The organism is Streptomyces sp. NPDC057950, from assembly GCF_042887295.1.
In the GTDB taxonomy this organism is placed as follows: Bacteria; Actinomycetota; Actinomycetes; order Streptomycetales; family Streptomycetaceae; genus Streptomyces; species Streptomyces kaempferi.
The window spans coordinates 1-57,671 of the sequence record NZ_JBHVPP010000029.1 but is presented as its reverse complement, the minus strand read 5'-3'; the positions used below and the strand labels follow the sequence as shown (position 1 = coordinate 57,671).

General features: G+C 69.6%; 48 protein-coding genes, 1 tRNA gene and 2 pseudogenes. 30 read left to right on the top strand and 21 right to left on the bottom strand.

The annotated features are described in order from the left end of the window. Positions 1-17: 17 nt before the first annotated feature. On the top strand, positions 18-1,985 hold the full coding sequence (locus ACFVTC_RS36955; RefSeq protein WP_390133268.1) for a BTAD domain-containing putative transcriptional regulator: 1,968 nt from the start codon (positions 18-20) through the stop codon (positions 1,983-1,985). Between the two features lie 279 nt (positions 1,986-2,264). Here ACFVTC_RS36955 and ACFVTC_RS36950 read toward each other — a convergent pair whose 3' ends face one another. From ACFVTC_RS36950 to ACFVTC_RS36935, 4 genes are all read right to left on the bottom strand, one after another. Continuing rightward, the gene (locus ACFVTC_RS36950; RefSeq protein WP_390133266.1) at positions 2,265-2,573 is read right to left on the bottom strand and encodes a hypothetical protein; all 309 of its coding nucleotides are present in this window, start codon (positions 2,571-2,573) and stop codon (positions 2,265-2,267) included. 96 nt (positions 2,574-2,669) lie between these two features. Next, on the bottom strand, positions 2,670-3,059 hold the full coding sequence (locus ACFVTC_RS36945) for an STAS domain-containing protein (RefSeq protein WP_390133264.1): 390 nt from the start codon (positions 3,057-3,059) through the stop codon (positions 2,670-2,672). Between the two features lie 113 nt (positions 3,060-3,172). Next, positions 3,173-5,338 (bottom strand): MMPL family transporter, encoded by a 2,166-nt coding sequence (locus ACFVTC_RS36940; protein ID WP_390133262.1) that lies wholly within the window; start codon positions 5,336-5,338, stop codon positions 3,173-3,175. Between the two features lie 274 nt (positions 5,339-5,612). Then, the gene (locus tag ACFVTC_RS36935) at positions 5,613-5,906 is read right to left on the bottom strand and encodes a hypothetical protein (protein ID WP_390133260.1); all 294 of its coding nucleotides are present in this window, start codon (positions 5,904-5,906) and stop codon (positions 5,613-5,615) included. A 299-nt stretch (positions 5,907-6,205) separates the two neighbouring features. Here ACFVTC_RS36935 and ACFVTC_RS36930 point away from each other — a divergent pair, with 299 nt between their 5' ends. Then, positions 6,206-6,583 (top strand): hypothetical protein, encoded by a 378-nt coding sequence (locus tag ACFVTC_RS36930; protein WP_390133258.1) that lies wholly within the window; start codon positions 6,206-6,208, stop codon positions 6,581-6,583. 63 nt (positions 6,584-6,646) lie between these two features. On the opposite strand, the gene ACFVTC_RS36925 is transcribed toward ACFVTC_RS36930, so the two are convergent. Then, entirely contained in the window at positions 6,647-7,450 is an 804-nt protein-coding gene (locus tag ACFVTC_RS36925) for an aquaporin (protein WP_390133256.1), read from the bottom strand. Between the two features lie 277 nt (positions 7,451-7,727). Here ACFVTC_RS36925 and ACFVTC_RS36920 point away from each other — a divergent pair, with 277 nt between their 5' ends. The 3 genes and pseudogenes from ACFVTC_RS36920 (at position 7,728) to ACFVTC_RS36910 (ending at position 10,301) form a co-directional block, all read left to right on the top strand. Then, complete coding sequence (locus tag ACFVTC_RS36920; protein WP_390133254.1) at positions 7,728-8,984, top strand: serine hydrolase domain-containing protein; 1,257 nt, start codon at positions 7,728-7,730, stop codon at positions 8,982-8,984. Beyond that, positions 8,954-9,451, top strand: a pseudogene (locus tag ACFVTC_RS36915) (restriction endonuclease); the annotation flags it as partial. The gene ACFVTC_RS36920 and the pseudogene ACFVTC_RS36915, both read left to right, overlap by 31 nt. A gap of 445 nt (positions 9,452-9,896) precedes the next feature. Next, a complete protein-coding gene (locus ACFVTC_RS36910; RefSeq protein ID WP_390133253.1) occupies positions 9,897-10,301 on the top strand; it encodes a hypothetical protein in 405 nt (134 codons plus the stop codon). A gap of 158 nt (positions 10,302-10,459) precedes the next feature. On the opposite strand, the gene ACFVTC_RS36905 is transcribed toward ACFVTC_RS36910, so the two are convergent. The 3 genes from ACFVTC_RS36905 to ACFVTC_RS36895 form a co-directional block, all read right to left on the bottom strand. Beyond that, entirely contained in the window at positions 10,460-10,732 is a 273-nt protein-coding gene (locus ACFVTC_RS36905) for a DUF3761 domain-containing protein (RefSeq protein ID WP_390133251.1), read from the bottom strand. A gap of 199 nt (positions 10,733-10,931) precedes the next feature. After that, on the bottom strand, positions 10,932-11,141 hold the full coding sequence (locus ACFVTC_RS36900; RefSeq protein ID WP_390133249.1) for a DUF6207 family protein: 210 nt from the start codon (positions 11,139-11,141) through the stop codon (positions 10,932-10,934). A 111-nt stretch (positions 11,142-11,252) separates the two neighbouring features. Further along, positions 11,253-11,606: a hypothetical protein gene (locus ACFVTC_RS36895; protein WP_390133247.1), complete on the bottom strand. Its 354-nt coding sequence runs from the start codon at positions 11,604-11,606 to the stop codon at positions 11,253-11,255. Between the two features lie 140 nt (positions 11,607-11,746). On the opposite strand from ACFVTC_RS36895, the gene ACFVTC_RS36890 reads away from it, so the two are divergent. Beyond that, positions 11,747-12,508: a hypothetical protein gene (locus ACFVTC_RS36890; RefSeq protein ID WP_390133245.1), complete on the top strand. Its 762-nt coding sequence runs from the start codon at positions 11,747-11,749 to the stop codon at positions 12,506-12,508. A 375-nt stretch (positions 12,509-12,883) separates the two neighbouring features. Here ACFVTC_RS36890 and ACFVTC_RS36885 read toward each other — a convergent pair whose 3' ends face one another. After that, entirely contained in the window at positions 12,884-14,551 is a 1,668-nt protein-coding gene (locus ACFVTC_RS36885) for a Helicase associated domain protein (RefSeq protein ID WP_390133243.1), read from the bottom strand. Between the two features lie 479 nt (positions 14,552-15,030). Between ACFVTC_RS36885 and ACFVTC_RS36880 the strand changes: the two genes are divergently transcribed. Continuing rightward, on the top strand, positions 15,031-16,416 hold the full coding sequence (locus tag ACFVTC_RS36880; protein ID WP_390133241.1) for an SAVED domain-containing protein: 1,386 nt from the start codon (positions 15,031-15,033) through the stop codon (positions 16,414-16,416). 15 nt (positions 16,417-16,431) lie between these two features. On the opposite strand, the gene ACFVTC_RS36875 is transcribed toward ACFVTC_RS36880, so the two are convergent. Further along, the gene (locus ACFVTC_RS36875) at positions 16,432-17,565 is read right to left on the bottom strand and encodes a hypothetical protein (RefSeq protein ID WP_390133239.1); all 1,134 of its coding nucleotides are present in this window, start codon (positions 17,563-17,565) and stop codon (positions 16,432-16,434) included. 380 nt (positions 17,566-17,945) lie between these two features. Here ACFVTC_RS36875 and ACFVTC_RS36870 point away from each other — a divergent pair, with 380 nt between their 5' ends. Genes ACFVTC_RS36870 through ACFVTC_RS36855 form a run of 4 tightly spaced genes read left to right on the top strand, consistent with a single transcriptional unit; the run spans position 17,946 to position 21,251 of the window. Next, positions 17,946-18,923 carry a hypothetical protein gene (locus ACFVTC_RS36870; RefSeq protein ID WP_390133237.1) on the top strand — a complete coding sequence of 326 codons (978 nt, stop codon included), beginning with the start codon at positions 17,946-17,948 and terminating at the stop codon, positions 18,921-18,923. Beyond that, a complete protein-coding gene (locus ACFVTC_RS36865) occupies positions 18,920-19,504 on the top strand; it encodes a hypothetical protein (RefSeq protein WP_359439857.1) in 585 nt (194 codons plus the stop codon). Before ACFVTC_RS36870 ends, ACFVTC_RS36865 begins: the two co-directional genes overlap by 4 nt. Next, positions 19,498-20,778, top strand: a complete 1,281-nt coding sequence (locus tag ACFVTC_RS36860; RefSeq protein WP_390133234.1) for a HesA/MoeB/ThiF family protein — start codon at positions 19,498-19,500, stop codon at positions 20,776-20,778. Before ACFVTC_RS36865 ends, ACFVTC_RS36860 begins: the two co-directional genes overlap by 7 nt. Beyond that, on the top strand, positions 20,775-21,251 hold the full coding sequence (locus tag ACFVTC_RS36855; protein ID WP_390133232.1) for a Mov34/MPN/PAD-1 family protein: 477 nt from the start codon (positions 20,775-20,777) through the stop codon (positions 21,249-21,251). Before ACFVTC_RS36860 ends, ACFVTC_RS36855 begins: the two co-directional genes overlap by 4 nt. Before the next feature lie 353 nt (positions 21,252-21,604). Here ACFVTC_RS36855 and ACFVTC_RS36850 read toward each other — a convergent pair whose 3' ends face one another. From ACFVTC_RS36850 to ACFVTC_RS36825, 6 genes are all read right to left on the bottom strand, one after another. Then, complete coding sequence (locus tag ACFVTC_RS36850) at positions 21,605-22,039, bottom strand: cold shock domain-containing protein (protein WP_390133229.1); 435 nt, start codon at positions 22,037-22,039, stop codon at positions 21,605-21,607. Further along, complete coding sequence (locus ACFVTC_RS36845) at positions 22,036-22,587, bottom strand: RNA polymerase sigma factor (RefSeq protein WP_390133227.1); 552 nt, start codon at positions 22,585-22,587, stop codon at positions 22,036-22,038. The genes ACFVTC_RS36850 and ACFVTC_RS36845 overlap by 4 nt, the downstream gene beginning before the upstream one ends. A gap of 483 nt (positions 22,588-23,070) precedes the next feature. Beyond that, the gene (locus tag ACFVTC_RS36840; RefSeq protein WP_390133225.1) at positions 23,071-24,138 is read right to left on the bottom strand and encodes an ATP/GTP-binding protein; all 1,068 of its coding nucleotides are present in this window, start codon (positions 24,136-24,138) and stop codon (positions 23,071-23,073) included. Next, entirely contained in the window at positions 24,138-26,522 is a 2,385-nt protein-coding gene (locus ACFVTC_RS36835) for a Mu transposase C-terminal domain-containing protein (protein ID WP_390133223.1), read from the bottom strand. The genes ACFVTC_RS36840 and ACFVTC_RS36835 overlap by 1 nt, the downstream gene beginning before the upstream one ends. After that, positions 26,519-27,226, bottom strand: a complete 708-nt coding sequence (locus ACFVTC_RS36830) for a hypothetical protein (RefSeq protein WP_390133221.1) — start codon at positions 27,224-27,226, stop codon at positions 26,519-26,521. Before ACFVTC_RS36830 ends, ACFVTC_RS36835 begins: the two co-directional genes overlap by 4 nt. A 211-nt stretch (positions 27,227-27,437) precedes the next feature. Next, complete coding sequence (locus ACFVTC_RS36825) at positions 27,438-28,460, bottom strand: TniQ family protein (RefSeq protein WP_390133219.1); 1,023 nt, start codon at positions 28,458-28,460, stop codon at positions 27,438-27,440. A gap of 268 nt (positions 28,461-28,728) precedes the next feature. Between ACFVTC_RS36825 and ACFVTC_RS36820 the strand changes: the two genes are divergently transcribed. Beyond that, positions 28,729-31,077 carry a Helicase associated domain protein gene (locus ACFVTC_RS36820; RefSeq protein ID WP_390133217.1) on the top strand — a complete coding sequence of 783 codons (2,349 nt, stop codon included), beginning with the start codon at positions 28,729-28,731 and terminating at the stop codon, positions 31,075-31,077. Positions 31,078-31,107: 30 nt separating this feature from the next. Here ACFVTC_RS36820 and ACFVTC_RS36815 read toward each other — a convergent pair whose 3' ends face one another. Further along, positions 31,108-31,725, bottom strand: a complete 618-nt coding sequence (locus ACFVTC_RS36815; protein ID WP_390133215.1) for a hypothetical protein — start codon at positions 31,723-31,725, stop codon at positions 31,108-31,110. A 429-nt stretch (positions 31,726-32,154) separates the two neighbouring features. Here ACFVTC_RS36815 and ACFVTC_RS36810 point away from each other — a divergent pair, with 429 nt between their 5' ends. Then, positions 32,155-32,301, top strand: a complete 147-nt coding sequence (locus ACFVTC_RS36810) for a helix-turn-helix domain-containing protein (RefSeq protein WP_390133213.1) — start codon at positions 32,155-32,157, stop codon at positions 32,299-32,301. A 189-nt stretch (positions 32,302-32,490) separates the two neighbouring features. Continuing rightward, positions 32,491-32,685 (top strand): hypothetical protein, encoded by a 195-nt coding sequence (locus ACFVTC_RS36805; RefSeq protein ID WP_390133212.1) that lies wholly within the window; start codon positions 32,491-32,493, stop codon positions 32,683-32,685. A 76-nt stretch (positions 32,686-32,761) separates the two neighbouring features. Here the strand turns inward: ACFVTC_RS36805 and ACFVTC_RS36800 are convergent, their stop codons facing one another. After that, positions 32,762-33,796 (bottom strand): hypothetical protein, encoded by a 1,035-nt coding sequence (locus ACFVTC_RS36800; RefSeq protein ID WP_390133210.1) that lies wholly within the window; start codon positions 33,794-33,796, stop codon positions 32,762-32,764. 177 nt (positions 33,797-33,973) lie between these two features. On the opposite strand from ACFVTC_RS36800, the gene ACFVTC_RS36795 reads away from it, so the two are divergent. The 4 genes from ACFVTC_RS36795 (at position 33,974) to ACFVTC_RS36780 (ending at position 37,209) form a co-directional block, all read left to right on the top strand. Beyond that, positions 33,974-34,237 carry a helix-turn-helix transcriptional regulator gene (locus ACFVTC_RS36795; RefSeq protein ID WP_359439829.1) on the top strand — a complete coding sequence of 88 codons (264 nt, stop codon included), beginning with the start codon at positions 33,974-33,976 and terminating at the stop codon, positions 34,235-34,237. Positions 34,238-34,409: 172 nt separating this feature from the next. Further along, positions 34,410-35,255: a DUF6083 domain-containing protein gene (locus ACFVTC_RS36790; protein ID WP_390133207.1), complete on the top strand. Its 846-nt coding sequence runs from the start codon at positions 34,410-34,412 to the stop codon at positions 35,253-35,255. After that, a complete protein-coding gene (locus ACFVTC_RS36785; RefSeq protein WP_390133205.1) occupies positions 35,252-35,734 on the top strand; it encodes a hypothetical protein in 483 nt (160 codons plus the stop codon). The genes ACFVTC_RS36790 and ACFVTC_RS36785 overlap by 4 nt, the downstream gene beginning before the upstream one ends. Beyond that, entirely contained in the window at positions 35,731-37,209 is a 1,479-nt protein-coding gene (locus ACFVTC_RS36780; RefSeq protein ID WP_390133378.1) for a UvrD-helicase domain-containing protein, read from the top strand. The genes ACFVTC_RS36785 and ACFVTC_RS36780 overlap by 4 nt, the downstream gene beginning before the upstream one ends. A gap of 357 nt (positions 37,210-37,566) precedes the next feature. Here ACFVTC_RS36780 and ACFVTC_RS36775 read toward each other — a convergent pair whose 3' ends face one another. Then, positions 37,567-38,568: a hypothetical protein gene (locus ACFVTC_RS36775; protein ID WP_390133203.1), complete on the bottom strand. Its 1,002-nt coding sequence runs from the start codon at positions 38,566-38,568 to the stop codon at positions 37,567-37,569. 281 nt (positions 38,569-38,849) lie between these two features. Between ACFVTC_RS36775 and ACFVTC_RS36770 the strand changes: the two genes are divergently transcribed. The 6 genes from ACFVTC_RS36770 (at position 38,850) to ACFVTC_RS36745 (ending at position 43,423) form a co-directional block, all read left to right on the top strand. Next, complete coding sequence (locus ACFVTC_RS36770; RefSeq protein WP_390133201.1) at positions 38,850-39,074, top strand: hypothetical protein; 225 nt, start codon at positions 38,850-38,852, stop codon at positions 39,072-39,074. Between the two features lie 709 nt (positions 39,075-39,783). Beyond that, on the top strand, positions 39,784-40,071 hold the full coding sequence (locus ACFVTC_RS36765; protein WP_390133199.1) for a helix-turn-helix domain-containing protein: 288 nt from the start codon (positions 39,784-39,786) through the stop codon (positions 40,069-40,071). After that, the gene (locus tag ACFVTC_RS36760; RefSeq protein WP_390133197.1) at positions 40,068-41,642 is read left to right on the top strand and encodes a helix-turn-helix domain-containing protein; all 1,575 of its coding nucleotides are present in this window, start codon (positions 40,068-40,070) and stop codon (positions 41,640-41,642) included. Before ACFVTC_RS36765 ends, ACFVTC_RS36760 begins: the two co-directional genes overlap by 4 nt. Further along, complete coding sequence (locus ACFVTC_RS36755) at positions 41,642-42,214, top strand: transcriptional regulator (protein WP_390133195.1); 573 nt, start codon at positions 41,642-41,644, stop codon at positions 42,212-42,214. Before ACFVTC_RS36760 ends, ACFVTC_RS36755 begins: the two co-directional genes overlap by 1 nt. Positions 42,215-42,276: 62 nt before the next feature. Further along, a tRNA-Met gene (locus tag ACFVTC_RS36750) sits at positions 42,277-42,350 on the top strand. 443 nt (positions 42,351-42,793) lie between these two features. Next, positions 42,794-43,423: a hypothetical protein gene (locus ACFVTC_RS36745; RefSeq protein WP_390133193.1), complete on the top strand. Its 630-nt coding sequence runs from the start codon at positions 42,794-42,796 to the stop codon at positions 43,421-43,423. On the opposite strand, the gene ACFVTC_RS36740 is transcribed toward ACFVTC_RS36745, so the two are convergent. After that, complete coding sequence (locus tag ACFVTC_RS36740; RefSeq protein WP_359439822.1) at positions 43,424-44,644, bottom strand: hypothetical protein; 1,221 nt, start codon at positions 44,642-44,644, stop codon at positions 43,424-43,426. Continuing rightward, the gene (locus ACFVTC_RS36735; protein ID WP_390133190.1) at positions 44,641-45,750 is read right to left on the bottom strand and encodes an ImmA/IrrE family metallo-endopeptidase; all 1,110 of its coding nucleotides are present in this window, start codon (positions 45,748-45,750) and stop codon (positions 44,641-44,643) included. The genes ACFVTC_RS36740 and ACFVTC_RS36735 overlap by 4 nt, the downstream gene beginning before the upstream one ends. Positions 45,751-46,291: 541 nt before the next feature. On the opposite strand from ACFVTC_RS36735, the gene ACFVTC_RS36730 reads away from it, so the two are divergent. From ACFVTC_RS36730 to ACFVTC_RS36705, 6 genes and pseudogenes are all read left to right on the top strand, one after another. Next, positions 46,292-48,118, top strand: coding sequence for an ATP-dependent endonuclease (locus ACFVTC_RS36730; RefSeq protein ID WP_390133188.1), 1,827 nt, complete (start codon positions 46,292-46,294; stop codon positions 48,116-48,118). A 376-nt stretch (positions 48,119-48,494) separates the two neighbouring features. Then, on the top strand, positions 48,495-49,664 hold the full coding sequence (locus ACFVTC_RS36725; RefSeq protein ID WP_390133186.1) for an exonuclease SbcCD subunit D: 1,170 nt from the start codon (positions 48,495-48,497) through the stop codon (positions 49,662-49,664). 1 nt (position 49,665) lies between these two features. Then, positions 49,666-52,680, top strand: coding sequence for an AAA family ATPase (locus tag ACFVTC_RS36720; protein ID WP_390133184.1), 3,015 nt, complete (start codon positions 49,666-49,668; stop codon positions 52,678-52,680). A 772-nt stretch (positions 52,681-53,452) separates the two neighbouring features. Further along, positions 53,453-54,130, top strand: coding sequence for a restriction endonuclease (locus ACFVTC_RS36715; protein ID WP_390133376.1), 678 nt, complete (start codon positions 53,453-53,455; stop codon positions 54,128-54,130). 179 nt (positions 54,131-54,309) lie between these two features. Then, positions 54,310-56,778: a Helicase associated domain protein gene (locus tag ACFVTC_RS36710; protein ID WP_390133182.1), complete on the top strand. Its 2,469-nt coding sequence runs from the start codon at positions 54,310-54,312 to the stop codon at positions 56,776-56,778. Beyond that, positions 56,768-57,279: pseudogene (locus ACFVTC_RS36705) on the top strand (transposase); the annotation flags it as partial. The gene ACFVTC_RS36710 and the pseudogene ACFVTC_RS36705, both read left to right, overlap by 11 nt. Positions 57,280-57,671: the final 392 nt, after the last annotated feature.

Sequence of the window (57,671 nt, the reverse complement as noted above, 5' to 3'; positions counted from 1 at the left end):
ACACAGGAAGCCCTCCCATGCCATCCCCCACCAGCGCACCCGCCCCGGCCCGCGCCGCCGGCCCGATCCGCCTGCGGTTGATCGGCCCCCTCGAGCTGACCGACCCGGCAGCCGACCGCAGGCCGGTGATCCCCCGTGGCCGGGCCGCCCTGCTGCTGGCCCTGCTCGGGGTGCGCCGCAACCGGGTGGTCGCCCTGGGCGAGATCACCGACATCCTGTGGGAGCAGGACCGGCCCCCCGCAGCGGAGCAGACCGTCGCCTCCCTGATCAGCCGGCTCCGCAGGATCACCGGTCCCTGCCTGGAGCGCGTGGGTTCGGGCTACCGGCTGGACACCACCGACTGGCAGGTCGACCTGGACGAGGCGGCCCGGCTGACCCAGGTCGCCGAACGCCACCTGGGCGCGGGGGAGACCGTCTTCGCCGACGTCGCCGTGCGCCGCGCGCTCGACCTGCTGACCACCGGCCGGCCACTGGAGGAATTCCCCGCCCCGCAATGGACCGAGGAACTGGTCCACGCCGTCGACCGGCAACTGCGCCGCACCCGCGAGGCCGCCTGGCTCGCCGCCGCCCGCCTCGGCGACCACCGCCGCTGCGCCGACGTGGCCGGCACCGCCATCACCGCCGACCCCTACGACGAACCCGCCTGGCGGGCACTGATGGCCGCGCAGTACGGTCAGGGATCGGCCGGCGCCGCACTGCGCACCTTCGGCCTGCTCCGCCACCGGCTCCGCGCTGACCTTGGCACCGATCCCGATGCACGGACCACGGCCCTGCACGAGGCGATACTGCGCGGGGGCCGGACGATGTGCCTGCTGGCCCGCCCACCAGTCCGGCCCACCCAGGCCATGGCCGTGCCGCCCGGCCGGCTGACGGGACGAGAGGCCGAATTTCTGCAGCTGCACAAGGCCTGGCGCACCGCCCTGGCCGGACGCCCGGCCGTAGCAGTCGTCAAGGGGGCGCCAGGCATGGGCAAGACCGCCCTGATGACCGCCTTCAGCCGGCACGTGGAGGACCACGGCGCTCTCGCACTGACGGCCGTACATCCCGCACCCGGCCAGGCGCCGCACGCCGGCGCCCTCGTGCGCGCCGTACGCGACTACTGCCTGATCGGCCCGCCGCAGGAAGTCCGCGCTGCCGCGGCCGGTCTTGAACGCCCCCTGCGCGCCCTCCTGCCCGAACTCGAGATCCTGCTCGACGAAGGCTGCCGCGCCGCCGGTTCCCCTCAGGCACCCGCCCGGGCCCCGGCCGCCCTTGACGCGGTCGCGATGTTCGTCCGGCGCATCGCCACCCACCGCCCGGTCCTGTTCGCCCTCGACGACACCCAGCACGCCGATCAGGCGAGCCTGGACGCCATCGCACGCATCGCCGCCACCGCCGACCTGCCCCACCGCATCATGGTGCTGCTCACCGTCGGCACCGAACACGGCGAACAGGACACCACCGCGCTGCCGGCCGGCGAACTCACCCAACACCTGAGCCTGCAACCGCTCTCCGTGACCGACGTCGCGGAACTGGCCCGCCCCCGCGGACTGTCCAGCGTCGCGGACCAGGTGCACCGGCTCACCGGCGGCCACCCCGGCCTGGTCACCGAAACCCTGCGTGCGGCCACCACCGGCGCCGACCTCACCGGACGCGAGCAACTGCCGACCGCCCCGGTACAGGCCGCACTCGCCCTGGTGGACCGGGCCGGACACCGAACCGCGCGGTTCCTGCGCTACGCAGCGCTCCTCGGCCCCCGGTTCCACCCGGGCGACGCCATCGAGATCAGCGGTATCGGCGAACGGGACGCCGCCACACACGTCGAGACCGCCCTGCGAGCAGGGCTGCTCACAGCCGACGGCGACGAACTCCTCTTCGACACACCCCTGGTGCACACCGCGCTCCGCACCGCCGTACCGGCGCCGGTCAGGGCCGTACTGCACACCTCACGCACGCCCCGCGGATGTGCCCACTGCGGCGCAGCCCCAGGCCGGCTCGCCGGCTGACGGCCCACCAGGCGGCGGCCGCCGGTGACGAGAACACCTCCGGCATCACGTTCCAGGCCGGCATGGCACGCCTGCCGTTCCAGTCACCCAGCACATCGACCGACGCCGTGGCCACGCTCATGGGCGGCGCGCCGGCCGGCGACAGGCCGGCCGGCGGTGGCCATCGGCCTGGTGAGGTTGCCGTGCCGGACGGGCACGACGTCACCGTCGGCCTCGGCGTCCCCCTGCGAGCCCCGCCAGAACCGATCCGCCCCGCCAGAACCCGATCCGCTCGGGCGGTCACGTGATTCTCCTACCGGCAGGCGATCGTCCGCTCATGCCCGGCGTGCCGCGGCGGGCCCGATCCCACCCGCAGTACGCCGAGTTCGAAAACCCCGACAGCCACAGCCGGCAGCCCGAGGGCAACAGGCGTGACCAGCTGACCCGGATGCGCCGTGGGCCCGGCCCGCGTGCCGTGTGCGGGCCGCCGGCCACGGAAGGCAGGACCGCACAGAACACGGTGATCACCACCACCGGCAGCAGCCGGTGCAGCGAGCGCATCGCCCGGCCGGGCACACAGCGGCCGCGGTGCCGCGCGGCATAGCCCATGACTCTCCTCGACAACACGGACGGGCAGCACCGGCCGGAACCGCCCGACTCCCACGATCCGCCACGCTCTTGCACCACTCTTGCGCGGCGCCCCGGTCAGGCCCTCGCGCCCCCGTCCAGCAGCCGGGTCAGCCGGGTCAGCTCCAGCACACGACGTACCGGGGCCGAGACCGCCGCAACGGTGAAGCGGCGGCCCTGACGTTCGGCGAGGGCCGCAGCCGTCACCAGGGGGCGCAGCCCCGAGCAGTCGACGAACCGCACGTCCCGCAGATCCACGGCGATGTGCTCACCGCGCTCCGCGCAGCCCTGCAGGACCCGGTGAAGCCGGGGCGCGGTGAGCACATCGAGTTCGCCGCACACCTGGAGCAGCACATGCCCCCGGTCACGCTGCGCGGTGATCGCCACGAGCTCGTCGGGACGGATCGGCTGCCCGGACGGCTGATCCGATGGGTCCGGTATCAGGTGCGGGACGGTGACTTGGGACATGACTGGACTTCTCTCGAGAGCAGGCCGCGGGTGACGCGGTGGTGAGGGCGGGGACATGCGCGCTCGCGCACCGCCAGGTGGATCCACCATGCGATCCGGATTGCCGTCGGCCATCAGCTGGGCGAGCCAATCTCCGGATGCTCCGCAGGGATGACACGCCGGTGCTCTCCATCCCCGGAGCGGCCGGTGCGCGAGGGCCAGAACGCCCGGTGCCCCACCAGAGCCGTCAGCGCCGGTATCAGCAGCCACGACGTGACGAAGGTGGCCAGGACGACCCCCATGGCCACCGGCAGCCCGACAGACGCGGTGGAACTGCTGAAGCCGAGGACGCCGAAGCTCGCAGCCAAGATGATCCCTGCGGCGGCGACCGAAGGGCCGGCGTGGGTGACCGCGTAACGGGCCGCCTCCCGCGGACTCGCCCCGCGCAGCAGCTCCTCACGCAGCCGGGCGATCATCAAAATGTTGTAGTCGGTGCCGATCGACGCGACGAAGAGGTAGACGATCAGCGGCACGGTGAAGGTGACCCCCGGCTTGTGCTGCACATGCTGGAACAGCAGCACCGCCGAGCCGAGCGTCGCCGCGAACCCGAGGCCGACCGCCGCCATCAGATACAACGGGGCGAGCACCGCCCGCAGCGTGAGCAGCAGGATCACCCCGATCGCCACGGCTGCGATCGGGATGATCAGCCGCAGGTCGTGGCTGACGACCTTGCTGGTGTCGGCATACGCCGCGGTCAGCCCCCCGACGGCGACCGAAGTACCGGACGGGGCCCCGACCCGGGCCTGGGGCGCCAGCACCTGATCGTGCACTCGCAGCGCCTGGGTACCGGTCGGGTTGATGACCAGCGCCAGGTCGATCTGTGCCACCCTGGCGTCGTCCGACACCCGCGCGACACGCACCTCGCCCACGTCCGGCAGGCGGCCCAACCGGGCCGTGTACGGCGCGAGCCGGCCGGCGGTGAGCGTGCCCTTCTCGGCGCTCACCATCACCTGCGTCGGAGTGAGCACGCCCTCGGGGAACGCCGACTTCAGCTCGGCATAGCCCTGAGCGGCGTGACTGCCCTTCTGATACGGCGACAGGTCGTAGTCGGCCTTGTAACCGAAGGCGAACGAGGCCAGCGCCGCCAGCAGCAGCGCCGCGGCACCGGCCACGGCCGCCGGGCGCCGCGCCACGAGACCGGCCACTGCCCTTGTCACACGCAGCGCGGGCGCGCGCCGCCAGGACGGCCTGCGCGACAGCCGCTTGCCCAGCACCGTGAACAGCGCGGGGACCAGCGTCAGCGACGCCAGCAGCATCACCAGGACGGACACCCCCAGCGCCGGGCCCAGCACCCTGAAGTCCGGCATCTGCGATGCCAGCAGCGCCACAAAGGACACCGCGACCGCCAAGGCGGAGGAGACCACCGCCTCGCCCACCCTGCCTACACCGCCGGCCATCGCCGTGCGGTGACCCTGCCCGGCGCGCAACCGCTCCCGGTAGCGGTACAGCAGGAAGACGATGTAGTCGGTACCCACGCCGAAGAGCACGACCGGCAGCAGTTCGGTCGCCGTCCTGCCGACCTGCGCACCGGCCAGGTGGGCACCGATGGTGAGCAGCCCGGTCACGCCGAAACCGACCAGGGCGATCGCCACCAGGCTCACCACCGCGATCAGCAGACTCCGAAACAGCGCGATCAGCAGCACGAACACCACAGCGATCATCGCGTACATGACGATGGCACTCATCCGGGCGTCATCGGCCATCGCCGCGGTCTCACCCGTCAGATGGCCCCGCAGCACGGTGCCTTCGGTTGCCTCGGTGACGTCCCTGTCCAGGTCGGTCGCTGCCTTCTGCGCCCGCCGGGCGTCCGAAGGCTTGTCGAACACGGCCTGCGCCAGCAGCACCGTGCGGTCCGGAGACAGCTGCCCCGGTCCGGTGGCGACACGGACAGCGGCCGGGTGCGTACGCCGCGCGGCGTTGCGGTCCAGCTGTCGCACCAGCCGCTCGGCGCTCGCCACGTCGGCCCGCGCCAGCGGACGGTCGTCGGCGCGGGTCAGGACCAGGGTGGCCGTCCCCCGGTCATCAGGCTTACCGAAAGCCCGGTCGGCGATGTGCTGGGCCCTGGCCGACTCGTACTCGGCGGGCAGGCCACTGCTCTGACGTGTGTCGGTGGTGTCGTTCCAGTGATGGGCGCCGGCATAACCGACACCCACACCGGTCAGGGCCAGCAGCACCGCCAGCCAGACCAGGATGACGAGGACGGGCCGCCGGGTGACGGCACCGCCGAGACGATCGAACACGGAAGTTCCCTTCGGGGGCTGAAGACGGCCCCCGCACCCCGCGGCAGCCACTACCCCTCCAGCCTTCGGCCGCCACGGCGCCAGACGGTCGGCCGGGAAGCGGAACTCGCCGCTCATCACAACGGGTGAGGACGCCGCAGCCCTCGGCCCCAGGAACGAGGACCGCACCCCTGCCACGCGTGGCCGCCTCATCCGCACGGATGACACCGGTACGGACAACACCCCCGCGGAAAATCTCGCGATCACGGCCGAGGAAGACACGGCCCCGCCCGGCCTACCGTCGATCCATGACCTTCTTCGACACGATCGCCAGGCGCAAAGCGCCCAGCGCCGTGGTCGACACGGCGCTCGCGTTCAGGCTCGCGCTGGGATCCCTGTCGACGGCTGTCACCACCTTGACGCGACCGGCAGCACCGGGGCCCCCGCCCTCGGGATCGTGCTCGCGCTGCTCACCGGACTGCCCCTGATCGTGCGCCGCCGCCGGCCGGCCCCCGTACTCGTGGTCGTCGCGCTCGCGGCCGCCGCCCCGCAGGGCATGGCATACATACCCCAGCCGGTCGGAGCGCACGGCGTGTCGATCGGCCCCGTCTGCCTGGCCGTGGCCGCGACAGTGTTCCTAACCGCGCTGCGCGTGTGCCGGTCGTACTCCTTCACGCTGCCGGCCGGGGTTGGTCCTGGCCACCAGCCTGGCCGAGATCGAGCTGGACCCTGGATACCGGGCCTGCGCAGCGGTCACGATGAACGTCCTGCTAGTCGCGGCATGGGCGCCGGGCGAACTCGCCCGAGCCCGGCGCGCGATCGCCGCAGACATCGTAGAACGCGCTGCCGCCGCCGAGCGGGAAAGGGACCGCCAATGCGCGGGCCGCAGTGGCCCAAGAACGCGCCCGGATCGCCCGCGCCGGCGGCTTCCTCGTCGAAGACGGACCAGCAGCCTCCCTCAACGACGCCATCCGCGCCGTCGCCTCCGGCGAAGCCGTAGTCGCCCCGCGCGTCACCCGCCGCCTCCTCGACCGCACCACCCGCCTCGACGACCGCCCCACAGCACACCGCCCAGCCCGAAACCGGCCGACCTGCCGCCGACCGGACGCACCGCGGGCCCTCACCCAAGGGCCCGCCGAACGCGCCGAGATCGCCGCCGAACCGGTCGTCAGCAAAGCCACCGTGAAGACCCACATCGCCCACGTCCCGGAGAACTCCGCGACCACGTCCATGCCGTCATCCTCGCCCACGACGCCCGCCTGGTGACCCCCGAAGCGGACCGCTGAACTCCCACTCGCGCCGCTCGATCCAGCCCCCGCGCCAGCAACCTCAACGGCCGGGCACACCGGCCCCATCGTCACCGCACAGCCGAAAGGTGCACGGCCCGGGAAAGCGCAGACAGCACCGCAACAGCCGGTGGACGCCCGCACCGGCCACCGCCCCGACCACCGGGGCGAGCAGATAGACCCACAACAACCCCACCTCGCCGGCGAACACAGCCGGCCCCAACTGCCGCGAGGGGTTCACCGAAGCACCGCTGTGCTGGCTCAGCACCGCGATGATGACCGCCGTCACAGCCCCGACAGCGTAGGGCAGCAACCGGCTCAGGGACGGGCGCGCGAGGAAGCACCCCACCAACACCACCACCACGACCAGGCACGCGCACTCGGTAGCGGCGACCCCCCAAGTGTTCCACGCAGCCCCCGGACGCACCGCCGCATACCGTACAGACGCCCGGGACAACACCGGCCCCCACACCAGCCGTCCCAACGCGGTGCCACCCACCGACCCCGCAAGCTGCGCACACGCGTAAGCCGCCACCCACCGCCCGGGAAACACCCCCATCAGCCACAACGCGACGCTGATCGCCGGATTCATATGGGCACCCGAACGACGCCCCGGCGGCGACTTGATCAGCACCACCAGCACGATCCCGATGAACAGCCCGTTGGCAGCCGCCGCCGCTGCCGCATCAGCGACAACCAACGGCGAGTCGGCCACCACCAGCCAGCGGACACCGGTGACGGCACAGAACACCAGGACCGTCGTCAGCCCGAACTCGACGACGACATCCGTCCACCGCGGACGCGGATCGTGCTCCCGCGCACCAGCGGACGCCTCAGCAGCACCCATGGCAGCTCCCCGTACGACGCAGCCCTCGGACAGTACGTGCCCGGCAGGGCCGACACACGGCGGCACACAAGCAGACACCACCCCAGGTCATCCGGCCGAACGCACGAGGCCGCACCGACCGACCCCCACCCCTATTGAGGAGACGCGCCCTGGTTCATCCCTGAGGAGGAGATCCCGAACCGCTCCTGGGACAGAGGCCGAAGCACCGGGCCCACACCAGGCTGGAAGCACACCGGGTGATCGACCCGGGCCATCCCTCGAAGGAAGAGCGCACCACATGCCCCACACCACCGCGACCCCCCGCCGCGAACGACGCAAGGCCACCGTCCTCGGTGCCGTGTTGGCTGCCGGCGCAGTCCTTGCAGCCGGCCCCACCGCACAAGCCCTGGGCTCCACGACACACCCCACCACCGCTGCCTCAAAGCCCCAGGCCTCGACGGCCTCCACCGCACGAGCCCTGACCCCCGCGGTACGCGCGCAACTCGACCGCGCCATCACCCGCATCCTGCACCGGACGAGGACGCCCGGCGTGACCGTGGGCCTGACGGTCCCCGGCAAGGGAACCTACACACGCGCCTTCGGCACGGCCCAGAAGAACACCCGCACCCCCATGCGCCCCGGCTTCAACATGCGCGTCGGCAGCCTGACCAAGACCTTTACCGCCACCGCAGTACTGCAACTGGCCGACCAGAAGAAGGTGAGCCTGGACGACCCGATCTCCCGCTACGTACGAGGTGTCCCGCAGGGCCGCCACATCACGCTCCGTCACCTGATGGAGATGCGAAGCGGGCTATTCGAATACATGGCGGACGAGGACTGGATCAAGGCATTCGTGGCCGACCCCCACCGTCAGTGGACGGCGGACGAAATGCTCTCCTACGCCTTCCGGCACCCTGCGCAGGCCGCCCCCGGCAGCACGTTCCAGTACGTCAACACCAACTACCTGCTGCTAGGCAAGGTGGTCGAGAAGGTCAGCGGCCAGTCGCTGAGCCGCTACCTCGACCAGCACATACTGACCCCCTCGCACCTGAGAAATACTTTCTACCCCAAGGGCGCCGAATTCCCGGCCCCCCACGCCCACGGCTACACCGACCAGACAAGCAACGGTTCCGTGGCGGACGCCACGCACTGGAACCCCTCCGACGGCGGGGCAGCCGGAGTCATGATCTCCAACCTCGGCGACCTCCAGCGCTGGGCACCCATGCTCGCCAAGGGCACCCTGCTCAAGCACGGAACCCAGGCTCAGCGCATGAAGATGCTGCCCACAGGCATGCCGGACGTGGGCTACGGCCTGGGCGTGTTCAACAACCACGGATGGATCGGGCACAACGGCTCGCTGCCGGGCTACCAGTCACTGATGGTGTACCTGCCGGCCGCCAAGGCCACCCTCATCGTCCACACCACCAGCGACATCCGCCACCAAGGGCAGTCGCTCAGCACCTTGTTCGGCAAGGCCATCACCAACATCGTCACACCGAAGAACGTCTTCGACATACAGCCGCCCAAGCCCGACAGCGCTGCACAGCGACACTGATCTCACTGGACGCGTTCTCCCACCAGCAGTTCGAGCACGTGGTGCGCGACCTCATGCACCGGGACGGCTGCACCGACGCCGTCCAGGTCGGCGGGCAGGGTGATCTGAGAGCGGACGTGAAGGCTACCGATCCGCTGGGACGTCGCTGGGTGATCCAGTGCAAGCACCGTCGGCACGGTGAACGAGGCGCCGCGGTGGGCACCCCGGAACTCCAGGTCCTCAACGGGACCGGTCGCCCGGTCCACAGGGGGGATGTTGTGGTGATGGTGACCAACGGCAGGATCACCCAGCCGGGCCGCATCTTCGCCCGCCGGCAGCGACTGCACCTTGTCGACCGCCACCTGCTCGGCTCCTGGGCTGCCGGATCCCGGCCCCTGTGGGAACTCCTGCCCGCGCTGCCCACACCCCGTAGGCACGCACCGCTCTCCCGGGACACCGGTGGGCCCGGCCGACCCGAGCGCGCCTGACGAGATCGTGACAGCGCCCACGGCGCCATCGTCGGCGGACGGGACCATGCATTCCACGTGTGGCCCTGAGGCTCTGGTAGGTCCACCCCATGGTGTCCGTGCCGTTCAGGCGGCGGAAGCCGCAGACTACGAGGTAGGCCGACCGTGCGCCCACGTACCGGTCGAGACCGGGGGTGTCCTTGGTACCGCGGTGGCACAGGACCTTGTCGCGGCTGTGGGTATGGGAATTGTCGTAGACGGCCGGTTGAGGGTTGGCGCGGACTTGGCGGGCTTGCCGGGCGCCGCCGCCCCTGCCGGGGCGCCACCATGGTGGCCCGAGCCCTGCCGTTGAACCACGATCCGACGCGGCGGCCAGGAGGAGCTCAGGCCGGAGGCCCAGGACAACATCGCCGAATGGGCGCGCGTTCGGCGGACCCACTGTCGCGGCTGCCCGACTGTCGCCAGGATGACCCCGACACCTGCTGACGAGAGGGCGTACATGGACAGCGTGGAAGTGCCCGCCTGGATATTCGACCACCTGCTCACGGGCTTCATCCGCAACGAGGCCAACGACTGCGCCGTTTACCGCGTCGAAGGTCAGAGCGCGAACCCGGGCGACGCGTTCGGGAGCGTGTTCGCCTGGCTGTGGGAGCGCGACAGGAACTCGGCCGTGGCCGCCTTCGCCAGCCTCCTGGCGGAAGCCCGGAAGCAGAGCGACGAGGGCGACGAGGTCCGACTGGAAGAGCTGATCAGGGGCTTGCGGCTCGCACTCCATCGCTCGCGGCTCGGCCAGCAGGACGAGTTCCACGAGGTGGGACGGACGCTACGTGACCAGGTCCCCGAGCACTTCGGCGGACGCACCGACCTCTAGCGGACGGAGATACGCGGCAAGGCCCCGCCCTGGGGCCCCCGATCGGTGCAGGTTCTGTCCTCGGGCGGGGAGCTGAATACCGGCCGTCAGATCAGCGAATGCGGGACGGGCCGCCTGCCCCAGGTGAGGAGCAGGCCATCCGTCCCGCGTGGCGGGGCCTACTTGAACCAGTACTTGATGCCGTGGTGGTGGGAGCAGGTGCCCTGGGAGTGCTGCGAGTAGGACAGGGAGGCGTCCTTGCACTTCGCGGTCACGGTCTTGTTTTTGGGCTTTTGGTGGTGGGTCCGGCCGCACAGCCCGGTCGTGTGGTGAACGCAGTGGTGTGCGGTGTTGGTGGCCGGCCGTGCGGCCGTTGCGGAGGCGGCCGGTGCCGTGAAGACGAGGCCGGCTACAGCGACCGCGACCGCCGAGGTGGCAAGACGTGTGAACAAGGAATCCCTCTTGAAGTGGCGCAAGTTGCAGCGTGGTTTTAGTGGTGTTCGTTGAGGTTTCTGGGGAGTGTCGAGAAGTCTTCACCCAGCTCAAGTGCCGGCCGGGGGCTGCAGGCGCACCCGGAACTGCGGCTCGGCCGAGATTGGCCCGGGCGTAGAGGGCCAGGGTGCCTCTGGCCTGGCGGCGGGCCGGCGCTGGTCAGGTGCTGAGCTTCTGGCGCATGTCGAAGTAGCAGCGCAGCCGGACACTGGGCTGTCCGGGATCTCGTATCGTGCGTTCCACAGAGGTCGCCGCCCACATCAAGGCCAGAGCCTCATGGAAGGCGAAGGCGGTCTGGTCGTCGGCGGCTGCCACGTCGACCACGACCAGACCGGACTCCGCTACGTGTACTTCGTTGATCGCTTCCACACCCGGCACGACGCACGGCCGCAGGCAGAGGGTTCTCCCGCCCGCAGCAGTTCTCCCGATCGGGCCCACAGAGACGGCCGGAGCCAGACGAACGTCCGCGGCGCACGACACCTACAACAGGGGCTCCTGGGCGAACTCGCCCATGCCGCCCCAGGGGTCGTCCTGCTCCTGCCACTGCGCCCTTTCCCGTTCCCGCCGTTCGGCGGCCGCCCGACCTTCGGCGATCATGGGAAGGGCGGCGAGGGCCTCGGCCGGACGGCCGTGCTGGATCAGCTTCCACTCCTGAAGCGGCCTTCCGTCCGGTGGACGGGAGGGCCGGGCTGCTTCCGGTTCTTCGGCGGCGGTCCGGCCCTCTCCTCGTACCGGGGGCCGAGTCGCAGCTGCCTGTCCGGCCGGGCCGGCCCCCATGGGTAATCCGGGCCGCCTGCCGTCGACCAGCGTGTAGAGGGCGGTGTGGACGGTCACGTAATTCCCCAGGCTGCCATCCCGTCGTTCCGGAGGGGTGTCCGAGGCCAGCGTGCCTGAAGGCGGCCCGAACTCCGCCCTGAGCGGAAGCCACGCCCATTCACATGACAGTTGCGAGCCAGCTCCGCGATTATTGGCCGATGACCACGAGACCGGACCTTCTCAGTCTGAGCATCGCGTGCCCTCCACCCGACGAGGGCTGCGCGGAGGTCCGCCCGATCGTCAATGGCCGGGATCTTCTGGCCGAGGCGGTCCCCGGTGGCGTGGACAGCGCCCGGTACCTGGGAGTAAGCCCCAGGTATCTGCTGGGCCAGGACGGGCCGTTGCATGCCACAGCGACGCCCACCGAGGTTCGTCTCGCTCGGTCCGGGTGCGGCGTGGAGGAGTGCTGTGGCGCGCTGTACATGACGGTCACGCGTAACGGGGATCACGTTGTCTGGGCGGGCTGGCGCGACCCGGCCAATCAGGACTTCGACCTGCCGGAGCTTCGGTTCACCGCAGGTCAGTACGAGGCTGAGGTCCTGCGAGCCGGAGAGGACCGCAGTTGGGAGTGGCCGGCAGGAGCGGTTGCGCGGCTGCTTGAGGCGGGGCTGAGGGGACGCGGGGACTGGCTCGTCAGGTGGGACTGCGAGTTGGAAGGTGTCTGGGCCTCCCGCAAGGAACCCGATCGAATCCACGTCGTCCTGTGGCATCCCCGTGACCGGGCCGATGCAGATCTGCCCTGGCTCCAGTTCGGGATGACCCTCCCGATCTCCGCGGACGCCCCATCGGACCAAGCCGAGCGCCTTGAAGCGCGGCTGACCGCAGGCGATCCCCGTGCCACCGCCGAGGTCTGGGGAGGTTCGCATGATGCCGATCAACTGGGCTACCCATGGCCGCCGGTCGACCCGCTGTTCATGTGAACGGCAAGGAGAGGCGGGTTTGGGCCTTCCCCTGCCGTTGGGCATCCACTCGCAACCGCCATCCCCATGGGGAAGCGTGACCGTGCGGGTGGGGAATTACGTGACGCTGATCATGTAGATCGTGGGGAAAAGCGTGATCGCTGACACAGGCTGGCTGTCGTGTATGTAATGGGCTGCGTCGTGCACGACGCAGTGCTCGCCTCGAACGGTCGTGCAGGCGACCTGAGCCTGTCATGAGGTCCACCGAGTTCGCGAGACCCTTCGGCAGACCCCGGGGCCGCTCTGCAGCCGGCGTCCGTGGCACGCGGCTCACGGCGTCGTCGCGCCGCTGTGGTGCGGGATGCTGTTCGCTGCTGGCCGGTATGTCGTGCTCGGCTAACATGCGGTCGCCCATTCCAGTCCGAGTGCTGCGAGTGTGGCGAGTTTGTCCACAGTGAGCTTGGCCCGACGGCTCTTGCTGTTGGACAGGAACACACCGAGTTTCACGGGGTGTTCCTGGCCGTCGATCACGATGGTCTCCACATGGCTTCTGGGGACGGTCAGGGAGCCGGTGCGGGTCTTATACTGCGCGAGGGCCGCTACGCCCTTCTCGAAGGCGCTCACGGCCGCCGTGGACGCCTTCGCGGGGGCTTCCGGCTCCGGGGCCGGCGCGGTGATGCCGAGTTGTTCCAGGCGTTCGCGCTGCCCGTCCGTCAGGGCTGCCCAGGCTGCGGGTTTCCGCTGCTTGGCGAGCCATTTGCCGATGTCCATGCCGTGGACGGTCACGCCGGGCAGAATCTCGGTCTGACCGGCCTGGTCGTCTTCGTCGGCGAGAAGTTCGTGCAGTGCGGCGTAGTGGCGTTGCCAGTCCGCCGGCCACGCCGGGTTCCAGTCCTCGTCGACTGCCAGGAGCGCCGCCTCCCACTTCGGATGCCCGTCCAGAGCTCCCGGACGCCGTAGGTTGGACAGCCACTGCCCCACCAGCCGGTCCAGCATCGTCGCGGACCGGGGCGCGCACAAGGTCCAGTGCTGCTCGTAGTAAGCCTTGGCCGCCTCCAGGTTCTCCTGGAAGCGTTCATCCGCCAGGCTCCAGACCATGCCCAGCTGTTCCAGCCGCCTCGCGCGCAGCCCGGTCATCTGCCCGGCCCCGTAGGCCCGTCGCTGCTCCGCGACCCATTGCCCGAGGGGCGTTGCGTCTTCTCGGTGTCCGTAGGGGACCCTCGCGTGCCCGACCCGTTCGACGTACTCCTTCAGCTTCGCCCAGCCGCGGGCCCAGTCCTGGCGTTCGGTGTCGATCACGTTGAAGGAAACCCAGTCCGCGACCATCACCGGATCCCTGGGGGCCGCGAAACGGAGCAACAGGCGGGATTCTTCTTCGCCTTCCTCAGGTGCCGCACCGATGTTCACCGACGGCTGCGCGACGTCCTTCTGCGGCTCCTGAGGAATCGCCAGCAATTCGATGGCTTCTTCATCGTGAGCCCGGAGCCCTTCCAAAACTTTCACCAACGGTTTATAAGATCCCGAGGTGAACATGTCCTCCGGCTTTTCTCCCGGCTGGAGAAATACCGGCACGATCAAAGAAGCCAGCTTGCCCTGTCCCGGCTTCTGCCGCAGTGCCCGGCCGATGGCCTGGACGATGTCGTGCGGCGCCCCCTTGGGGTCCAACAGGGCGACGCTGTCCACGCTTCTGATGTCGACGCCCTCCCCGAGGACCCGGCAGTTCGACAGCACGGCCCGCTGCGCCGTGGTCCCGAACGAGCCCAGGACCTCCCGCCGATGCACAGGATCGTGCTCACCGCACAGCCAGTCCGCCCACACCCGCCCCGGATACGCCTCGGGCTGGTCCGCGTGCAGCTTCGCCGCCACGCGCTCCAGACCCTCCGCGTACGCCTGCGCCTCTATCGTCCGGTGATGGAAGGTAATGCACGTCTGCAATCCATGCCGCGCCATCGTGTGCAGGAGCGCGGCCTGCAAGGCCCCGATCCGCTGCCCACGGACCTCCTCCGAACCCCGCCCCTCGCCCATCAGCCGCTCCGGCGTGACGACCGGGTCCTGCAGCTCCAAGACGATGATCTGATACCGCGCCAGCAGCCTGTCACGACCAGCGATGGGTGAGGCCCACCCCGACTATTTGAGAGCCTCTGGCCTGTGGCGTCTTGACTAGAGCCGGACAGCTCCCTGGAGCATCTGACCTGCTACTTCTCTGGCTTGAGGCTTTCTGAGCTGGTACGCCGCAACTTCATCCGGATGCACATCAACTGCTCTCGGACGCGGTATGAGAAAGCGACCGAGAAGGGTGTTCGGGGGCTTCCGCTATGCCGTTGGGCGGGCGAGAGCCTGTGCACCCGGCCGGTGACTGGTGGGTGTGAGGGCTTTCGGCTCGGCCCTGCTTGCGGAGATGATCTGCTGAGCATGCTTGGCCGCAACTGCGGCGCCCCCGACGCCTGGGAGATGGTTTCATGCCTGACCTGCCTGCCCCGAGCTCGACGGGTGTCCGTATCGCTGGTGACCGCTACCAGTGGCTGGCCGCGTGGCAGGGTTGTGTGGCCGCAGTCCGGGATGCCGCGCTCCGTCAGCCCAACCCGGTGGTGGCGGTCGGAGTCGAGGTCGACGGCGCGGGGAACCTGGACGACGTCGTCTTGTACCGGCAGATGCCGCCGCACACCTACATGCAGGTCAAGTACGCCGCGGACAGCTCTACCCCGGTCAGTGAGGACTACCTGCTCAAGCTCAGCAATCGCGATGGCCCATCGATCCTGCAGAAGATGGCGCAGGCGTGGGAGCAGCTCACCAAGGACGGGACTCCGGTCGATCTTGCGTTGCTGAGCAACCGGTCCCCGGACTCCGAAGACCCGCTGATCTCGCTGAGGGACTCCCGCACCCAGCTTCTGGTTCCGAAGGCGGCCCAGGAGGGCCCGGGATCGAAGAGGGGGCGGGCACGCAGGCGTTGGGCCGACGGCGCCGGGCTGAGCGAGGAGAAGCTGCTGGAACTACTGAAGGTGCTGCGTTTCGACCTGGCACGAGACGTGATGCACCTGCATGAGCACTTGCAGATGCTGATGTTCGCCGCAGGCCTGCGGTTCACAAAGGAGGCCATGCACTCCGGCGCGGACTGGGTGGCCCGCCAAGTCGCCGACGGGCAGCGCCGGTTGTCCCTGGCGGACATCAGGGAGGCGATCCGGGCTCTGCGCCTGGAAGCCGGCTCATCGCGTCCGGTGCTGTCCATCGCCACCCTGAAGCCGGATCCCATGGCGGAGGACGCAGACTATGCACTGGACTGGGTGGACCGCTTCGAGGGAGCCTCACAATATGTGAAGCGGCGCCCGCTGACCCCGGCAACCTGGGCGCAGTTGCAGGCGGACATCGAGGCCGCGCCGTACCGGATGCCGCCGGGCACCACCACCGTCGCCGTTACCGGCAGCCTGCGCCTGGCACCCGCGTTTGTGGTCGGTGCTGCCTTCCGCATGGTGGCCGGCTCCGACCTCGCCGTGGCTCAGCGTGAACAACTGTGGTCATCCACCGCAGAGTACGAGACCCCGCTGGCGCCAGCCGTCGACGAGCACGCCCTCGGTCTCGGACCGGATCTCGCTGTGGCCGTCGCGGTCGCCACCGACCCGACCAAGGACGTGCTGGACTTCCTGCGTGAGCATCAGGTGCCCGTCTCCCGGCTCCTGGTCTTGCGGCCGCCCGGCGGGGCGAAGGACAACTCCATCCCGGACGCCGCGACGGCCAGCGCGCTGGCCGTCGGTATCCGGGACCTGCTGCGCCGTGCCTGCCGCGCCCATCCCGCGATCCACCTCTTTCAGGCCGGTCCCATGGGCCTGGCCCTGCTGCTGGGCAACCGGTGGAACCGGCTGCGCCCGACCACCGTGTACGAGGACGTCAACGCGCAGCAGGTGTACGAGAAGGCCTTCGTCATCGACGCATGAGGACCCGGCAAGCCCCTACGGCTCCGCCGCCGGAGGCGTCGTCGAGCCGTGTGCCAGACGCAGGTCGTGGTGGACCAGAGATATCCGGTCACGGGCCGTCAGCCAGCCCAGCGCGACAGCGACCGGCAGCGGGCCGTGGAAGAACAACAGCCCCTCCACCGCAGCGGTGCCGCCCAGATGCTGCGCCCACTCCTGCCGGGCTGTTTGCCAGCACTCCCACACGTAGGTGGTCACCGCGGCGTAGAGGGCGGAGTCGTCGGGCAGGTAGGCGTTGCCGGTGTCGATGACGACGTAGGCGCCACACGGACCGTTCGCACGGACCGGGCCAGGGAGTTGGTAGCCGGTGTGGTGTTCTGGCCCGTAGGCGACCTGACCGGTCGCCGCCACGTAGCGGGCGTCGTCGACCATGGAGCCGGCCGACGCCAGACGTACGATCAGCGCGATCCGGTGACGTTGCTGTCCGGCTGCCGCGGGTACCTCCACGAGCTGCGGACGGCCGCGCGTGGAGGACGTCAGAAGCCCGGTGACCCGTACACGCTGTTGGGGAGCGAGCGCAGCACGCAGGGAACTCCCAAGCTCGACTCCAGGGACCACGGAGCGCCCGGCCTGCTGCGACAGATGCATCACGGCCAGCGACAGCTGTGCATCGTCTGCCAGGCGTCGGCCCAGAAGAAACCCGTCCTGCAGATGCGCAAGCACATACAGCGCGACCTCGGGCTCCGCTCTGCCCGCAGCTCGCAACTCCTCGATCTGCGCGTCGATGAGCCTGGCCACGAAGTCGGCGACATCCGTACGGTCCTGCGCAGAGTGCTCGCCGGGCCACAGGACCGCACGATCGACGACCAGCGTCGTGCTGTGCGCGGTGCGGGAAGCGTGCTTGAGCGCCGATACCCGCGAGGCTTGCGTGCGCTCCGCCGGATACAGACTGACCACCACGCCGAGCCCACGGGGGCGCTGCAGTACCCACCCCACCAGAACCAGGACGAGAGCGCCGGCGAAGACCACGACAAACACCCACTGCCGCGTGGTCCACTGCTCCAGAATGCTCGGCACGACACCGAGCGCGACGGCCGTGGAGACCGCCATCAGGACGGTACCGCCGCCTTCCCGGGACAGCAGCAACCGCCTCAGCTGCCCATGCCACCTCACACGTGCCTCCACCCTTCGGTTGAAGTCTCCTTCGCTGTATGCCCGCCGAGGATGCGAGGAGCGCGTCTCTCTCCTGCCCCGGCCGTCCCATCCTCCTGCCGCCGGTCGAGGTCCGCATCGTTCCTGGGCCCGGTCCGGACGGGTTCTTGATGAGAGGCAGCAGCTCGGAGGGGCCTCTCACCTGCACAGAGCGCGAGGCTCAGAGCGGATGAGCACCGCCGTAAATGATCAACTAGTCCTGGTGCAGGAGGGTTTGTCAGTGGTGGGTCCTACTGTGGTGAACGAGCAGCCATAGATGCCTGTTGGTGGCCGCCGCGCCCCTGGGGCCGGCGGTCCGACGTGCACCCGGGCTGGACGACACGCCCGAGGAGGCACACCGCATGGGGATCGACGACGCATTCGACGCGTTCCAGAAAACCGTCAACGAAGACATAGACAAGACCAGACTGGCCCGAGAGCGCAGGGACCTGTTCAAAACCGCGCTGCTGAGCGAGCCGGACATCGTGGAGACGTTCGGCTCGGGCTCCCTGAGCCGCAGCACGCAGCTTAGACCCATTCACGACGTCGACGTCGTGATCGTCTACGACCCGGACGAGCACCCCGAGTGGGGAAACGACGGCCCGAGCGCGAAGGACGCCCTCGAGCACGTCCGCACCCAGGTCAACCGGCTGCTGAGCCAGAGCAGCGGCACCCACGCCAACGAGGTCCGGCACACTCTCCTGCGCAATCACGCAGTCAAGTGCTTCCTGGACGACCCCGAGGACCCGGAGGCATTCACCGTCGACGTCATGGCCGCGCTGCGCCAGGAGGATGGCTCGCTGCTCATCCCCGAAAAGCTGAACACACAGTGGGTGCCGGCCAATCCGGAGTACCTCATCGACCAAGTTGCCGATCACCAGCGGGACTGGCCGCACTTCCGGCCCCTGGTCAGGGTTCTCAAACAGTGGCGGCTCACCGCCCCGGTCCAGGGACGCATCAAATCTCTCGTCATGGAGGTCCTCGCCCTCAACTGCATGCCCAGGTCCGGCAACCGCTCCCAAGCGCTGAAGACGTTCTTCACTGCCGCCGCGGTCCGCGTCAACGAGGGCGTGTGGGACCCGGCAGGCCTGTGCGGCCAGATCCAGCCGGACCTCGACCATGCAGGTCTGTCTGATGCCTTCGCCGACGCAGCAGACCTCGCGGAGCGGGCCTGCGCCGCTGCAGCCGAGGGAGACACCGACAGCGCGCTGCGGCTGTGGCAGAAAATCTTCGGCGACGACTTCCCGGCCCCTGCCGCTCCGGCCAAGCCCGCCTCGCTGATCACCGGGACCCCCGCGCTCATCACCCCGCGGCCCATCAAGGACGCACCCCAGGGATGACGATCGCGCACACGCCCAACGACCGTAGGCACACCACCTGGTGGATGTGCGAGCCACGCCGGCTACACCGCGACCAGGAGGAAATCACCGCTCAGTTCCCCGGCCTCGTCTGGAACGAGGCCGGGGCAGGGAACTGGGAGGGCAGGCTGCCTTGCTGGCCTTTCGAGCGGCCTGAGCCCGAGCACCTCACCACCTGGATCGGCGACGAAGGACTCCTTCTGCGCCTGGAGTACAGCCAGGCGTACCCCATGGCGGCGCCCCGCCTCGTCCCCCTCGACCCGCTGCCCGAACCGTTTGAATGGACCCAGCATCGCTGGCACGTCAACGGCGACGCCAGCCTGTGCCTCCTGCGCGACGACGTATGGACGGGCCGCGAGTCCGTTGTCGATCTGCTGCTGAAGGCCGCCGGCTGGCGGATCGAGTACGCACTGATGAAACACCAGACGATTGAGCAGATGACCGGCAACGGCATCGTCACCGACCATAGCCTCGACCACTTCCTGGCCCAGCCTCTGCCACCCGAGGACACCACTGGCCACCCTGAACTGGACACCGGCGGGCAGGACGGTCCCGCGTGCTGATCCTCATCCCACGGGACGCCGCGACCACACTCCGCGCCTCGGGCGCGTGGGGCCGACTGTCGTTGCGTATCAGCCACCCGGACGACCTAGCTGTGGTGGGCGGCATCTCCGAGGGCGGCGGCTCCATCATTTCTGTCGACCCGCCGCCGCCCGCCCCCCGCCTGCTCGCCAGCTGCGACTCCCGTCCTACCGGCTACTGGTACCAGGCCAAGAGCGAACTCCACGCGCTCTGGTACCTCCTGCGGGTGCGGCGTGGCACGTCCATGAAGTTGGACGTGTTCAAGGACGCCGTGCCCAGCGGTTTCAAGACGCCGGGAGACGGCGGCTACGTGGCTATCACCCACGCCCCCGGAGTGAAGGACGCCTTTCCCGAAAGCGGTCTGCCCGACCTTGTCGCCTGGCACGTCACCCGTGCGGGCTTCCAGCCCCTCGAGGCGTCGGCCGAGCCCGAAACCACCGGGATTGGGCAACTCAGCGGTCACTGGCCCGTAAAGGAACTGCAGAACACGCGGATCATGCTGATCGGAGCGGGGAGCATCGGCTCGGCCACCGCGCACGCACTCGCCGGCTACGGAGTCGGCCATCTCACCCTTATCGACCCCGACCGGCTCGACTGGCACAACCTCGTCCGGCACACCAGCGCCCGCCGGCACATCGGCCGGTCCAAGGTCACCGCCCTGGCCGAGGAACTCGCCGCACTGCGCCCCGACACCACGGTCGCCCCTCTGGCCCTGGACGTCATCGAGCACGCCGACCACATCCGGGCCCTGCTCGCGGACACCCACCTCGTCGTGTGCACGGCAGACGGAGTGGCCCCACGCCGCGTCACCGGCCACCTGGCCCGCCGCGCCGGCCTCACCGCAGTGCTCGCGTGCGTCCTGCAGGACGGTGCTCTCGGCGAAATCCTGCGACTGCGCCCCTGGCCGCAGCACGGCTGCCTCACCTGCAGGCGCCAGAGCCTCGCCGAGGCAGGCGGCCTCGACCCCGAGCCCGCCCTGGACGCCGGGTACGGCACCGGCACCCGCCACCGGCCGATGACCGCCGTCGGCTCCGACCTTCACCTGGTCGCCCAGCTCGCGGCCAAAACCGCCGTCGCCACCATCCTCCAACGCGCCGGACACCCCGACCAGCAACTGCCCGGAGAGCACGCCCTGCTCGGTCTGCGCCGCCAACCCGACTGGGCCCCACCCTTCGACCTCAGCCATACCGCCGAGCTGCGCTGGCTCCCCGCCACACCACCTAGATCCGGCTGCCCCACATGCGAAGCACCATGACCCAGCAGCCCGTCACCACCGTGCATCTCACCGCCCCGGCCGTCCAGATCGTCACCACCGAACTGCGCACGGCCGACCACACCACGGAGACCGGAGGCATCCTGCTGGGACACCACACCCACGACACCGTCACCGTCCACCACGCCGGAACCCCCGGACCTGCCGCCGTGCGCACCCCCACCTACTTCCTGCGCGACCTGACACATGCCCAGGCACTGGCCGACGAGGCCTTCGCGAGCGACGGCAGCGTCTGGGTCGGCGAATGGCACACCCACCCCACCAGCCGCCCCACCCCCAGCGCTCGCGACGCCGCCACCTACAGGCAACTTCTCAACGATCCGGAACTGGGCTTCCACAGCGTCATCGCAGTGATCTTCGCTCCCCGTACGGGCCACTGGGAGGGCGCAGCCTGGGCATGCCGTCTCGGCCGCATCGAGCCGGTGCAACTGCAGCTCTGCCGTTCTGTCGGATGAGACGCCGAAACGCGCCCACGCCAGAGCCTCACGCACGGCGTCCACCGGCGACTCCGGCACCTGCACCGTCCCGGGCCGCGCGGCCCTGCAGGCTTCGGCGAACCATTCCAGCACCGACAGCCGCCGATCACGCCCCCGCCGCAGTTGGCGCGCCAGGGCTGCGGCGCTCTCGACGACTACCGGTCGACCGCGTCCACCACCGAGCCCAGCCCCTGCCCGTCGATGCTGCGGCAGGATCCCGGGCCGCCCGCTAGCTTTCCAGCTGGCTTGCCTCACCACTACATTCCGTTTGGCGAGTTCAGGGATTGCCTTCGGATCAGCCGGACTCGGTGTTTCTCGTGCCATGCCTCTGGTCAGTGGTCCGGCAGCCTGAGCAGACGCACGTCGCTGGCCCGGCCGTTTTCGATCACGAACTCGACCTGTTCTCCGGGTTTCGGTGCCCGCAGGAAGACTTTGAAGTCCTGGCAGTGGACCGGGACTTCGTGTCCTTGGGACACGGCGATGTAGCCCATGCCCTCGCGGGAGTCGAACCACTTGATGCGGCCCGTCAGCACTGCGCTGCCCAGCGAGAGCTCCGTGTGTGGATCGCGGGTCCGATGATCGTCGTCGGGCAGCTGTACGTGGCGGGGCATCGCATGTGCCCTCTGGATCACCTGGCTGAGCGCGTCGCCCATGCTGATCACATTGTGCAGGGAGTCCACTGCGGAGTCGGACACGGCCTCGACGTACTTGTCGAACGCCTGGTCCTGCAGTTCGTCCTTGTCAACGGCGTCCCATGGAGTGGTCATTTGTCACCCCCCGTGAACCAGTCGCGATTTTCATTGAGGGTTTCCTTGAGTTTTTTTCGTGCCAGGTGAAGATTCGACCGGACCCGGCCGGCGTCGACCTTGAGCAGATCCGAGATCTCCGGAATGCTGAATCCGTCGTAGTGCCAGGCCATTACTTCGCGCTGCCGTTCGGGCAACTGTGCAATGGCGTCGAGGACTTGCTTCTCCTCGTCGAGGAGCTTGAGCTGGTCGAACGAGGGGAAGTAGATCCACTTTGCTTCGGCCGCTCGTCGGACGTCTTCGTTGGAACGTTGCCTTTGTGCCCGGTAGTTAAGCAGGGCGGCCCGCCTCACGTACTTTGCCGGATCATCGATGCCGTCCCATCGCTGGAACGATCCCACGAACGCGCTCTGCGTCGCATCCCACGCGTCGTCCCATGTTGCACCGTTCTTGTACACGAACAAGACGATGCGTTTGACCTCTGACGCGTAGAACTCCGTGAAGCTCGGCTGGCTGGCCCAGGTGCGCGGAGGGAATTTGGCGTGGTCGCCGGGCGTGTTCAGGTCCAAGGCGCACTCCTTGTGGCTACTACTCCCTGGTCCTCATGGTGCCACCGTGCAGCCGGCCAGGAGCACATCATGAAGTCATCCTGCCCGGAGCCGGACCAGGCGATCATGCCGCCGTCGGGAAGTAGGGGAATGACCGTTCGCAAGAGGTCCTGGCGTGTTTTTGCTTCTCGCTGGCTGATCCAGGCCCTGACAAGGGTGCCCGGGTATGGGTACAGATATCGCAGAGCCAAGAGCCACATTGCGCTCAGGCTCACCACGGCCGGTTCGGCCATCTGATCCTCCTCGCTCGAAGACCGGGCCCTAAGGCGCAGTCATTAGGTAAGAGCGAGACGATCACGGATTCATCAAGTGCCTGCCGGATACACCATTTTTCGGTGGGTGCAGCCCCGCTCCCGCCAGGGATGCTCCAGCAGGCGATGATTTGCTGGTGGAGTTGGCTGCCGGTGTCGGTATGTGCAGAGTGCCCGTGCAGGGGGCGAGCCGTCAGTCGTCGTCGGGGTCGTTGCGGCCGACGATCATGTTGTCGAGGGCTTCTTGGGTGATGGCTTCGGTCTCGTCTTCGATGGCTTGCTGGGCGGTCTGGCAGATGAGCTGGTCGAGGGTGTCCATGTAGCCGCCGGTGCGTGCGTGGAGTTCCTCCTCGAGGTCCAGCAGCGCGCCGGGCTTGTGGTTGTAGAGCCGGAGGTTGCGGTCGTAGCGTTGCACCACGCCCCGCCATCCCCCTTCCTGCCCCGCGTGCAGGGGGATGGGGCTGATCCGCATGACGGGCAGACTGCTGCGGAACTGTTCGGAGGTGCGGGGGCGTTCGCTGCGGCGGCGGTTGTGCAGGCCTTCGTTGACGATGTCGGTGGCGCTGCGGCCGCTGTAGATGACGGAGACGCGCAGGCGGGCCTGGAGGCAGTCGAAGTAGTCGAAGGCGGTGGCCAGGTCGCTGTCGTGGATGCGGTCGACACCGTCGATGAGGATCAGGGAGGTACGGCTTTCCCGCATGGCGTGCACGACCGGTTCGGTCATGTCGGTACTGCGGTAGGTCCGCTTGTCGATGTTGATGGTGTGGTCCATGCCGAAGAAGTCCGCGAAGGGCAGGGACCAGTCCATGTTGCTCTCGTGGCGCGGTGGGACGTTGATGTAGACCACGGGGGTCCACTCATCGTCTGGTCGGCGTTCGGTCTCAAGCACCCCCTGGTAGGCGCGTCCGATCTGCAACGCCAGCGTGGTCTTGCCGGCGCACCCTTCGATGATCATGCTCATGCGTTTGCCGGTCGGCCGGAACCGGTTGGTGCGCAGGGTGCGCCGTGCGTCCTTCAGCCCCTGGGTCACGTCGGGAGTGCTGACGGGGATCATCTCCCCGTGGTAGATCATCCGCGGGTCGGTATCGGTGACCTTCGTGCCCTTGGGGGCGCAGTCCTGCAGATCCGGCGGCTCGAGTTTGCGGTGCACGAAGTCCATGAATCCCTCCCGCACCGTGAGCAGTTCGGGATCCAGCGGCGCCCACCGCGCAGCGAGAGCTGTGGGGGCGGCTGATTTCGGGGCGGTGCGCGCAGCGTCCATCACGTCTCCTGCGGGTCTTGGCCGGGCGGTGGCGAGTCGTGGTCGGGCCGTGGCTCAGGCTTCTCGGACGGATCCGGTGCCAGTTCCCGGAAGATGTCGCCGGCTGATCCGCCCAGGCTGTGTCCTCCCGCCGGGGCGGGACGGCGCCGCGGCGGCCGCGCCTGGACCGGCGATGCAGACGAGGCGGCGCGGTCGGGCGCAGCGGGCGGCAGTGCGGCACGGCTGCCGGGGAAGAGGTCCTTGGCATCGATGTTGAGGGACGGTGCGGGCGTCACGCTGCCAGGTTCGGCCCGGGTGATCCCCGCGTACGGGTTGACCGGTGTTTCGGTGATCTCCAGAGGCTGCGGAACGAACGAGGCCACCGGCTTGGCGGAGGTGGGGGCGGGGGAGGGGCCGCGTCGTGCGCGGGCCAGGAGATCGTCCACGGCCCGGGCGACTTCCTCCTCGCTGCCTTCCCGGCCGACGAGGTCGGCAACGAGGTCGGCGGCCTTATCCCACAGGTACTCGGTCCAGGAGTCGCGGATCAGGTGCTGGTACTTGAAGTCGAAGGGCACCCACGGACTGCGGGCGGGGTCGTTGTCGACCGTGTGGTCGTACAGCCACACCCTGCTGGGCTCGTAGGGGTTGTAGTAGACCGGCCAGCGCCGGCCCTGTCCCTTGATGCCGGTGTGGCGGTTCTTGAACTCCCGGATGCGGTGGCTGACATACGTACGATTACCGATCTTGATGCCGTCGCGGGTGACGGTCCGCTTCGCTTGGAGGAGCAGCTTGCGGCTCTCATCCGGTGTGACCGGCCGCGGTACGGCGCCTTCCACGGCCACCGCCGTCGCATACATCTGGTTCGGCGTGAGGACCAGAGAGGGGAGGAAGGGTGAGCGCAGTCCTTCGTGCGGCCGCCGCTGCCACTCGGTGACCACCCACTCGTGCCACAGGTCCTGCAGCTCGTTCAGCGTCCACAGGCGTTCCTTCTCGACGTCCTTGCCGCGCGTGGCCAGCTTGTTGCCGGTGTAGCCGGTGACGAACTGGGCGAACATGCTCTTGACCGAGGCGTTGGTGCGTTCGATGACCGCCTTGTCGGTGGGGGTGCGCTCCCTGGCGGACTCCACCTCGATGCCGAGCATGCTGCACACGTCGCGGAAGTGCCGGGCTTTGAAGATCTTGGCGTTGTCGACGACCACCGTCTTCGGGCGGATGACCGGCCGGGCCGCGGCGCCGGCCATCCGCGGATCGCGGGCCAGCATCTGTGCGTAGGGCAATTCCGAGTTGGCGGCCATCGCCTGCGGCGACCAGCCGGGGCGCGCCGCGAGCGGCGCCATCGCCTGGCCCAGCAGCAGCGCGGCGTCCAGCGACTTGGTGCTGCGGCCGCCGCGGCGCCGGCTGCCCGGCCCCTTCTTCCGGCCCGACGACTTGGGAACGATCATTCCGGCGATGAAGCTGCGGCTCAGGATGTCGAGAGCGTAGGTCAGCTCCACTGCTACGGGACGCCCGTCATCGCCGCGCGCCAGGACGTCCAGCCCGGTGCCGTCGATCTCCACGCGCTCGCCCAGCAACGACACCGGCGCCGGATGGTAGGGAGGCTCGGGCGGGGCGGTCGCGTCACTGCCCTGCCCGGGCGCAGCCTCCAGTGACTCCTTCGAGATCCCCAGCCGCTTGAGCAGGTCGTAGAAAGTGGTGCGGGCCGGCATCAGCGCGCGGTACTCGTCCGGGTGCGCGCGCCGCAGCGCCGTACGCACCCGTTTGTACAGCCGGGAGAAGGTGCCCGCCGACGCGCCGCGCTGGGCTTTGTCCTCCTGGCGGATCAGCGCCACGACCCGCTCGTCGACGTTCCCGTTGACGGTGCTCGTGCGCAGCCACCGCTTGTCGACCAGGCCGAGCAGCCCGTGCGCTTCGTAGGCCAGGCATTTGCGCTGCACGGTGGCGACCGACCCGGTCAGGCCGGCTGCCGCCAGTTCGGCCGCCTTGAGGGCGTAGCGGGCGGTGCGGGTGGTGGTCGCGGGATCGTAGCCGTGCCGGGGAGTGAAGGCGCTGTTGCGGGCGCCGACGGGCCGGCCGGTCAGCACCTCCCGGACGTGTTTCTCCCAGCAGCGCACGTGCTCCAGCTGTTCTTTGTCCAGCCGGTCCAGCACGGACAGGTCCGGCACCGCTTCCGGCTCCTGCGGCATCCCGTCGGCCTTCAGCACGGCGAAGTCCGGGGCGGACACCAGGATGCGGACCAGCACCAGCGCGTCCTGGCCGCCGTCATCCATCGCCGCCAGGTGCACGTTGGCGCCCTGCAGGGCGCCCACCAGATAGCGGCCGCCCTTCCAGCGGACCGTCATCCCCGGCCGGAGCATCCCGGCCGGCTCGTCCGGGGCATCGACCGGCAGGGAAAGGACGGCGCTCATACTGCCGCCCCGGCCGCCCACACCACACTGTGGGGGGTCAGCGGCTCATCCCAGTGCGTCGTCAAATCCTGCGTCCACAGCAAGTGCCAGCTGCAGGCCCGGCCCTGACCGGGGGGAAGATCCACAGCATCGGCAACCCTGCTCAGAGGCCGGGGCCGGGCGAATGCCTCCAGCAGGACGGCCCTGGCACCCTCGTCGGCGAACTCGTCGTGCCGGAACTGCGAGACGATGTACACGTTGCGGCGCAGCTGGCCGCCCGGGGCGCGGGCGACCTCCACCTGCCATCCCGCCTCCACGCCAGTCATGCGGGCCACCGACCATTCCTGGTCATCGGGCTCCTTCCCGGCAGGGGAGTGCAGACAGAGCAGCTGCTGCCCCTCTACGGTGCGCGCCATGAACGCCGGGTTCACCACCCCCGCACGCTCACCCTCGCGCCATTCGACCTGCAGCGACGGCGCAGCCAGGTAGACGATGCGCGGATCACGGTCGAGGAACATGGCCGCGTACGCGTGCTCCCGGGACCGGCAGCCGACATCCTTCTTGGTGGTCGACGACCACCACTGCCGCACCTTCGACTTCCGACCCCGGTAGGCCCGCTGCTCGTGCAGCGCCGGCCATTCCTCCACCGGAAGTCCGCGCAGCGCCTGCGGAGCACAGAGGCGCTCACGCCCCATGTCGTCGCGGTAGCGCACCTGCAAGTCCACGCGCTGCTCCCCTCGCGCCGCACCGTGCCCTGCTGCGCGGCACACGTCCACCAGGCTCCGGTGCCTCTCCTGGTCTCGTGTGACGCGGCCGCAGGAGTTCACCCGAAAGAATGCAGATGCCCTTGTCGCCTTGACGGCGGTTTCCGATGCCCGAGACGTACCGCGCGCCTGCTCGGCCGAAGCCCGAGGCAGGCGTACGCGGCGCGGACGACTACAGAAACAGCCGGTCCATCGAGTTGGGCAGGCGCACCCACGGCAGGCACGTCAGGTCCTCCACCGGCGCCAAAGGGGAGGGCAGGGCATGACCTGTCGCTCTTCGCACTGCGGCGCTCGAGGGCACGCCCTCGCCGAAGAGCTGCGGCATTGGCTGCTTGAGCGGCCGGTGCTGGCGGTGCCAGACGGTCAGCGGCTCGACGAACCGGTGGCCGTGCCGGCTCGTTGTCCGCGCCAGCCAGTCCTGGTACTCGGTGCTGCCCAGAGCGCGGCTCAGGCGCCGCACCTCGAGCCAGGCCAGGTCCCGGGCCAGCAGCACCAGCCGGCTGAACTGCGCCAGCGGCCGCACCCGCTGCTCGCCCAGCGTTGCCGCCAGGACACCCCACTGCTTCGACTGCGCAGGCTCCTCGAGGTACCCGGAGCGCACGAGGATGGAACAGGCGTCCGCGAACACCCACCGCCCCGCAGGACCCAGGCGTTTGCGCATCCGGTTCAGGCGCTGCTGCGCGCGCACGACCTCTCCGAGGCCGCTGAGATCGATGTAGGGGTGCCTGGTGCTGCGGGAGTTGTCCGTCCAGCGCCGGTGACGCAGGCACACCTGCCAGGGGTCGGGAAGGATCAGCCAGGCGGGCGAGCGGGTGCCGCGGCGCGCCGCACACAGCGAGCAGGCCTGCACGATGTAGCCGGCCCGCGCGTCCCAGGGCCATTCCCAGTCGGCCTTGGCGTCCTCGGGCATGAGGAATTCGTCGCGCAGCCCGATCAGACGCTCCTGCATCTCGGCCACCGTGTGACCGGCCAGGGTCGCCAGCCGCTCGCGCGCGTAGCTGCTGACGTACATCTCGGTATACTGGGGATCGATCGGCATCGGGCCGGTGCCCATGCTCCGCAGCACTTCTTCCGCAGGGCGGTTGTTGCGGGCGGCCAGCCGCGTCACATACGAGCCGGTGGACTCGCCCTGCAAAAACCGCAGCCGCAGATGCATCCGGCGCAGCCCCAGCCACTGGTCCCGCTTCTCCGCCACGACGGCGCTCCTTCCGGGAGGTCCGGCTGCGGCCTCATCTAACTCCCGCCACCCGCCGCCAGGCAGCCACGGCCGGCGAAACGGTCCCACCTGGCACCCACCCGATCCCCGAGGCGACTTCCCACGCGCACGCGAAGAGAAGAAGAAGCAGATTCGATCAGTGCCGGCCGGACCATGCAGGGAAGCTGCCAGGCTCTCCAGGTGCAAACAGGCTGGTGAAGGTGCTCCGCGGGCACGCAGTTCCGCGAGAGGGGAGTCAGCGCGTCACATGTCGGGCCGTGTGGAGCTGCGCCCCCACCAACGAGAAGCCGTCGCCGCGGGAGTCAACGCCCTGAGCGGGACGCGGCATGCGGCCGTGACCATCATCGCCGCCTGCGGCACCGGCAAGACCCTCATCGGCAAGCGCGTCGCCGAGCACTTCGCTGAGCGCGGCCCCGTACTCGTTCTCGTCCCGACCCTCGAACTCCTGACCCAGACCGCGGCTCGCTGGCTGGCCGACGGCGGCTTCGACCAGCTCATCGGCGTGTGCTCACTGTCCGCCGTCCACGACCGCAGCCTGCGCGGCCGCCTCCTGCTCACCGGAAACGCCCAGGTACTGGCCCGGCGCGTCGCCGGGGGAGGACGCATCGCCGTCTTCGCCACCTACGCCTCCCTGCCCACCATCGCCGAGGCCCACCGCAGTGAACGGCTGCCGCCGTGGGCCTTCGCCCTGGCCGACGAAGCCCACCGCACCAGCGGCAGCTGGGACAAACGCTGGGCGCTCATCCACGACGACCGCGCCGTTCCGGCCGCGCACCGTCTCTACATGACCGCCACGCCCCGCAACTGGCGCACCACCCGAAAACCCAAGGGGCGCACCCGGATCGAACGGCTCGCCTCGATGGACGATCCCACCATCTACGGACCCGTCGTCTACAACCTGGACCTGGCGCAGGCGATCGAACGCGGCATCCTCGCCGACTACCAGCTCATCGTGCCCGAAGTCCACGACAGCATGCTGCGCGACATCCTCCACACACCCCTGCCCACCCCGCATCAGGACGGGCTGCGCCTGGCCGCGATGCAGGCAGCCCTGCTGATGTCCATGGCTGAACACGACGCGCGCCGGGTGCTGTCCTTCCACGGCCGGATCGCCGCCGCCCGCGGCTTCGTCGCCTCGCTGCCGGAGACCGCCGACGTGCTCGCCGACCGCACCGGCATCCGCAACCCCTGGGCGCAGGCCCTGCACTGCCGCCAGGCGCCCTGGCGACGCCAGCAGATCTTCCACGAGTTCGAACACTTCTCCGCCCACACCCCGGGCAGCACCGCCGCCGGCCACGACTGCGCCGTGCTCTCCAGTGTCCGCGTGCTGAGCGAAGGCGTCGACGCCCCTGCCACCGACGGCATCCTCATCGCCGATCCGCGCCGCAGCCCCAACCACATCGCCCAGGTCATCGGCCGGGCCCTGCGCCAACCTCCCGGCCAGGCCAAGTGCGCCTCCATCTTCATTCCCGTCTACATCGCACCCGGCCAGTCCACTTCGGAGGCCATGAAATCCTCCTCGTTCTCGGACTTCTGGTGCTTCTTCAACGGCCTCGCTATCTACGACACCGAGGCGTACCAGCGGTTCGCCCCCCGCACGAAGGCGCGACCACAGCCCCTTGCACCTCGCCCGCACCGTGCCGCCGAGGTCACCCGCACCCTGAGACTGCGCACCCACAAGTCCCCCAACAACGCCTTCTGGAAGGACGGCTTGGAGGCCGCCCAGGCCTTCCACGCCCGCCACCGTCACCTGAACGTCCCCAGCGAACACGTCACCAGCGACGGCCTGGCCCTGGGCCAGTGGATCGGCCAGCAACGCTCCCTCTACGCCGCAGACGCCCTGCCCGCCGACCGCATCGCCGCTCTCACCAGCATGGGACTGTCCTGGCCGCATCCCCCCGAAAGCTTCGAACACCACCTCACCCAGATCACCGCCTGCGCCGCCCGCCACGGCACCCTCGCCCTGGGAAAGTACGCCCACGGCGGCGACCGCCGCCTGGCCGCCTGGCTGGAGACCATGCGCCGCCGCGCCGACACCGGCCAGCTCGCCCCCGCCCGCATCGCCTCCCTCAACGCCATCGACCCCTTCTGGAACCCGCCCTGGAGCCTGCGCTGGCAGTACACCTACGCGCAGATCCGACGCCGCCTGACCACCAGTACCTGGCGCTGCACCTACCACCGCCACGACAGCCGCGACTCCGCCTGGGACAGCTGGCTGGACCGCCAGATCACCCACTCCCACCATCTGGAGCCCCAGCAGAAACATCTTCTGGCCGCCCTGGCTCGCGCCTGCCCCGACGCCCACCCCCACATCATGCTGCTGACCCGTCCCACCGGCTTGCGCGAGCGGGCCTTCAACCGTGGCCTGCGCGCGGCACGCCAGTACCACCAGCGTCACGGGCACCTCGACATGCCCAAGGACCACACCGAAGAGGTTGTCGGCGACCACAAGATCCACCTCGGTGCCTGGCTGGTCCGGCGGCGCAGGGACAGTGCCCAGATGACGCCCCGCCAGCAAGCCGGCCTGGCGGCTCTCGGCTTCGAGACGATGCCCGTCTTCCTGCCGCCCGCGCAGGCGTTCCCCGACGCGGCCTGACCCGACGACCGAGCGCCGGGCGGGCGGACTTCAGGCCTTGCCCTTGCCGTCGTTTCCGGCCTGTCCGGCAGCCGCAGCCGTGTCGGCCGAGAAGTAGGAGACACGCGAGCCGCGCTTGGCCCGCCGCACCCGCCCCTGCGCGACCAGCGCCTCCAGCGCGTGACGCATCGCAGGCTCCTTGATCCTGCGCGCGGGGTGCGCCCGGGCCAGTGCGGTGGCGACATCGTGCGACGCGCAGGGCTCACCGCGCCGGTTCAGCTCACCGACCACCAGATCCCGCAGCGTCGGCGCCTTCTTCGAGGCATTCGGAGTTTCCTCCGGTGCCAGGGCAGCCCGGCCACCATCAGCAGCAGCCGTGCTGTCGGTGTGCGGCACGGCGCCGGAGACGGGCGCAGCGGCAGGACTGCCGCCGGTCGTAGCTGCACTGCCCGGGCCCGGCTTTGGGCAGGCGGCGGGGAACTGACCCGAAAGGGCCTCCCGCATGCTCAGAAGCAGGGCGTGATTGTCCTCCAGGATGCGCAACTGATCCTGCAACGCGGTGATCTCCGCACCGACGCGCGCGCGGTCCTTCTCCACAAGCTCCAAGTCGGCATCGACCTTGGCCGTGTAGTCCGTTCTGAGGGTGAGAAGTTCCGAGACCGCTTCCACTGTGACTTCCAACCTCCCGCAGCAGCACACACTCCGGGCGACGCTAGCGCCCGCACCGCATGGCCTGGCCACCAAGAATGAAGTGCAACCACTCTCTGCCCGGCTGTGCGCATGTGTGATCAGTTACCGTCTTCGTCCGATCGGTTCCGCACTCCGCGGGGCATCGAGCCGCGATCTGGTGGACCGGCGTCGCTCGTGCGGGCTGCAGCCGGGACGAGCCCGTCGCGTCTCCCCGCAGCCTCCGCCGCGGAAAGGGGTACTCGGGCCCGCGCCGGAAATACTGCACCGTGGAAAGCGCGGAGTGCTGAGAGAGGGGCGAGGATGCGGGTGGCCTGCGGGTCGGGCGCGGACACCGAGGGCCGGCGTTGCAGAGGGCCGCGGACCGACGCGGTGCGCAACCGGACCAGGATCCTGGATGCCGCCTAGGACATGTTCGCCGAGCAAGGGCCGGAAGTATCCCTGGACGAGATCGCACACCGCGCGGGAGTCGGCAACGCCACCCTCTACCGCCACTTCTCCGGGCGAGACGCCCTTCTGACGGAAGTAACTCGAGCGGGTCGCCACGGCCGACGCTGACGCGGCAGAGGAAGCCGCCGCCCAGGAAGACGCCCCGTTTACCGCACTCAGCCGTTTCGTGCAGGCCGCGGCCCGCCACCGGCTTGCCTCCCTGTGCTGCCTGTCCGGCGAACTCGCCGGTGCGACCGGAACTGGTGCGCCAGCGCCAGAAGGACCACCTGCTGCACGCCGCGCAGCTGCTGCTGACCCGTGCACAGCAGGCGGGGCAAGGTGCGCACCGACGTGTCCCTGGAGAAGCTCATGACGGCCCTCACCCAGCTGGGTCGCCCGCTGCCGGGCGCCAGCTGGCCGGCCACCGACCAGTGCAGCCCGCGCATCGTGCAGCTCTACCTCGACGGCCTTCACGTTCCGGCCCGGCCTGAACCGGCAGCCCCCCGACCGTGACCATCTCATCCTTCGGGAGAGTGTCGGGGCAGTCTCGGCGGTGTGAGCTCAGCGGGGCAACGGGCCGGCCGCAGAGTCACCTTCCCAGTGTGGCGGCGCTGCTCGGTGTGCCGTGCCCGGGGAGATGCCAGGAGATCTCGTCGTGCTCCCTGCGGTGCTGCCAAGCGGCCAGGAGACGGGAGCGGACCAGTTGGTCGAGGAGATCCTCCACCTGCTGCGGGGACTGACCGCCCAGCCGGGCAAGGACGTCGAGCTCCGCACTTCCGAAGCTGCCGGACGTATGGGCCGCCAGGACCAGAGCGGTGAGCTGCACCGCGGGGGACATCCCGCGCGGCGCGACCAGCGGAACAGGGCACAGGGCCCAGTGCGCCGCACGGGCGCGGGCGCCGCGACCGGATGTCTGGGTCTGCATGTCCGCATCGAGCAGACACGCTTCCACGTGAGGACGCTGCGGCAGGGAAGAGCGGAGCCACCCGGCATGCTCCAGCTCGCGCCAGAGTTCGGCCCGGCCGTGCAGCCGCATGCTGCGCAGAAGACCGCTGGGGAACCGGACGCGGCCTCGGCCGTCGGCGCGCAGAGCGCACTGCAGGGCCAGCAGCCGGGCAGCGGGGGAGGAGAAGCGGGGCAACGCGACCCCGAGATAGGTGAGCATTTCCCGCACGCGCAGCCGCTCGCCCGGTCCGTGCGGGGGACGTGAGGGCCTGGGTGCCGCACCGGCCGGCCGCGCGCGTGCGGAGGCGAGCAGGGTGTCGGGTACGACGGCGGTGTTGATGGTGGCGGCCGCGCAGGCGGCGCACGCGTCCGCGAGGCGCCACACGCGGCCGCTGCGGTCGCAGGTCAGCGCCAGAAGCACGGGGCCGGCGCAGCCGCGGTGGCGCGGGTGCCAGGAGCAGTTGCGGGCCCGGCACTGGCAGGTCCGCAGATGCCTGGGCAGCACGTCCCGTCGGGCGTGGCGGGCCAGGTGCGTCAGGGCGACAGAGCGGGCCGAGGCGGCCTGCAGCCGGTAGCCGTGCAGCGTGCATTGCGGGCAGCTCAGGAGCGGCCCGTCCGGCTGCGGGTGCAGCCGGACCGTCCAGATGCGCTGCACCGTCTCGTGCGTGGAGAGCCTCATCGGGCTCGCGGTCCTCCGATCTGCGGGCCGTTGAACGTGTGCGTCCCAGACGCCGGGAGGCGGTGCGGGGAACGCCGCGCAGCGCCGGCCCCCGCATCGCCACTGTCACCCCTTCCCTAGCAAATAGTGCAGAGGTCTGCACTGACAGGGCAGGGTTCTGCACCGTCGGATGGTGGGGTGACGATCTTGCCGCCCGACCCCGACCTCACCGCGCTGCGCGTGACGCTCGCGCGCCTGAGGGTCGAGCGCAACTGGACCTTCGACGAACTCGCACGCCGTAGCGGACTGGCCCGGCGCACCCTCATCGACCTGGAACACGGCCGCACCACCGGCAGCGTCACCACCTGGCACGCCCTCGCCCACGCCCTCGACGTCTCCATCGACGAACTCCTCGGCTCCCTCTGCGCAGACCACACCCCACCCGGCACGCCGCAACTCTGAACCGCCCCTCAGGTTCCCCCGTCACCGCGGTGCGACATCACCTGAACAGGTGACAGGTCATCGAGCACACGTGCGTTCAGTCGTGCGGGCGTTCCCCGAGACTGCGCCATCCGCAGGACACTCCGAGGCGCTGTTCCGGTCAAGCGGCGCGTCGCCTGGCACCTTCACCGCCATGTGCCCCAACTCCGCCTCCACCGCTTGCCGCTGGGACGGCAGCCCGCGCGCCACCCGGCCCCGACGCCCGCTGCGTGTGGCCGCCACCAGCCCCAGTCGCCTGCTGCGCACCGGCCAGAGCAGCCGCTGCCGCGTGTGCGGCAACCACATCGACTTCTACCAGCGCGCCGATCAGCGCCCCATCGCCCTGCACCCTGCCGAACTGGCTGTTGCTCACGTCCCCGCTTCCTGCCGCTGGCATCTGAGCTGCGGCATCGCCCACCCGCACGGCGACGGCAGCGCCTGGTGCCGCATCCCGCACGCCGTGCTCTGCCCGAGCCGCACCCCAACTGTCCGCCTGACCAACCACGTCCAGGAGATGCGCCGCGAACTCGGCGTCCGCTCCCGGCGCCTGATCGACTCAGGCGCCTTCACCCCGTCCACGCCACCCGCGCCTGCCGCCGACAGCGCCCGGTCTGCCCGCCCCGTCGTACAGCTGCTGCTGGGCCGCTATCTCGCTGACCGGCCCATCGAGGACATCCGGTGCGTGGCCCAGACCCGGCACCGCCACCGCTGTCCGCTGCCCGTACTGACCCCTGGCACTCCCAAAGGGGTCTGGAAGCTCCTGCCCGCCGGCCCCCGGCGCGGCCAACTCGCTCTGCCCACCGGGCTGATGGCCTTCTACGACCTCAGCCGCCTGCCGTACGGCGAGCAGCTGCGCTGGCGCACCCAGCACTGCCCCGCCCATGCCGCCGCGCCGAACGCCGCCGACCTCGCCCTGGCCGGATGGCAGGTCTTCGACCCCCTCCTGCACGCCGCCCACATCCATACCCGCCTCCCGCACGACCCCGGCGGCCAGGCGTGACGATGGCGCACCACGCCCTGGAAATCACCCTGACCCGGCCCCTCGCCGCGGCCGAACTCCACCACGCCGCCCGCACGATGCCGCTAGCCCCCAACCGTGATGCCACCCGGCTCATGACCGTCGTACGGGCCAAGACCCCGGGAAAGGCCCTCACCCGACTGCGCCGACAAATCGGCACACGACTGCCCGTCGACGTCATCACCACGCACTACCCCGACCGAAACGGCAAGATCCTGCTCAACGTCGCTTTCCCGCCCGCCGCACACACCGCCCTCAGGGCTGCGGCCGACCAAGCAGCGCAGACACCCCAGCGCTTTGTGGAGCTGGCCGTTTACCGGGCCCTGGCCCAGCACGCCGACGCCGAGGCCGACCGCCTCGAGCGAGGCGTGCAGCACCTGCTCGCCCACACCGCCCCCGCCCATCTCATCGCGGCCGTCGGGCACTGCCTGACCCGCATTTCCGGAGCCGCGCCGTGCTGAACCCGACCGACGAACAGGCCGCTGCGGCCGACGCCTTCCACGCCGGCGAACACCTGGCCCTGCAAGCCGGCGCGGGCACCGGCAAGACCACCACTCTGGCCCAGCTCGCCCACGCCACCCAGCGCCGCGGCCGCTACCTCGCCTACAACCGGGCCATCGCCCAGGACGCCACCAAGCGCTTCCCCAAAAGCGTCCTGTGCAAGACCGCCCACGCCCTGGCCTACGCCGCCGTCGGACACCGCTACACCAGCCGCCTGAACGCCCCCCGCCGCCCCGCCTGGCAGACCGGCCAAGCCCTCGGCATCACCAAAGCCATCCGCGTCGGCGAACGCGACCTGTCCCAAAAGACCCTCTCCTACGTCACCCTGCGCACCGTGGCCCGTTTCTGCCACACCGCCGACGCGACGATCACCCGCCACCACATCCCCCACCTGCGCGGCCTGGAAGAGCCCAGCCTGCACGCGCAACTCGCCGCCCACCTCGTCCCGTTCGCCCGCAAAGCCTGGCTGGACCTGCAGCACCCCGACGACGGCGCCGTCCGCTTCGACCACGACCACTACCTCAAGATCTGGGCCCTCACCCAGCCGAAGATCGACGCCGACTTCCTGCTCCTCGACGAGGCCCAGGACACCAACCCCGTCGTCGAGCAGATCTTCCTCGCCCAACGCGACCACGCCCAGCTGGTCATGGTCGGCGACTCCGCCCAGGCCATCTACCACTGGCGCGGCGCCAAAGACGTCATGACCGGCTTCGACGGCACCCAGCTCGCCCTGTCCCGGTCCTTCCGCTTCGGCCCCCGCCTCGCCGAGGAAGCCAACCGCTGGCTCCACCTGGCCGACGCCCCCATCCGTCTCACCGGCGCCGACACCGTGCCCACCGAACTCGGCCCCGTCACCCGGCCCGACGCGGTCCTGTGCCGTACCAACGTCGGCGCCATGGCCCAGGTCATGGAGCTGCTGTCCGGCGGGTACCGGGTCGCGCTGGCCGGGGGAGGAGACAGCCTGCGCGCTCTGGCTCTGGCCGCCCGCGACCTCAAAGAAGGACGCCGCACCGCCCACCCCGAACTGGTGCTGTTCACCACCTGGGGCGATCTGCAGGACTACGCCGCCTACGACCCCGCCGGCCGCGATCTGCAACCCCTGGTCGACCTGGTCGACACCCACGGCGCGGACGCCATCCTGGCCGCCGTGGCCCATCTCGCGCCCGAAGACCAGTCCGAGGTAACCGTCTCCACCGCGCACAAGGCCAAAGGCCGCGAATGGGCACAGGTGAAGATCGCCGACGACTTCACCCCACCACCAGCCGACAGCTCGCCGGGCGACACGGACCCGGGGACGGCACGCCCGATCGACGACAAGGAGGCCTGCCTGGCCTACGTAGCCGTCACCCGCACCCGCCACCGCCTCGACATCGGTGGTTTGTCCTGGATCAACGAACATCCGGAAGGAGTCCTGACCGATCGCCGGTCACCGTAGTGATCACACACGGAGCCTTTGGGGGCGCGCTCCGGAGGGGCCGCGACCGGCGAGGATGCCCGCCATGGCCACGGACAAGGACCTCGCTGCCAGAACCGCCATGCCGGACCCTGCTGCTGACCCCCACCCCGGCCGCGCCCCGAAGGCGCTCGGGGTCCTGGCCGCCCTGGCCTGCGTGGCGTGCTGCGCACTGCCCGTCGGGCGATCTCGCACAGCCACGCTACTCACCGGGGGCGACCGTCCGGCGGCCGTGCGCCTCACGCTCCGCTTCGGCCTCGAGGCCCGCCTGGGTGTGCCTCTCCCCGTTCGGGGTCCCTTTCGCAAGAGGGTGTCCGGTCGATCAGCCGCGGCCAGTTCCTAGTCAGGGCGCGCCTCGGCTCCGTGCACTAGGCAGACCAGCCACATGCCCAGGAAGACGACGAGAGAGTACGAGCTGATCGCCAGCAGCCCGGGCGCATCCGTCACCCACCACGCGAGGGGCAGTGAGCTGGCGCACGCGGCGCTGACGGGGGCGGCGTGCCGGTAGTGGCTGCGCGGCGGGTCGTAGCGGTCGAGATCCAGGGGCGAGGATGGGAAGAGGACGGGCTTCTCGGCCAGGAAGACACTCTCCCTGGCCAGTTGCGCGGCCCTTCGTCCCGCTTGCGCGCGGAAGCGGGAGTCCCGGTCGACGTAGACATGGGGAGCAGCGGTCTCTAGGCCCGGCGAGGGCATGACCTCCCAGCCCTCACGGTGTGCCTTTTCGTAGGCAGCGGCGATCTGCGCGGCCAGTTCCCGCCACCCCGCGACACCCGTGATCTCGGCCAGGCCGGCCAGGCGTGGGAGTACCTCGCTCATGGTGTGCTTGTTGTGTTTCTCGTGAGCCTTGCGATCGGTAAATAGCAGGATCAGACGGCGTAGATAGTCGGCGAGGTCGACCCAGCAGGCTTCCGTACCGTGGCCGAACTTCCGCCTGGTACTGGGCAAGGAATGATCGAGTTCGGCGAGCAGTTGCTCAGCGGCACGCAGAGCCCGGTGACGAGCGAGGTCCTGTTTGGCCTGTACCTGGTCGGCGAGTACTTGCAGGCGATCTGCATTCCGCGCTGCGATCGCCGCAGCTGCTTCCGCCTCACCCTTCCTCCTGGCCAGCGCCCTGCTTCCCGAAGCCTTCAGATGCTGATAGGCCAGGGCCCATCTCAACTCCCAGTACTCGACATACTCGGGCTCGGCCTTCCTGGAATCCAACAATGCGCCCAACGTGTCAAGCGCCACGAGTCTCTCGCCGCCGCAGACTCTGGACAGCTCCCCGGCGCTCAAGAATGCTCCCGAGGCCCTGTAGGAACTCCCCACCAGTTCTCGTAGCTCCCGGGCGAACTCACGCATGTGCGGATCATGCCCGGTTACGTCCAGGCTCTTCCGCGGCCGCCCCTGCCGGCGGGCCGGCGCTTCGCCATCGTCCCTGCCGGGACCCCCCTGTCCTGACATGACATGAGGCTACCCACGGTTCCGCGACGAGAAGCAAAAATCCCTGACCAGCATCTTTTGTCCAGGCAACAATGCTCTCCTTCCACCGCTGACGCGGCGCGGTTACGAAGTATGCGGGCCCGGTCGGCAGGGTTGCTGAACAGCCGACGGGCCGCCCAACCACGTTCCGGAAGGACACCATGGGTAAGAACCGTCAGCGCCTGCATTCCGACCGCGTCCTGGACATGATCGTCTTCCTCTCGATTCTGGTTGCTGGTGTTGTCCTCACGCTTCTCGGCGTTCCGGCAGGTTCGATAGCCGGCATCGCCGCCGCCCTCGCAGCGCTCTACGGGGCGTGGACGACCACGCGGGAGCGGCAGTCTCCGCCTCCCGGCGGCTCAGCACCGGACGACCGCGCCGACTAGAACTTGCCGGCCGATCAGATGCCTGCTTCGTGCTCGCATCGTTGGCAGGCATGAAGCGGGGTGATCTGAGTGCTTGCCGGGGGACGGTTCGGGACCGGCGCGGCAGGCGCCGGCACTGTCGGCGCCTGCCGCATGCAGGACGGCCTCATCGGTCGCCCACTGTCCACAGACGGCTCCCGGCAGGCTCCCTGAGTCATGAACACCAGCTCGTCGGGCATCGCCCCGAACACCAAGAAGACGCCGCGCTGCGAGCGCCACGACGCCTTCCTCTAGCCGGAAGAGCAGGCCGAGCTCGCCGCGCGGTTCCCGGCCGGACACCGGGCGCAGATGGCGTTCCTCCTGGCCGGCTACGCCAGCAACCGCCGCGGTCTTGGGTATCCGCGCGCGTACGGTGCGCCGCCACTGGCGTGGGTGGCCGCCACCGCCCGGGCTCCGGCTCCGCCGTGCCCTGCGACGCCGTGTCGTGGACCTGGTGTGCCCGCGGTGCCTGTCCGATCGTGCGGTGGAAGAGGCGCGCCAGGCGAAACGCGAAGCCCGGCGCGCGGCCCGCCGGATCCCGCGTGAGCGAGGCGGGCAGGATCGATGACCTCCCGGCTTCAGCACGAGCCCCCAGCACCTCCCGCAGAGCATCTCAAAGCTTTTCTGCATGATTGAAAGCAATTAGCCGACTTGCATGCGAAAGTTACATGGATTCAGATAGGATGGGGATATGGGATTGAGCTTGGAGGAGTCGCTGCGGCTGACGGTGGCCGCCTTGATGCAGGTAACGGGTGAATCGCAGCGGTCGGTTGCAGGGGTGCTGGGACTGACGCAGACACAGGTGTCACGCCGTCAGTCGGGCGCCATCTCCTGGAGCCTGTGCGACGTCGACGTCCTGGCCGAGCACTACGGCATCGGCGCGCTGGACCTCCTGGCGGGTCCGACCAGAGCGTGCGAGGCGCTGCCCGCCGACCGGCGCCGTACCGTGCGGACCGAAGCGAGGGGGACGGGCCGGTGAGCGACTTCGACGCGATCGACTCGCTGCTCGACGCCGTCGGCCCGCAGGCCGAACTCCCGCCCTGCCACGTGCGCCGCGAGCTGCGGGAGCGGGCTCGGCTGTCCAAGGCGCAGGTGGCACGCGCGCTCGGCGTGAGCCCGTCGACCCTCAGCGGATGGGAAAGCGGCCGGGACCCGGCCGGCGAGATCCGCACCAAATACGCCTACCTGCTGGACGGACTGAACGCCAAGCTCGCCACCGAGACCGAGACCGAGACCGAGACCGAGGCGGCGTCGGCTGCGGAGCAGCCCGTCACGTCAGGCACGGCCCCGACCGCCACCCCCTTGTCTTCGCCGGACCTCTGCCTGGACGAGGACGGGGACGACGTGGAGCTGCTCGTCGTACCCGAGCCCTGTGTGCTGTGCGGCCGTCCGGCCGGACAACGCGTGGCGGGGTTCGCTCAGCACCTAGCCCCGGCCGACTGCCAGCCCACCGCCACCGGAGCCCCAGCTGCCCCGCCATCCGGACAGCCCACCACGCAAACCCCGAAAGCGCCGCGGCGCACGACAGGTCCGGCGCGTGCGACGGAGCGTTCCAAAGGCCCGGCCCGCCACGCGTTCCAGGAGCCGTCCGGCCCGGCCGACCTGATCCGCGAGGCTGTGCAGGGCGCTCTTGCCGAGCACCGGGGTGACGTCGACGCAGCCACGGCGGCACTGTTGAAGCGGGCGATCCCGGACGCGATGCGACTGCTGGACGAGACCCGCAAGGGCGCCCGCTACGACGTGATCGCGCACCCCTGGATCCCCGACATCCTCAAGAAGCAGACCGCGCGCGGCGCGGACCAGATCTGGGAAGCCCGCCCCAAGTGGACCCGTCACGAACTCCCGCCCGGCAGGCATGAGGTGACCGCGCTCGACATCAACGGCTCTTACCTCTCCGCCCTCAAGACGCACCTCCCCCTGGGCCAGCTCGAGCACTCCACCGCCCCGGCCCATGACCGCCGCCGCTCCGGAGTCCACCTGATCACCCCGCCCGAGTGGGAGCACGAAGCGGTGCTGCCCAACCCGATCGGCCAGAGGGACGAGCCCGGTCCCCTGTGGGTCACCGAGCCGACGCTGCGCCTCCTGCTGCGCCTGTCCGGCCCCAAGCACCAGCTGTGCGCGCCTCCTCAGATCCACGAGTCGTACACCTCCGGGACCACGGAGAACCTGCTCGAGAAGTTCCGCATCGCGCTGAAGGACGCCCGCGACACGGCGATCGAGCAGGGCGATACGGTGACGCTGGAGTACGTGAAGGCGATGTACTCGAAGTTCGTCTCCACGATGGGGGAGTCGAACTACAACCGGGAGCTCTACCGTCCGGACTGGATGCACCTCATCCGCAGCCAGGCCTTCGCCAATCTGTGGCTCAAGGCGCTCAAGGCCCACGACGAAGGCCTGGCCGTCGTCCGGGCCATGGGCACCGACGAACTCCACATCATCGGTGACTGGCGCCGTGTCTTCGCCGAAGGCCGAGGTGTTACCGAGGTCAAGGTCAAGGACACGTACACCGCCGGAAGCGACGCCGCTGAGCACGCAGGCGAGGGGGAGTAGTGCCGGAGAAGAACATCGACTTCGGAAGGTTCGGCGCCCGGGGCATCAAGGGCAGTGACGCCGTCGCGCGCAAGCTCGACGAGCTCGCGGGCGGCATCGCCACTCCCGTGACCGCCAAGCGCGGCTGGATGGCGCGCCTGCACTACCTGACGAAGTCGGCCCAGACCTTGAAGGCCGCCCAGGACGCAGGGCTGACAGTGACGCACCGGACGCTGAAGGCGTGGTTGGGGGAAGACCGTCGCCCCTCCAAGTCCAACCTGAAACGCATCGACCAGGTGTACCGGGCGGTGCGCCGTCACTACGTCGCCCGCCATCTCCTCAGGCGCCTCAACCGCGACGGACGCGGCACCCGGGTGGAGATCCACCCGCTCAACCAGTCCCAGGTGCCGCACCCGCTGCAGCGGGTGCTGGAGTACCGGACGATGAACGTGCGCCGCTGGGACCGCATCGTCGGCTCCTGGGCGGCCGGCGACCATCAGAGCCTCGACGCCGCATGGCAGGACACGATCGTCGACCTCGGCTCGCAGTGGGGCCAGTACGAGTACGTCACCAACGTCGGCTTCGCCGCATAGGGGCCTGCGCCGGAAGGTGGTCTTCGGCGCCTGCTGGGATGGCGTACGGTGGGGGACACCGACGCGGGGTGGAGCAGCTCGGTAGCTCGCTGGGCTCATAACCCAGAGGTCGCAGGTTCAAATCCTGTCCCCGCTACTGCCGAAGATGCCCGGATCTACACGATCCGGGCTCTTTCGCGTTCCTGGCACGCTCTCACGTCTGGCTCCTGCCCGGCAGGAGGCCCGGCCGCCCTTGCTGCCTGCCCGAGGTGATCGATCTCAGGCGTTCTGCTGGACTCTCTGCGACGAAGAGAGGAGTCCTCGGTGACGGTGCGCGGTCCGCAGTGGGCTGGTGTCTGCGCATACCCGTCATCGAGCCGCCGTGCCGTGCGGGACCTGCGCCGTGGCCCACCTGGCCACGCGGTATGCCGCCCGCAGGCCCTGGTGCCAGGGGAAGAGCGGTAGTTCTACCGTGCGGTCGGCGACGTAGCACTGTGGCAGGGAGTGGGCGGGATTTTGGAACGTTTGGACGGGACGGCCGTGCCCCATCGGGTGGGATAGTCGGGGCCGCCGGGTGCGGTCGAAGTTGGATGAGGCAGGGTGAACGCCATGGTGACCTTGGCCAGCCCGTCGGTGGGCACGTCGGTTCGCGCAGCCTCTGCGGCCGTGCTGGATCCTGCCGCGCTGTCTGTCTTGCTCCAGCTGATGGGCAGCCAGGCGCTGCTGTTCTACCGCCTTGACGAGGAAGAATGCGCACGCCGCGCCCGCGTCTCAGCGGCCCGTCTGGACAGTCTCGATGCGCTGCAGACTCTTCTGGAGCTGCCCGTCGACGAGCCCGTCGCCCTCGCCTCGCTGCCCGCACGGCTGCGTTCGGCGGTACGGCGGCTTCCGGCCGGCGCCGCCGACGTCGATTGCCGTGAGGTCACCCGGCGCGCGGTGCGGCCGCTCACCATTGATCTCGCCGTGGTGCGGGCAAGTGCCGCTGGCTGGCGCGGAGGGCTCGAGCAAGCCGGCCGTTTCGCCCCCTTCTGCCGGCGCGCTCTGCTGCTGGACAGCGCTCCACCGGTGGCCGAGGAGATGCTGATGGAAGCCGCCTTCTACGGCATCGGCGTCCTGGCGGCAGACGGCGAGAGCGTGGACATGCTGCTGGAACCCCGGCCTTACATCCCGCGCCGCCACACCCCCGCAGCGTGGTGCTTTACCGAGGAGTTCCACCACCGCATCGGCTAGTCACACCTCACCGCGCTCCACTCCCGCCACCGGATGCGCCGCGGACGAAGTCTGCGAGGCGACGGGGGCCTGCGCCCACTGCAGCAACTGCGCGGGCACCTTGAAGGCGCTGAACCCGGGATGGTCGAGTTCAGCGTTGAGGACCGGGTAGCGGTCCACCGCGCGCCGGCAGCACTGCTGCCACCACGCGGGCCGCCCGGCCGGCTCGACGGCGTCCATGGTGCGCAGCCACTCCATCAGCACCGCGGCGTTATGGGCGGCGGCCGGCACCTGCCAGTGATTGTCGACGAAGGCGTCCAGCACGAGCCCGTCGCAGGCAGCACACCGGCACACCGGCGCCAGACCCGCGGCGAACCGCTTCGCCAGCGTCTCGCCGAGGAAGAAGTCCATCAGCTCCGGCAGCAGCACGGAGGGAGAGTTCGGTCCGCCTGCGGACCGCTTGGCGGCCTGGCCGGGCGGCACGATGTGCCGCACGCTGCTGGTGGCGCCGAAGGCGGTGAACACCGCCCCATGGGCGAGGGCCCCGAACGCTGCGAGATCGGCACGCAACAGCGCCGTGCCGGGCACCTCCGCCAGCAGCCGCTTGAGGTTGCCCACCGCCTGGGAGAAGCCGGCCAGCGGGTCCATCTGTCCGCCGAGCATGACCGCCTTGGGGTTCGGCACGACATTGAGCCAGGCGATCAGCTGCCCGACAGCGTCGTCGCGCAGCCACCCCACGTCCACGGGAACACTGAAGAAGACGTGGGGGTCCTCCAGCTTGAGGACCTGGTGGACGGCGGCCTTGAGGGCGTCGGAGTCTTCCGCGTGCAGGTATCCGGTGGGCGTCATGGCCGCCGTCGCGCCGGCACGATGGCCCACCTGCTCCTCGATCGACAGCTGCAGCGGGTCGCCGAAGGCCAGCTGGCCTTTCGAGACGTCGGGGAAGGGATCGTCCTCGCTGGCCGCCGCCACGGTGTAGACGGCGGGATCCGCGAGCAGCGGTCCGGTGAACCCTTCCTCGCGCAGTTTGCGGACCTTCGCCGCCGCCCCGGGACCGCTGACGACGAGCCCGCTGCGCACCGGATCGAGCTGCTCGCGGATATAGCCGACGCGGCTCACTCCGGCCTGCAGCAGCATCCGCCCCCGCAACTGCACAGGTACAACGGGGGTGTGAGGAGGGTCGGGGGGCTCCGCGGGATCGGAGCCGGCGCCCGGGCGGGGGGAGGGGAACGACTCAGTCATGGCCTCACCTTCGAAGCGGAATCCACCGTCGCGCCTTCGCGCGGGGCGTACAGCAGCTGGAAGTCCTCGGGCAACAGCCGGGCACAGCGGGCCAGCTCTTCCTCGCTCATCCCCGCGGCCAGAGCGGAGCGGATCAGCCCGGGGACGTATCGGGGCCGCTCCCGGTCTATCTCGACCGGTTCGGCCGTGCGGTAGCCCAGCGCGGACATCTCCACCATCACGCTGCGGTACTGCCAATCCGTGACGATGTTCAGACTCTGCGCCCGGCGCAGCAGCGCGGCCATCGACACCTTCCACTCCCGCTTCAGCCGGGCCAGCAGTTCCAGGTCGACGCGGGGCGTGAAGGCGGAGCGGATGTCACGCGCGGGCATGAGGAGCTCGGCGGCGAATTCGTCGGCTTGCCGCTCCTGTATGGCGCTGTCGCCGGGGGACTGGTGCAGGACCAGGTGCCCCAGCTCGTGTGCCAGGCTGAAGCGGTAGCGGTCTGCGGGCGCGTGGTGGTTGGCCAGGATGAGCGGCGGCTGCGTGCCGTCCCACTGGCTGACCGCATCGAGCCGGCCGCTGCCCAGATCACGCGCGACCACCAGAACTCCGGCCGTCTCCAGGGATGCGGTGAGGTCCGCCGCCGGGCCCGGCGGCATGCCCCACGCCTTGCGGACCTGCCGGGCTGCATCCTTGGCGGTGGTCAGGGCGTCGAGTGCGACAGCGGGAATGGCCGCGGCCCGCACGCCGAGACCGGGTCGGCACGCGGCGATCCCCTGCAACTGAACCCGTGTCAGGGCGAGATGGGCATGTTGGCGCCGAAGGGCGGAGACGGTCAACGACGCACGCTTGCGGTGGTGGACGAGCCCCACGCCGACCCCATGCACCTGCGGATCCAGACACAGCAGCTCCGGTGGATACCCCAGCGCCGCCGCATAAAGCTCCAGCCGCTCTCCGGAGACCGCCAGCCGGCCGCTCTCAGCGCGGCTCACGTACCCCTGCGACACCGCCGCGTCACCGCCGGAGGCCTTCACCATCGCCTCAGCCACGTCGGCTTGTGTCATGCCGCGGAACTCGCGGGCCACCACCAGCATCCCCGGCTGCGCCGGATGTATGTCGCTCACGTCGTACCACCTCAGATCAGACCTCAAAAGATTAGCCTCAAATATTCCTCCGTGTATCGAAGTTGACAAAATTGACAGAACGTCAAGACGAGCATTTGGGGGATGGGCGGGCGGCGTAACGCCGCTCGTTCACGCGGATGACTGCTCCTGGAATCCGAGACGAGGCTCGATTGGCCGTGACGCCCTCGGCGAAGTGCTCCGCCATGGCGGCTGCGACGTCCCGGGTCTCGATCCTCCGCTCCCGGCTCCCGGCCGCAGGACCGTGCTGTTCCGGTCCGCGCTGGTCAAGACGTACGCCGCGAGGCCGTGCCGGTGCAGCACCCGGCTTCTGCGGGATGCGGCGTTCCGGCCCCGGCGCGGAGAGTCCTGCCTTGCCCCGGCCAGACCCTAACTGGCGCAAAAGGGCGAGCCGTTGCTTTGCGTCCCTCTAGGATGACTGCCTGCGATGAGTGCTCAGGTGCCTCATCCGCACGCGTAACGCCCGCACGCCACACCCCTGCCCGTCGCCCGGCGGAGCGGGGAGATACGGAGCAGCTCGACCGTGCACCTCATCCGCTTCTCCGCGTGCGGGTTCCGCTCGCTGACCCATGTACAGGACGTCCCGGTCAGCAGCCCGACGATCCTGGCCGGCCGCAACGACGGCGGCAAGAGCGCGGTCCTGGCCGCGCTGGCCTTCCTGCTGGGCGAACACCGTCTGACGGACGAGGACCGCACCTACCAGCAGGACGAGGGCGTCAAGGGACAGCGCTGCGCGGAGACTTGGGTGGAGGGCGTCTTCCGTCTGGACGCCGCCGAGCAGGCCGCAGCGGCCCCGTTACCGGCCGAGCTCCGTATCCGGCGCCGCTCGAGGGCCGGCGAGGCGGCGTGCTGGGAGTTCTTCGGATCGCAGCCCGCCGACAGCCGCCTGCACGGCCTGGGCCGGCTGATGAAGAAGGATCTGACCGAACTGGTCGCCGAGTTCGGCCTCGTCCCGTCGGGCACGCTGAAGGAAGACCTGCTGGCCGCGCTCACCGCACACGCCACGACCGTCCCGCAGATCGACGAGTGGCAGCCGCTGCCGAAAGACCTCGAGGCACGTCTGCCGCGGCTGCTGGCGTTCGGCGGCAAGGACGAGAGCCCGGACGACGCGGTGCGCACCGCGTTGAGCAGCTGCTACGAGACCCACCTGGAGGACGAGGCCCTCCAGGGGCAGGTCCGGGACATCGAGAAGGAGATCACGCAGCGGCTGGAGAAGGAAGCGGACTCCCTGTGCCGGCACATCCGCCAGCACTGCCGCGAGTTCGTCGGCGTGGAGGTCAAGCCCGAGGTCTCCTTCAAGAGCGGCTTCAAAAGGGCGCCGCTGGAGGTCTCCAAGGCCGACGGCGAGCCCGTGGACCTGACCCGCTCGGGCCAGGGCAGCACCCGGCGCATCGCCCTCGCCGTGTGGGAGTGGACCAGCAGCCTCCTCGAAAGCAGTGAACTCGCCGCGACGGGGGAGCAGGACGAGCCGCAGCCCACCCAGACCATCGTCGTCTACGACGAGCCCGACACCCACCTCGACTACCGCCACCAGCGCACCGTCATGGACATCATCCGCAAGCAGTGCGCCCTGCCCCACGTCAGCGTCATCGTCGCCACCCACTCGATGAACCTCATCGACGGCGTCGACATCGCCGACGTTGTCCACCTCAAGCTCAGTGACAGCGGCCGCACCCTCGTCGAGCGCCTCGACGACGACACCCACGACGGCATCGACTTCCACCTCGGACAGATCGCCGCCGCGGTGGGGCTGCGCAACTCCGTCCTGCTGCACGAACGCTGCTTCCTGGCAGTCGAAGGCCCCACCGAGCAGCAGTGCGTGCCCCTGCTCTTCCGCCTCTCGCAGGGACTGCCCCTGCAGGCGGCCGGCATCGCCTTGTGGGCCTGCGACAACAACGAAGGAGCACTCCACCTTGCGGGCTACCTCGTCAAGCACCACCGCACCGTCATGCTGATGGTCGACGCCGACAGCCGCACAAATAAGCACTTCAAGACCGAGAAACTCGTCAGAGCCGGCCTCGACCTCACCAAGCAGGTCTCCTACGTCGGCGAGGGCGAGGGCTACAACGAGCTGGAGGAGCTCTTCAGCGACCTTCAGTGGGCGGCCGCCGCCAACGCCCACTGGCCCCGCCCCGAGGGCCGGCCCTGGAGCGCCGACGACTTCACGGAGCACCGGGGCGGCAAGTTCAGCGAGCGCATCCTCTACATGATCAAACAGCAGGCCGCAGAGAGCAGCCCCAATGGCAAGGCCGACATGCTCTACGCACTGGTGTCCATGCTCGCCACGCCAGAGGAGGTCCCCCAGCAGCTACGGGACATCTTCACCGAGGTGCAGGCCCTCGCCTGCTGACCTGCTGCTGCGTTCGCCGCTGCAGCATGCGCTCCTTGCGCTGCTCGTTGGTCGGCGCCGTCCAGGCGTGCCATCCGGCCTCCGCAGTCCATTGCCGCGCGTGCGCGCGGGCTTCGATTCCGCACCACCGGCAGCCCCCGGGCGCCACAGTGTGCTCGGTCCTGGCAGAACGCGATAACGACATCACATCCTCCTTCCCCCACTGCTTATCTTGCCTCCTGCCACTGACAATCACCCTGTGAGCCGCGTCCGGCTCCGCCACCCGGCGGTGCAGGCGAAGAAACCTTTCCCTCGCGTGTCCCCAAGCCTCCGAAACAAGACCGTTTATCGGGAAAATCGCCCGTAGCTCCCACCACTCTGGTTACGGTCTGTGCCCATGAGGTTCCTGCACACCTCGGACTGGCATCTCGGCTGCCGGTTCCACGGGGAAGATCTGATCGACCGCCAGCGCATGGTCCTGGACCACATCTGCGCCACCGCCCGCACTCAGAAGGTGGACGCCCTGCTCATCGCGGGCGACATCTACGACCGTGCCATTCCGAGCCTGGACGCGGTACGCCTGTTCGACCGGGCTCTGCACCAGCTCGCCGACCTCGGCATCCCCACCATCATGATCAGCGGGAACCACGATTCCGCCCACCGCCTCGGAACCGGCTCCGGCCTGTACGCCAAAGCCGGCGTCCACCTGCGCACCAACCCCGCCGACGCCGGCCGCCCCGTCCTCCTCGACGACGAGCACGGCCCCGTCGCCGTCTACGGAGTGCCCTACCTCGAGCCCGCTCTGGTACGCACCCAGCTGGACGCCGAGACCGCCTCCCACGAGGCCGTTCTCACCTCCGCACTGGACCGCATCCGCGCCGACCTCGCCACCCGCCCGGGCACCCGCTCCGTCGTCCTCGCCCACGCCTTCATCACCGGCGCCACCACCAGCAGCAGCGAACGCGACATCAGCGTCGGCGGCATCGCCCACGCCGGCGCCGACCTCTTCGACGGCATCGACTACACCGCTCTGGGACATCTCCACCGCCCGCAGAGCGTGAACGCCCGCATCCACTACAGCGGCTCCCCGCTGGCCTACTCCTTCTCCGAGACCAACCACACCAAATCCCTCACCCTGGCCGACCTGCCGGCCGACGGCGCCCCCACGGTCACCCGCCACGACATCCCGGCCGATCTCCACCTGCCGCTGGCCCGGCTGACCGGCCGCATCGAGGACCTGCTGACCGACCCCGCACACGAACCGCTCAGCGAAGCCTGGCTGCAGGTCACCCTCACCGACACCGCCCTGCCGTACGAGGCGATGGCACGCCTCAAACAGCGCTTCCGCCACACGCTGGACATGCGGCACCTGCCCACCGGCATCCCGGCACAGGCCACCGACACCCCCACCTACCGCGAACGGCTACGCGGCCGCGGCGACCTCGACATCACCCACGACTTCATCACCGCCGTGCGCGGCACCCCACCCACCCCCGCAGAGGCAGGCCTCCTGCAAGAGGCCGTCGACGACATGCGCGTGCGCGCCCAGGAGAAGGAAACCGTCTGACATGCGTCTGCACTCCCTGCGCCTGCAGGCCTTCGGTCCCTTCGCCCGCCGGCACACCGTCGACTTCGACGCCCTGTCCGCCGACGGCCTGTTCCTCCTGCACGGTGACACCGGCGCCGGCAAGAGCACCCTGTTCGCCGCCATCTGCTTCGCCCTCTACGGCCTGCCGCCGCACGAACGCAACATGCGGCTGCGCAGCGACCACGCTCCTGCGGACCTGCTGACCGAAGTGACCCTGGAAGTGACCCTGGCCGGCAAGCGCCTGCAGATCCGCAGGATCCCCGCCCAGAAGCGGCCCCACCTGCGCAACAGCGCAGAGCTCGTCGACCAGAAGGCCGAGACCTACCTGCACCAGTGGGTCCTCGACGAACACGGGCACGGCCGGTGGGAAGGCGTCATCAAGTCCCACAAGGAAGCCGGAGAGGAAATCAGGTCCCTCCTGCGCTTGACCCGGCAGCAGTTCTGCCAGGTCGTCCTGCTCCCGCAGAACGAGTTCACCAAGTTCCTGCGCGCCGACGCATCCGAACGCCGGGTCCTGCTCGGCACTCTCTTCGGCACCCGCCGCTTCGGCCTCATCGAAGAGTTCCTCGCCACCCGCAAAACCCTTACCGCCAAGACGCGCGACGAGGCCCGTGCCGACGTCCTGCGCCTGGCCGAACGCATCCAGCAGGCAGCCGGCGACGACCTCGAACCGGCCCAGGGCGCCCCCCGGGCCGACGACCCGGCCACCCTCACCGCACCCGCCCGCGCCTGGGCCGGCGCTCTGCACCGCCAGGCTCTCACCCGCCAGGACGCCGCCGACACCGACACCGAGACCGCCGCACAGCAGTTGGGGGAAGCCCGCCTGGCAGAACAGGCCGTCCGCGACCTCCACCGTCTCCAACAGGCCCACCGCACCACCGCACACGATCTCGGCCTGCTCCATGAGCAGGCCGCCCACCACGACGACCTCGCGGAACGCCGCGACCGCGCCGCGAAAGCCCAACAACTGCAATCCGTCCTGGAGACGGCACACACCGCCGACCTCGAGCACACCCGGGCCCGGGACGACGACAGCCGCGCCCGCGCCCTCCTGCCGCCCGAACACGCATCCCTCGACACCGCCGGCCTCACCCACGCCGCGCAGCAACTGCACGCCGACACCGGCGCCGCCCAGGCACTCTTGCCCGAGGAGGCCACCCTCCAGCGCCACACGGCAGAACTGGCCACGCTCGACCGCGAGCGCCAGCAGCTCACCGAAACCCTCACCGACGCCCAGGAATGGCTCAACGCCCTCCCGCAACGCCGCGCCGACCTTGCCGCACGCTTGGAAGCCGCCCGCAGCGCGCAGGAGACCGGCCGCGAACTCACCCCCACCCTCAACCTCGTCGAGAAGCAGCTGGAAGCCGCCAGGCGCCGTGACGCACTCGACCAGCAGGTCAGCGGCGCCCGTACAACCCTCAGCCGGGCCGAGAGGGACTCCGAGCAAGCCGCGCAAACGTACGTCGACATCCGGCGCCGACGCACGGACGGCATCGTCGCCGAACTCGCCGGCCGGCTCGTGGACGGCGAAGACTGCCCCGTATGCGGTTCCCCCACCCATCCCGCACCAGCCACCGCCCAGCCAGGCCAGCCCACCGCCGCCGACGAACAGGCCGTCGAAGCCGCCCACACCCGCGCCCAGCAGAGCGAGAACAAGGCCAAAGAGGCCCTGGCCCAGCTGAACGAAAAGGCCGCCACGGCCCGCGGTGAAGCCGGCGGCGACACCCCCCTCGCCGACCTCACCGCCCACCGCACCGACCTCGCACAACGCCTCGCCGACGCCCTCTCCCAGGCAGCCGACGCCGGACCGGCCGGCGAACAACTCGCCCTCCTGGAAAAAGAACAGGCCGACACCGAGCACACCCGCAACACCGCAACCGCACGCCTGGGCGCCGCCGACGCCACCTACGACAGCCTGCACACCCAGCGCGAAGAGCTCACCCACCGCCTCGCGGCCGCCCTCAACGGACACGCCACCCTCACCGACCGCATCACTCACCTCACCCAGAACGCCGGCCGGCTCGAGGCCGCCGCCGCGTGCTCGGCCACCGTGGCAACAACCGCCGCAGACCGACGCAACGCCACCGCTCTCGCGGAGCAGGCAGCGCTTGCGGCAGGCTTCGCCTCCCCGGCCGACGCCGTCGCCGCCCGCCTGCCCGACGACGAACTCACCGCGATCGACAGCCAGATCACCCAGTGGCGTGAACAGTGCCTCGTCCTGACCGCCCGGCTCGCCGAACCCGAACTGCAGGCAGCCAACGCCCAGCCGCCGGCCGACCTTGAGCACGCCGTCACCGAGCTGAACACCGCCACCACGACCCACTCCCGCACGGCAGCCCTCGCCACCCAGGCCGCCGAGCGCGCAACCGCCCTGGCCACCCTCACCGGGCAGCTGGAAACCCAGATCCAGCGCCTGGAACCCCTCGAGGACGCCTATCGCACCGTCGATCACCTCCACGGCCTCGTCAGCGGCGGTTCAACCAGCAACCAGCTCCGCATGCAACTGGAGTCCTACGTACTGGCAGCCCGTCTCGAAGACGTCGTCGACGCCGCCAACACCCGCCTGTCACGCATGTCCCACCACCGCTTCACCCTCGTCCACTCCGACGACAGAGCCGCCCGAGGCGCCAAATCAGGCCTGGACCTCAAGGTCCTCGACGCCTGGAGCGGACACAAACGCCACACCGACACCCTCTCCGGCGGCGAATCCTTCTACGTCTCCCTGGCCCTAGCCCTGGGCCTGGCCGACATCGTCACCGCCGAAGCCGGCGGCCAGGCACTGGACACCCTCTTCATCGACGAAGGCTTCGGCACCCTCGACGAAGACACCCTCCACCAGGTCCTCGACGTCCTGGACTCCCTGCGCGCCCACGACCGCACCGTCGGACTCATCAGCCACGTCCCCGAACTGCGCCGCCGCATCACCCAGCGCCTGCACATCTCCAAGCACATCGACGGCTCCACCCTCACACACCTGACCGAATCCGCCGAGTGACCGCACGGCAGGACGCCAGACTCTCCACGGCCCTCCCCCGACCAGAACACAGCACCCCCCAGGCCACGGGCACCTGCCGATCTTCACCCCGCCATCGACCCCAGCCGTGACCACAAGCCGTCGGGGCTGCCCTCACACCCCTCGGCCCCAGCCGAGAAGGCAGCCTCCACGCGGCTCCCGGCGCGCCAGAGCCGCACATCCCCAGAAGCAGCCGACTCGCGTCTCCCAGACGCAACACATCGAACACGAACCGCTTCCTGCCAATTCTGCATGTGATCGAAGCGACGGAAACAGAGCGCTGGGCAGCATGAACACCTGCATCCAGCCACCTGAGCCGTACCAACACACGTCAGCCCGGCCTGCATGACAGGGGTTTCCGCAGGCCCGAGGACTGCTGCCCCCCCACATTCGAACACCGCCGGACGCATACCCGCCTCACGGCGCGATTTCGAGGCAGCGCCATGGCCTGCACTGATCAAACCGGCGGATTTGTCAGTGCCCACTGCTACACCAATTCCCATAGATCAGACCGCAGTTGACGGCCTGACACTACGGAGGAGGAAGCAGTGGCGAAGCCGAACGAGGGCTACCACAGGGTGCGAAGTCATTACCGGCGCAACCCCGGCCCCAGCGCAAAGAAACTGAGCGGCTGGTCGATCGCAGGGCTGGTTGCGGTGGTGTGGCTATGGAGCCAGCTCATCGGCTTCGGAGAGGCATCCCCGACAACGCCGCAAACCCCTACACCATCAGTGTCAGCAAGCGTGGGCCGCTGATGCCCCGCCGCTCGCCCCGGCTGCGTCCACCCCGAGGCGGCAGGGAACAGGCCGCCGCCGCGGCCGTCGCCTGCGCCGCACTCTGGCTGCTGGCCAAGATCGCCACAGCCACGTGGCAGGCAGCCGTCCGTATCTGGCCATGGCTCGCCCTCCTCGCAGCTCTCGCCCTCGGCTACGCAGCCTGGCGGTTCATCCGTGAAGTACGGGCCCGGAAGATGCGGGCCGAGACGCTGGCCCGGCTCCGGATCACGCTCGCACAACTCGACGCCATGGACGACCGAGCCTTCGAATTCGCACTGCGTGACCTGCTCCTCCGGGACGGCTGGAACGCACGGCAGGTCGGCCGACAAGGAGACCAGGCCGCAGACGTCATCGGCGAAGACCGCCAACGCGGCAGGATCGTCCTGCAGGCCAAGCACACCACCGTCGCCGGCAAGGTCGGCTCATCAGTGATGTACCAGGTCAAAGGAACCGCAGGCCCCGCGCACGGAGCCGATACCGCAGTCGTGGTCACCAACGGCTCCTTCACCCGGGACGCCAAAACATGGGGCGAACGCCACCATGTGCACTGGGTCGACCGGGACCGCCTGCGCCGGTGGGCCGAACACGGCACGCCCCTGCAAGACCTTCTGCGCCTGCCCACGGCACGCAAGACAGCCTTCCGCCGGGCTGCCTGAAACCAAGCGGAGAAAGCCCGACCCCGAGCAATCGCCCACTATCCGCAACCGACAACACCGATCACGGGGCGCGCATGGCTCTCAGCGCGCCCCCGCCAGAGCAGAGACACTGCGCCGCACCCCTGCTGTACGCGAGAATGAAGCGAGCCAGCCCCTCACGTATACCGAGGAACCGCGCGATGACCGCCAGCCCCACCGCCACAGAACACACCGGGCGTCTGGTCCTGCGCACGGACCAGCAGGAGGGCCTCGCCAACACGGTCCGCCACCTGCGCCGCCCGCGCACCCGCGGGCACGCCGTCTCGGCCTGCGGCACAGGCAAGACCCTCTTCGCACTGCGCGTAGCCGAGGAACTCGGCGTGCGGCACCTGGCCGTGGCGGTGCCCAGCCTGGACCTGGTCGCACAGTGGGCGGCGGCCGCCCGCGCGGACGGCCGCCGCGAGCCGATGATCACCGTCTCCTCGCTGCGCGCCGCCTCCCACCCGCTCCTCGCCGAGGCCGAGGTCGACTCGGCCAACGCGGGGGAGTACCTGGCCTACTGGCTCGCCCGCCACCCCAAGGCAACGGTGTTCTTCACCTACGACTCGCTGTCCAAGATCGAAGAGGCCCAGCACTCCGCGATCTTCCCCGCCCCCCTCTTCGGCCTGCTGATCGTGGACGAAGCCCACGCCACGGCCGGCACCTGGGAGAAGAACTGGACCGCGCTCCACGACAACGAGCGCATCCCTGCCGAGCGCCGCCTCTACCTCACCGCCACCCCGTACGTGTGGGAAGCCCCCCGCCTGACCGAGCCCCCCACCACCAGGGCGCAACCCAAGCGCACCACCGCCACCGCACCCGCCTGGGACGACCCGGCCCTGCTGGCGACCATGGACCAAGCGAAGATCTTCGGTCCCCGCCTGCACACCTACTCCCACGCCGACGCCATCGACGACGGCGTCCTGGCTGACTACCAACTCGTCGTCCCCACCGTCACCGACACCGAACTGCGCACCGCACTCACCGATCCGCAAGCCGGGCCCACCGCGCGCCGCACCACCGCCCTGCACCTGGCCATCCTCAAAGCGATGCGCGAGCAGGACCTGCGGCACGTATTCGTCTACTTCCAGCAGATCGCCGACGCCACCGACTTCGCCCGCCAGTTCGCCCACACCCTGCGCACCCTCCCCGACGAACTGCGCCCCGACTGGGCGGGCGAGACCGTCGTGCAGTCCATCGACGGCACCCACAGCCCCCACCGGCGCGCCGACACCATCGCCCGCTTCACCGACGCCGAGCGGGGAGTACTGGCCAACGCCAAGATCCTTGGCGAAGGCGTCGACCTGCCGGCCGTCGACGGAGTCGTCTTCGCCGACCGCACCGCCAGCGTCCGCCGCATCGTCCAAGCCCTCGGCCGCGCCCTGCGCAAACCCCCTACCCTCAAGACGAAGACGGCCAGCCTCGTCATCCCCGCCTACATCCCGCCCGGCGCGGACCCCACCGACCTCCTCGGCACCCCCTACGAGGCTCTCTGGCTGGTCACCGCCGCCCTGCGCCACCACGACCAGACCATCGCCGCCCGCGCCCCACGGGCCAAGAACCAACACCCCGCCCGCGACTCCCACACCTACATCACCCGCCGCTTCCGCTTCGACCACACCCTCGACCCCACCGCGATCGCCCGCGCCCTCGACCTGCTGGTCTGGCCCTCCAGCGGCGCCGTCCTGTCCGCCCCCCGCCGCGCCGGCCTCGCCGCCACCATTCGCTACCAGACCGAACACGACCACCTGCGTGTGCCCGCTGACTACGAAGACGCCTACGGCTACCGGCTAGGACAATTCATCACCGGCCAGCGCACCGCCTACCAGGCAGGCGCCCTCGATCCGGCATGGATCGCCGAGCTCGAGGAACTCGGCATGATCTGGGACGACCACGAAGCCACCTGGCAGGGCCACCTGGCCACCGTCGAGGCCTTCCACACCGAACACGGCCATCTCGCCATCCCCGCCCAACTACCCGGAGGCCAATTCCTCGTCGACCAGCGCGCCCTGGCCCGCAAAGACCGCCTCAACGCCGACCGCGACACCCAGCTCACAGCCCTCGACCCGGACTGGAAACTCCCCTACGGACCCGACTGGCATCGCAAGTACCACCTGCTGCGCTGTCACCTCGAAGCCGGCAACCACCCCAGCACGCTGCGCCGCGACACGGTGATTCACTCGGTGAAGGCGGGCAGCTGGCTGCACCGCCAGTTCACGACCTGGCTCGACCTTGCCCCTGGCCAGCGCGACCTGCTCGCTTGCATCGGACTCACTCCCGACCGCGTCACCTTGGACCACGCCGCGGGCGGGCCAGGCACATCCCGGCGGCGCACGTTCGCGCAGACAGCCGAGATCCTCGGGCTCTTCGTGGCGCGATGGGGACGCACTCCTGGCGCTCGAGAGTGGATCGAGGTCGATGGCGACCGGGTCATGATCGGTCCCTGGCTCGCCAAGGCCCGCACCAAGCTGAACGCCAGCCAACTCCCCTTCAGCCAAGTGGAGTTGCTGTCCGCTACCCTCGCCGAGCATGGCATCGACCTGGTGCGTGCTCCCGGCACCGGGCCGCAGGGGACTGTAAAAACGTTCGGTGTAACTCCCGATCATGGAAGATGCATCGATGACCAGTGAGAACGTGTCGGAGTCTGTGGCTGTCGAGCCCACGAAGGCCGTGTCAGTGAAGGCTGTGGACGATCAGCTGATCGACGAGCTGGTGGGCCGGGCCCAGGCCGAGGGCCTGCAGCAGCCCGCCCTGGAGGGCGAGATCACCGACCATCTCGGCTACGACAAGCACGACCCAGCGGGCAAGGACGGCGGCAACTCCCGCAACGGCAAACGCTCCAAGACCGCGCTGACCGACGTCGGTCCGGTGGAGATAACCGTGCCCCGCGACCGCGACGGCTCCTTCGAGCCGAAGATTGTCAAGAAGCGGCTGACCGGCGTCGACGAGATGGTCATCTCGCTGGCAGCGAAGGGCCTGACCAGGTCCAGGCCCACCTGGCCGAGGTCTATGGCGCCGAGGTCTCTCGTCAGACCATCTCCACCATCACCGACAAAGTCCTGGAAGGCATGGCCGAATGGCAGAGCCGCCCGCTGGACGCCGTCTATCCGGTGATCTTCATTGACGCTATGCCAACAGCTGCCTCCATCTCCGGTAGCGGGGGAGAGGCAGAACTCGAATATTCCAAAGTTTGAAGCTAAGGAAGCACGGACAGGTCGGACCGTCCCTGCTCGATGTCAGATCACTTACTTGACGAGGTGTCAATAATTCTCGACCGGGCTGGGCACCGATCCCACTGCCGCTCCGGCTAGCCGAACTAACCCTCACCCCAGTCATGTTGGACTTGAAAAGCCTACGCCAGTCGGGGAGGAGGCACGATCGCGGAGCGATCGGGACACCGCATCGACGAACCCAACTCGATCCGCGGAGCGGATCCGGTCCCGGAGGGACCGAGCCCAGTCCCCGCGGAGCGGGGACTGAAACCGACGCGTAGCGTCGGCGCGTCGTTCCTGCGGAGCAGGAC

Coding starts and splice junctions, on each gene's coding strand:
- ACFVTC_RS36950 (WP_390133266.1), bottom strand. CDS start 2,573: ATGGGCTATGCCGCGCGGCACCGCGGCCGCTGTGTGCCCGGCCGGGCG.
- ACFVTC_RS36770 (WP_390133201.1), top strand. CDS start 38,850: ATGGGTAAGAACCGTCAGCGCCTGCATTCCGACCGCGTCCTGGACATG.
- ACFVTC_RS36715 (WP_390133376.1), top strand. CDS start 53,453: ATGCCCCGCCGCTCGCCCCGGCTGCGTCCACCCCGAGGCGGCAGGGAA.
- ACFVTC_RS36710 (WP_390133182.1), top strand. CDS start 54,310: ATGACCGCCAGCCCCACCGCCACAGAACACACCGGGCGTCTGGTCCTG.
- ACFVTC_RS36870 (WP_390133237.1), top strand. CDS start 17,946: ATGGGGATCGACGACGCATTCGACGCGTTCCAGAAAACCGTCAACGAA.
- ACFVTC_RS36890 (WP_390133245.1), top strand. CDS start 11,747: ATGACCACGAGACCGGACCTTCTCAGTCTGAGCATCGCGTGCCCTCCA.
- ACFVTC_RS36910 (WP_390133253.1), top strand. CDS start 9,897: ATGACCCCGACACCTGCTGACGAGAGGGCGTACATGGACAGCGTGGAA.
- ACFVTC_RS36925 (WP_390133256.1), bottom strand. CDS start 7,450: ATGGGTGCTGCTGAGGCGTCCGCTGGTGCGCGGGAGCACGATCCGCGT.
- ACFVTC_RS36765 (WP_390133199.1), top strand. CDS start 39,784: ATGGGATTGAGCTTGGAGGAGTCGCTGCGGCTGACGGTGGCCGCCTTG.
- ACFVTC_RS36835 (WP_390133223.1), bottom strand. CDS start 26,522: ATGAGCGCCGTCCTTTCCCTGCCGGTCGATGCCCCGGACGAGCCGGCC.
- ACFVTC_RS36850 (WP_390133229.1), bottom strand. CDS start 22,039: ATGACCACTCCATGGGACGCCGTTGACAAGGACGAACTGCAGGACCAG.
- ACFVTC_RS36855 (WP_390133232.1), top strand. CDS start 20,775: ATGACCCAGCAGCCCGTCACCACCGTGCATCTCACCGCCCCGGCCGTC.
- ACFVTC_RS36810 (WP_390133213.1), top strand. CDS start 32,155: ATGTTCGCCGAGCAAGGGCCGGAAGTATCCCTGGACGAGATCGCACAC.
- ACFVTC_RS36945 (WP_390133264.1), bottom strand. CDS start 3,059: ATGTCCCAAGTCACCGTCCCGCACCTGATACCGGACCCATCGGATCAG.
- ACFVTC_RS36725 (WP_390133186.1), top strand. CDS start 48,495: ATGAGGTTCCTGCACACCTCGGACTGGCATCTCGGCTGCCGGTTCCAC.
- ACFVTC_RS36955 (WP_390133268.1), top strand. CDS start 18: ATGCCATCCCCCACCAGCGCACCCGCCCCGGCCCGCGCCGCCGGCCCG.
- ACFVTC_RS36840 (WP_390133225.1), bottom strand. CDS start 24,138: ATGGACGCTGCGCGCACCGCCCCGAAATCAGCCGCCCCCACAGCTCTC.
- ACFVTC_RS36820 (WP_390133217.1), top strand. CDS start 28,729: ATGTCGGGCCGTGTGGAGCTGCGCCCCCACCAACGAGAAGCCGTCGCC.
- ACFVTC_RS36865 (WP_359439857.1), top strand. CDS start 18,920: ATGACGATCGCGCACACGCCCAACGACCGTAGGCACACCACCTGGTGG.
- ACFVTC_RS36775 (WP_390133203.1), bottom strand. CDS start 38,568: ATGCGTGAGTTCGCCCGGGAGCTACGAGAACTGGTGGGGAGTTCCTAC.
- ACFVTC_RS36740 (WP_359439822.1), bottom strand. CDS start 44,644: ATGACTGAGTCGTTCCCCTCCCCCCGCCCGGGCGCCGGCTCCGATCCC.
- ACFVTC_RS36800 (WP_390133210.1), bottom strand. CDS start 33,796: ATGAGGCTCTCCACGCACGAGACGGTGCAGCGCATCTGGACGGTCCGG.
- ACFVTC_RS36920 (WP_390133254.1), top strand. CDS start 7,728: ATGCCCCACACCACCGCGACCCCCCGCCGCGAACGACGCAAGGCCACC.
- ACFVTC_RS36790 (WP_390133207.1), top strand. CDS start 34,410: ATGTGCCCCAACTCCGCCTCCACCGCTTGCCGCTGGGACGGCAGCCCG.
- ACFVTC_RS36720 (WP_390133184.1), top strand. CDS start 49,666: ATGCGTCTGCACTCCCTGCGCCTGCAGGCCTTCGGTCCCTTCGCCCGC.